The following is a 57,671-nucleotide window of genomic DNA, read 5'->3' on the forward strand; positions in this document are numbered from 1 at the left end:
TCAGCCATTTTATAGCTACCATAGTAATCTTTATATTCCAAAGAATCACTTTGAGCTAAACTCATACTTGGGCAATTTGATGTGGTAGTTTCTTTTTGAAGGGCAAAGGTTGAAATTGAGATGAAAGTTAAAAGAGTTGCGAAAACAATTGTTTTTTTCATGATTGAATAATTTTCTTGTTAAGTTAAAAATGAAGCAATTAGGTACTGATAATAAACATTTGTTAAGTTAATAGTTTTTTCAAATTTAATCTAAAAATTGTGCCAAATTTGGTATGCAAGCATAATGTTTTTATTAAATTCGTAATATATTTTAAAGCAATCATTAAAACATTATCACAAATGAATGTAGCCTATATATATAATGCCGTTCGGACACCCCGTGGACGAGGGAAATCGGATGGTTCATTGCACGATATTCAGCCTGTTCAGCTCGCTCAACAAGTATTGCAACAACTCCGAGAGCGTAATCATTTAGATACTACATTGGTAGATGATGTTATTCTGGGCTGTGTTACCCCTATTGGCGAACAAGGAGCAGATATTGCTCGTACAGCGGTATTGGCTGCTGGTTATGACCAACGAGTGGCAGGTGTGCAAATCAATCGTTTTTGTTCTTCAGGACTAGAGGCTGTGAACATGGCGGCGGCTTATGTGATGTCTGGTCAACAAGAATTAATTATTGCAGGAGGAATCGAGTCTATGTCTCGTGTAGCAATGGGTTCTGATGGTGGGGCGATGATGATGAACCCTCAATTGATTGCCGACCATAAATTTGTTCCTCAAGGTATTTCAGCAGATTTAATTGCTACTAAATATGGCTATACTCGCGAAGCACTAGATGCTTATGCGGTAGAATCACAAAGACGAGCGGGTATCGCACATCAAAATAATCGTTTTGCTAAATCGATGTTCGCCGTTAAAGACGACATCGGACAAGAAGTATTGACTTATGATGAAGGTATGCGCCCACAAACTTCTTTAGCTTCACTCTCAACATTAAAACCTGCTTTTGAAATGATTGGTCAAATGGGCTTAGACCATCTGGCTTTGATGAAATATCCTGAACTCAATGAAATCAAACATTTGCACCATGCTGGCAATTCATCTCAGATTGTAGACGGCTCGGCAGGCATACTGATTGGCAGTAAAGCGATGGGAGAAAAACTAGGCATTAAACCAAGGGCAAAAATTACCGCTTTTGGTGTTTGTGGCTCTGAACCAACCATTATGCTAACAGGTCCTATTCCTGCAACACAAAAAGTATTAAAACGCAATGGCATGCATATCAGCGACATTGATTTATTTGAAGTCAATGAAGCTTTTGCTGCTATCCCGATGCTATACATGGATATACTAAACATAGACCCTTCCAAAGTAAATGTGAATGGTGGAGCCATCGCATTAGGACATCCACTTGGTGCTACAGGAGCCATTATCTTAATGACTCTTTTGGATGAACTAGAACGAACAGACAAAAATGTAGGGCTGGCTAGTTTATGTATAGGTGGAGGAATGGGCATTGCAACTGTTATTGAGAGGATTTAAAGACTAAGACTTTATGATTTTGAGATTTGAGGACTGGAAGATTTGGTGGACTGAAGGACTAGAAGACTAAAGGAGTAGAAGTATTAAAATCCTCTACTCATCAAGTCAGTAGTCTAAAAAGTCATAAAATCCTCTAGTCCTAAAGTCTTAAAATCCTAAAGTCTTAGTCTTAAAATCCTAAAGTCCTCAAGTCTCAAAATCTTCAAGTCCTAAAAAAGAAATGATCTCATACAATATCTTACATAACGTTGCTATTTTAAGCATTAATGTGGCTAATCAGCCGATGAATGTGCTGAATGATGAATCTATTCCAGCTCTTTCAGAGGTACTAGATAAAGCTTATGCTGACTCAGCCGTAAAAGGTATCATCATTACGTCAGAACGTCCAGAGTTTATAGCAGGAGCTGATTTACGGATGATTCTTAATAATAATGGCAAAGCCCCCGCAGAATTACTAAAGCTTTCATTATCCTTGAATGCCATTTTTAGGAAAATGGAAACCAATGGGAAGCCCATAGTTGCAGCCATTAATGGCACAGCTTTGGGAGGTGGTTATGAAGTCTGTTTGGCTTGTCATTATAGAGTAGCACTTAATAATCCGAAGGCAGTAATTGGTTTGCCCGAAGTAACGATCGGTTTATTACCGGGAGGTGGTGGCACACAGCGTTTACCGAGAATGATAGGTATTGAAGCGGCGGCTCCACTTTTATTAGAAGGGAAAAAGGTATCACCAAAAGATGCCCTTGCATTAGGATTGGTTAACGAATTGGTAGATTCGCATGAAGAGATGATGGATAAAGCTTTTGCTTGGATTAATGCCAACCCTAATGCTCTGCAACCTTGGGATGAAATCAATCGAAAAACGGGGAAAATACAAGCCAGAGAAAACTATAAGATTCCGGGAGGAAATATATTGAGCCCTAAAGGCGCGCAACTAATGATGGCAGGCACAGCCATGACGATGAACAAAACTAATGGCAATTATCCTTCACCCATTGCGATAATGTCGTGCGTATATGAAGGGCTACTGGTAAATATTGATAAAGGACTTGTCATTGAGGCACGTCATTTTGTAAAAGTGGCGAACTCGTCGGTAGCAAAAAATCTGATTCGCACCATGTTTTTTGGACTGAATGAAACCAATAAGGGAGTAAGCAGACCAAAAAATATTGAAAAAACAGAAGTAAAAAGATTAGGCATTATAGGTGCAGGAATGATGGGTTCTGGCATTGCCTATGTAGCTGCCTTGGCAGGAATTCAGGTAGTGCTGAAAGATGTTTCACTGGAAGTAGCCGAAAAAGGCAAAAACTATACTAAAAACCTCCTTGAAAAGGCCATTGTGAAAGGCAAAATGGACGCTATAAAAGCAACTAATATTCTGAGTTTGATAAAAATATCTGACAATTATGCTGACCTCTCAGGAGCAGATTTAATCATAGAAGCGGTTTTTGAAAACCCCGAGTTGAAGGCAGACGTTTCAAAAAAAGCAGAAAGTTTCTTGAAAAACGAAGGCGGCATTTTCGCTTCTAATACCTCCACCCTCCCTATCTCTGATTTAGCCAAAGCAGTAAATCGACCTGATAATTTTATTGGTATTCACTTTTTTTCGCCTGTTGATAAAATGCAATTGGTCGAAATCATCATGGGCAAAGAAACATCCGACTATGCATTGGCTGTAGCCATGGATTTTGTCAAGAAGATTCGTAAAACGCCTATTGTTGTGAATGATTCTCAAGGGTTTTATACTTCAAGGGTTTTCTTTACTTATACCTCCGAAGGTATAGAATTGTTAAAAGATGGTGTAAATCCTGTTGTTATCGAAAATATTGCCAAACAAATGGGCATGCCCGTTGGTCCATTGGCAGTATCTGACGAAGTGGCATTGGATTTAGCCTACAAGATTTCTCAGGAAGCTGTAGCAAAAGGCATTTTGCAAGCAACCGATACTGCTTATTTAGTCAGTAAACAATTTACTGAAATGGGTCGTGTGGGTAAAAAAGCCAAAGCAGGATTTTATGAGTATCCTGAAAATGGCAAAAAATATCTTTGGGGTGGCTTGTCTGAACTTTTCCCTATCAAAGAAGAAGCAATTGATGTAGAAGAAATCAAGAACAGGTTATTGTATCGTCAGGCATTAGAAACGGTAAAATGTGTAGAAGAGGGCGTAATTCGCAAAAATTTGGATGCTGACATAGGTTCAATCTTTGCTTGGGGATTTCCTGCTTATCTGGGCGGTACATTATCATTTGTAGATACTGTAGGCATTAAAACCTTTGTTTCAGAAGCTGACCGTTTGGCTGATTCTTATGGAGAACGATTCAGACCTACGGATAAACTTCGTAAAATGGCTGAAGATGGAATTGGGTTTTATGAATAGAGTTTTATATAGTATTTTTGAAGGTAAGCCAACGATAGGTTTACCTTTTCTTTTTCTATAAATATAAAACACTAAATGATGCTACTAATTTACAAACGCCTAACATTTATTCTTCTACTTTTTTATACAGCCAATTCTTATTCTCAATCAGTTCTATGGATAGTTGAAGACAATGGTTTAGAAAAGCCCTCCTATATTTTCGGTAGTGTACATGAAATGTGTAAACAGAATTTCAAATGGGATATAAAGATTGAAAGGGCTATCAATATGACCAAAAGGGTTTACTTCGAGATTGATATTAATAATATTTTCGAGTTTTTTAGGCACAAAAGAATTGAGAAAATGCCTGAGGCTTATTCTCTTAAAGACTTCTATTCGGAAGAAGACTATGAACTAGTCGCCACTTATTTTAAGGAGAATTTCAACATTGATATTGAGAAAAAAGACAATATTTCTCCTTTGTTTTTAATGCTGCATGCTGACTATAAAGGGCTAAAGAAAATCTGTAAAAAAAGAATATCTTATGAATATGAGGTTCTTAAATTATCTCAAAAAAAATATAATTTCCCTATTAACCCGGGTAAAGTAAATGGACTTGAAACAGCTTTTGAAAGAGATTATATCCTCAAAAAAATAAGTTATCAAAGGCTAGCAGATATTGTTCTTCACATGATTCGTAAAGAATATTTTGAAGAATCGTCTACAGCTCTATCCTATGCTCAAATGATTTCATCATACTATAGAATGGATATTGAAGAAATTAGAGACACTTCCAATGACGATATAGAAACACAAGAATTGGATAATATTCTGATTGATGCTAGAAATAGATTATGGCTTAAAAAAATGCCTTTGATTATGGCAGAACAACCTACCTTTTTCGTAGTGGGTGCGGCTCATCTTGGAGGAGAAAATGGATTAATCAATCTTTTAAAAGAACAAGGTTACACAGTGTGTCCACTGAAAATGAGTTGGGATAAAAAATTATAACAATATTTATTTTAAAATTATCATTTTACTTTTCCTACCTTTACACAAATCCCCAAATCCCTTGTAAGTCGGCAAGATTTACAAGGGATTTTTTATAGTGGGATGCTAACCCAAGAAGAAAAGTTTGAAGGACTAATAGAAGGAATATTAGCCAATGGTTACGGTGTTTGTGATGATTTTTTAAGTTTAGAAGAAGTCAAGAGTTTATCAACAAGATTCGAGACTAGGTTTGATGCTGGTAATTTTAAAGAAGCAGGCATTGGCAAACAAAGTGAAGTACATACAGCCACAGCCATAAGAGGAGACAAAATACTTTGGTTAGAAAGCAATTCTATTGACCTATCAGAAAGAATACTCTTAGATAAAAATCAAGCTTTTATCGATTACCTCAACCAAACTTGTTATTTAGGCATTATTGACTCAGAAATCCATTTTGCAAAATATGAAGTCGGGAAATTTTACCGTCGACACCGAGATACCTTTCAAGCCCAGAAGGGAAGAATTCTGTCAGTAATCTACTATTTAAACATCGATTGGCTTCCTGAAAACGGAGGAAATCTATTGATTTATACCCAAGAAAATAATCAGGAAAAAATCATCCGCATTGCTCCATTAGCTGGCAGATTAGTTTGTTTTGAAAGCGAAAAACTAGACCATGAAGTCTGTGAAACTTTTAAAGAAAGGTTGAGTATTACAGGGTGGTTGTTGAATTGCTAGAGATTTAGATTAGGTAAAAGATAACCTTGCTGTTTTAAGAAATCTATAAACTTCCATTCAAATTCATTCACAGTAAGTACATATCCGTTCTTTTGCTCCTCTATGGCATTCAGTTTATAAAATTTGCTTCTATGTTCTCTAAAAACATGGACGGGTAAAGGAGGAGTATAATTTCCCCCTTCTCTATAAATAAAATCATAAACGGTTGCCCAATCCAATGTAGAAATATCTATTGATTCCATTTTTCTATAATAGTTTTCATAGTATTTAGAGGGGTCTTTTTCAGGATTGCCTATTTTATCAATATAAAGATTTTTATTCCATCCTAATTTTATCACTATTTCACTAAATAAAATAGCTCGTACATAGGTAGAAAGAGGCATTAACCCAGTGGTAAAACTATTTATACTACTATTTATAAAATGATGTACTAATGGGTCATCTTTTGAGGTATCAATAAAATCTATATGGATATCAGTATCTAAAAATAGTATATCTTTAACATCAAATAACTCCCTTAAATTAGCAATCTCTGGTTCTGTATATCTTTCATTAATCATTTCTAGTAATACCACTTCTCCATTTACTATTTTAAAATCATCTGTTCCAACGATATAATTACTGTTTTCAAGTTCCTTTAAAGTAGTTTTTGATTCAATAAAAGCCTGCTTAATCCTTTTTAAATTTACTGGAAATTCCTGTGGAAACTTTCTAAGTGTTTTACCAAAGGTTTTCTGAAAGAAATACAAAGATGGTGGGAATTTTTTCCCAAAGAATTCTTCTACCTCAACAATATCAGAATGTTCTACTGGAAAAAAATCTTCTTTTGATGCACGATTAGTCAGGATTAAAAAATCTTTTGCTGACTCATAAAACTTTTCATAGTTAACCATATTATTTTATTAACCTCTGCTTCTCAAAGTCTTATACTTTGTCTCACTAACTAATAGAAACAGGTTAATTTATTTTTCAAAAAATATTAAAGTATATATCCTCTTTTATTATCTTCTTCAAGCCAAGGTGGTAATTCATTATGCTCAGCATAATAGGCATTTATTTTATCTAGATATTCGTCATCTGTTGATACTAAATAAGGTGTTTCTTGGTAATTTTCTTTTGATAGCAATTTGCGGATATCATATGAGGCATAAGGACTCATCACCAAGTACCATCTATTTTCTCTATCCATTACTACTCCTCGTTCTAAAATTCTTAGAAAAAAATGGTATGGATTCATGGGGTACAATTCCTTTACAAAATCATTTTCACTAAACATCTCCCAAGTTAAATACATCTGCACCACTAAATATCCAAATAAACCAATCTTAGTATTTCTATCCTTATTATTTCTATTATTACTATCAATGATTTGATTTTTTTTTTCATTTATATCTTCGTTTATAAGTCTATAAATTGTACCAATTGGGTTGATTTCCTCATGAAGTATGTGATTGATTTTAACATTTACTTCATATATTCTTCTAAAACCTTCAAAAAGAAGTAACTTGTCTGAGACAAAATTGTGTTTCGTATTAACTGGATTAATATTATTTGTTCTTTGAAAAATTTCAGGGTCCGTTTTAATTTTCATGCTATTTTATTGAATACTTCATAAACGATTAAGTGTAATTTGACTAATCATCACTATACGTAGTCGTTATTTTTTCAAGTTAGCAATATTCCGATAAAAATTGCCTGAGCTTAAAGCACATTATTTTTCCACAAGGCTGGTCTCCCGACCAGTCCTCCTTTTCTCTAATCAAATTCCTGTGGACTGGTTAGGAAACCAGCCACTGGGCATAAGATTAGACAACTTTTAAAAAGTTGTCTAATCTTATGCAGCCTACCGCTTACTAAGAATCAATCGTTTTTTTTTGATGTAGTTACGAGTTTTGGTATATTTCTATCAAATTTATTATCAGATGCTTAACTCGTATATTTTATGAATGATTCGCTCGTTTTCGAAGACTGGGACTTGATTATTGAAGACATCCAAACTCAGAAATGTATTGTTATCGTCGGTCCAGATATCATTGAATATACGGGGTATCCAAGTTTCTTTGAAGCTGTGTCTAATGAACTAATTGATAATAAATACATTAGTCAATCTTTCGTGGAAGAACAGCTTTTTCAGATAAAAATCACGAATCCTGTGCGAGCCAAAGCCGAAAAAAATGATGGTATTCGCCATATTGCAAAGGCTATGCAAAGGGTGATTGAAACGAATCAATCAAAACTTGATGCTATTGCTCTTTTACTTAAAAAGTTGCCTTCTCAGTTAATTCTCTCTTTGATTCCAGAAGAGGCTACTTTCTCCAGAATTTTACAAACGCCTGTGCGGTATTATCATAAAAATAAAACTTCTGAAAAAGAAGTTCTTCCTCCGCTAAGTCCAGATTCGCCAACGGTGTATAACATCTTAGGGTCATTAAGTCAGTCAGAATCCTTGGTTTTTACTTACGACGATTTATTCGAATATATTTTCAGTATTCTAGGGGACAATCGTTTACCTCAAGAATTACAAATTGCCCTAAAAAGTGCTGAACGTTTTATTTTCCTTGGCGTAAATTTCAACAAATGGTATATGCATTTGCTGTTAAAGCTATTGGCTTCTGATAAAAACGTGTTGGCAATAGATGACCATATTCCAGAGGCTTCACGCACCTTTATTATGAACCGTTTATCTTTAGAAATGATGGATTATACCCCGTCGGCTTTCTTAGATAAACTAACCTGCAATTGTCATGATGCTGCAAAACCCAAAGATGATACTGCTTTAAAACCAGTTGTTAAACCCATCAACGCACCAACCTCAGTAAGTAAACCTAAAAATAGCCCTGTAAGAATTTTTCTCTCTTATGCCCACGTAGATGAGGATTTTAAAAAGGAATTGCTTATCACTTTATCTCCTTTAATCAATCAATCGAAAGAAATTGAAATTTGGGAAGACCGACAAATTGTGGCTGGTCAAGAATGGGGTAAATCTATCACTTCAGAGCTGGAAACCTCAGAACTAATGATTTGTCTGGTTAGTCGCAATTTTTTAAACTCTAAGTATTGTATCGAGCAAGAGGTGGCGAATGCAATCAATCAACAAAAACACGTTTTACCTGTCTTATTAAAATCTTGTGCTTGGAAAGACTTCCCTTTTCTGTCTTCAAGGCAAGTTATTCCCAGAGATAATAATTCCATTATTAGCTTCAAAGACCAAGACGAGGCTTACCAAAGTATTTATGAAGAAGTAAAACGTTTAGTTACATTGATTAAATCTGAAAGAGCATGATAGTCAGTAAAAATCGTTATCCCGGTCCTAAGCCATTTAGAACAGACGAAAAAGATATTTTCTTTGGAAGAGATACAGACATTGCAGAATTCTATAAGTATATTTTTTTACACCAAAGCGTGGTGCTGTTTGGCAAAAGTGGATATGGCAAAAGCTCATTAATCAATGCAGGTATTATTCCTTTATTGGCAGAAAAAAATAAGCAAGTACATTATTTTGAAGTAAAATTTGGCCCTTATGTGTCAGGCTCGGATAGGTCGACACCCATTGAAAGGGTAAATGCTATCATCAAAGAAAAATCAACAGAACATTCAGCTTTAATTTTAGAGAAATACTTTCAAACAGATAATTCATTTTGGCATACGCTTAAAAACTATCAGATAAGTCATGAAGCCAATGAGATTATCTTTTTTTTCGATCAGTTTGAAGAACTTTTTACGTATCCACAAGAGCTAATCTTCGAATTTAAGGAACAACTAGCAGATGTTTTATACACAACTGTTCCTGCATTTTTTAGAAGCCAAGAAGATTTGCTTGATGAAGAAGGTATTTCAGAGGAATTTAGGCTCAATTTTTACCAAAAACCAGAGATTAAGGTAGTTTTTGCCATCCGTTCAGATAGATTAGCTCAATTAGAAGAACTCAAAGACTTTCATCCTGCTATTTTAAAAGACTGTTATGAACTCAAAGGCTTGGATGAAGAAGGAGCCTTAGCGGCAGTGTTGAAACCTGCTACCCTGCCCGATGAACCTGTAGGGACATTTAAAACACCTGCCTTTGAAATTAAACAAGAGTTAGCCGAACAGTTGGTTAATGAGCTAAAAGATAGAAATGGACGTATCGAAACATCTACGCTCCAGATTATTTGTTGGCAAGTAGAAGATAAATTCGTGCCTGCTTGGTTACAAGGCGAAGAGAAGTTTGTATTGACTTTTGAACAGATTGATATTGACCAAGACGGACAAATAAAAGGCGATATTGAAACGGTTTTTGATAATTATTATAAAGATACTATCGAGACCAAAATCGATGCGCAATTTCGTGAAGCTACGTATAGACTTGTAGAAGAAGTATTAGTGCAAAATGGACAAAGGATTCCTTTTGAACATCATTATTTAATGTATGTAGTACTGGTTGAGCAACTCGGCATTCCCAACCGACAAGTTGCACAGCAAATTTTGGATGTTCTAAGAGAAGCATCTTTATTGAAAGTAGAGCAAGATTCTCAAAGACGTTTAATGTATGAATTAGGGCATGATACTTTAGTAGACCCTATCAGTAAAGCCGCCAAACTTCGAGAGGAAAGAGATGACCAAATAAGGGTATGGGAAGAAGCAGAGAATGCCAGAGAATTAGCCGAAAAGGCTCAGCTAGAAAAAGAAAAGGCTAATGAGCAAGCCGCCCAATTTCTAGTCTTAAAAAGACGGGCTGAGGTGCGTTCTATTTTTGCTTCTATTGGTTTTATCATTGCTTTTGTAGTAGCCATTTATGCTTATTCTTTAAAAAGAGAAGCTGATGTTTTAACTAGTAAGCTTCAGATAGCCTATAATAACACCGAGCAAGCCAAAACAAAAGTAGAAGGACAATTAGATACAGCCATTACTATTGCACAAGATGCACTTAAAACAATTGACAAGAATGAAGCAAAAGGAGAAAGCAAAAATGTTACATCTGAAAAAACAAATTACGATTCTGCTTTTGCCTATTTAGTTAAAATTAAAAGCACAACCCCTCGTAAACTGAGGAAAAAGGAGATTAAAGCATTCATTAATCCAGAAATTAAGCAACTTTATATTGAAGAGGACTCCAAAAAGTCAAATCAAAATAACCAGAATTTAAAACAATAAATACTCATAATATTATTTTTCAGTAAACTAGTTAGGTTTATTTTCATCTTCTTTAGCTTCTTTATTGGCTTGAGAGCTATTATTCTGTTGCTGATGGTTATTTAAGTTAAACCATTCTGCATTTTCTGTGGACATGATTGCTTCAATATTCACAACGAATTGCTGGAAAGTAGCATTCTCTTGATAAGGTCCTGCTTTGGTTAAATACAGAATTTTTTCTCGTTTTAGCACTTCTCGTACTTTGCGATAATTCACCCAACTTTCATGATAATTGAAAAGGGCATCTAATCCACTTAAGATAGCGATTAATACTCCTATCAACCCTATGATTGTTGGAAAATAAAGAACATCACTATATTTCGTAGCCAAGGGCAAACAGGCAGAGAGAACAATCACTAATACCTTAATTTTGATATAGTTACCCTTGTTTTTTCTACTTTTTTGGGCAAAAAAGTTCATTTGGTCATCCAACCTTTGTTCGATGTATTCTTGTTCAGTCATAGTTATTTATTGTTTGGAGATATTAATCTTAATTTAAAAATAACTCTTCAAAACAACAAATTTCAACCAAAATTTAAACAGTAGTTCGAGTTTCCAACTCGAAACAAAGATAGACTCATGCCATGAGTAAATAGACAACAAAAAAGCCTCTTCCTTTTTACAAAGAAGAGGCTTTTAAAAATTTTAAAATATTGCTTGATGCCTATTTAAAGACTCCCATAGGGTCTTCTTTTTTGGCAAGTAATTCTTGTAAGAAATTCATATCCAAAAACGTAATGTCGAGTGTTCTACATTTATGGAAATACTCCCAAGCCTTCTCGTAATGTTCTAATTGAAATTCTGCAATGGCATATTTCAGCCAGCCATTGGCATTGGTTGAATCTATTTTTAAAGATTTCTCCAATAGTAGCAATGCATCATCAATGTCATTACATTTCTTCTGGTCTTTAAAACAAGCTAGTTGCACAGTAGCTACATCAATCATCAATGTCGGATTATCAGGAGCCAACACTAACCCTTTGCGTAGTAATTTAGCAGACTCTTCGTAGTTCTTTTTTTGATAACTTACAGAACCTAAACCCCAGTAAGCCTCTACATTGTCAGGGTCAAGTAAAAAACTAAGATTGAAGCGATAAGTAGCGGTATCCAACAAACCTTCGCTCAGGTATTCCCAACCTCTCTCTGCAAAAAACTTGCTAGCCTCAGCACGATTTTTAAAGTTTTGTTCGCACTGAGTAAAGAAATCTTTTGATTTCAGTATTTGTTCATCTACAATCTTTTTACTACCAAAAAGAGGGATATACTTAACGTCTTGGCTATCAACGGCAAGTTCTTTCTTGGTGGCTTCTTTAGTACTAGCCAAAGGAATTGGTTGCACTTGCCCTACTATTGACTGTATGCTCGATGAAAAAATAAATAAATATATTAATTGCTTCATAATGGTGGTAACAATACGAATGTTATAACGATGCTTAAGAATAATTATTGCTCTGCGAAAATCTTCTTTACAAAATCAAGCTATCTAAACTTTCTCTGAGGTATTTTTTAAGTCATGGATTATAAATATCACAAATTTATACATAGTTTCAACCGAATTGAGATTTTTTTTGTTCAATAGAATATAAAAATAGCACTATTGTACAACAAAAAGGGCTGATTCGTTGAATCAACCCTTTTAAATATTAATTTTTTAATAATTAAGGCAATGCTAACAAAAAGCCAATCGTGAAATTAGCATCCCAGTCAAATACGAATTGTTGGCAACCCGTAGTTTCAGCAATGGCTTTATAAATATTTAAACCAGCTTTTGACTTAGCGTTGTCTAATTGATAAGCCGAAGGAGCATCTAATACAGTATAGCGTTCTTTGCCTTTTCTTACTTTTTTGGCTAACTCAAAAGGCACTCCACCTATAATAAAACAAGTTTTACGATTAGCCTCTGGAATCTTTTTCGACTTTTCGCTTACTTCTTTAGCTACTGTTTCGTCATCTACACCATTCTGAAAATATTTCGCACCATACGACTCTTCAGATTTTAGCTTCCCATCTTCTTTCCAAGAAATTTTAGTATTTCCCGAACCAATATCCGCTACAAATGAATTATCAGCATATTCAGCAGGCTGTACACATTGCAAACCTAAAATTCCTTCTTGCTCTGGCGTTACGGTATTCACAAAGTACTTTAATGATTTCAACACCTTGATTATCTTCTGAGTACCTTCCGCTTTTACCGCTCCCGAACTCACGACAAAGTGAATATCTTTTCCACTTACACCATAATCAAGCATTCCTCCGATATACTTTTTCAAGCCCGCTCTGATATCATCATCGCTTGCCATATTTTCTATCACCAAGCTATTGCCAAAATCAGCTTTTTCAAGCTTCCAACGCTTATCAGCATCTATTCTGATAATAAACGAGTTAAAACCACTAGCTCCTAGCTCAACTACACCCTTTAATTTACCTGCGATTGGCCCAGGAGGAGTATAATCAAAGCTTGTATTTTCCCCTTCAGTTGTCGAAGAACTATTTTCTTCAGAAGAAGAACTATTCGAATCAGCAGTATTACTAGCCGAAGCTGTTGTTTCTGGTGCTAATTTTTTCAGGGCATCTTGTCCCCCGAATTTTGTAAAACCATAATAAATTGCTCCTACAATAATGGCGGCAATCAATAATCGTCCCGCTACAGTTAATCTTTGCATTGTTCTTGAGGTTTTAGTTAAATAAATGTTTTGGTTATTTTTTTTGCTGTAGGCTTTAGGCTGTAAGCAATAGGCTATCGGCTGTCAGCTTTCGGATTTTAGTTATAGGTTTTTCGTCTTTATAAAAATTACCCGCTGATTTACGCTGATTCGACACGCTGATTTAGGAGATTTTTTTAGTAATAAAATCATACCATGCACAAATTATAAAGTCTATAGTCTAATATCTTATGTCTAAAAGTCCTCCACTCTTTTAGTCCTAACGTCCTTCAGTCCACAGCACCTTATAGTATAATATCTTGTGTCTAAAAAAGTCCTCCAGTCTTTTAGTCCTAAAGTCCTCCAGTCCTCAGAGTCTAATATCTTGCGTCCAAAAGTCCTCTAGTCTTTTAGTCCTTAAGTCTTATAGTCTAGCGTCTAGTGTCCAACAAAGATATTTAAACCCACAAACCATCCAATTTCAATTTGGTTATGTGGTAAAACAAACCACTGATTTTGTAAAATTTAAGGATGAAGTTCAGAACAATAAAATTGTTGGGTAATACATTAACGAATACAGACCGAATCCATATCTTTACAAAAATCTCTTTACGCTAAATGTTCAAACAAAAAATTAAAAAAGCCTTTCACCGAATCATCAAAACTAAGTTTTTTAAAGGAATCGCTACCCTTTTTATGCTGTTTATTTTGTTAGACCTTTTTTTTCCTTTCAAAATTAACCCCAACTATTCTACCCTTATTACCGATTCAGACGGAAAATTATTGCATGCTTTTTTAAATAAAACCGATAAATGGCGCATGGAAACCGAGTTGACTGAAATAACACCAACACTCGAAAAAGCCATTGTTTTTAAAGAAGACCGTTGGTTTCGTTGGCATTTTGGGGTAAACCCCTTGGCAATCCTACGAGCAGGAGCTAGAAATATCTTTACAGGCAGGCGAACATCAGGCGCAAGTACTATTACCATGCAAGTAGTACGCTTATTGCATCCGCAAAAAAGAACATACTTCAATAAATTTATTGAAATCTTTAGAGCCATACAATTAGAATTTCATTATTCTAAAGATGAAATCTTACAGTTTTATATCAATCTTGTGCCTTATGGTTCCAATATAGAAGGATTAAAATCGGCCTCAATATTATATTTTCAAAAATCTCCGAATGTATTGAGTTTGGCAGAAGTAACAGCCCTGACGATTATCCCGAATCGCCCTTCAAGCTTGCGACTCGGCACTAACAATGCCTATATTCTTCAAGAAAGAAACCGTTGGCTACAGAATTTTAAAGATGCTGAATTATTTAATAAACAAGATATTGAAGATGCCATCAACGAACCACTCAATGTCACTCGTCATGAAGCACCACATTTGGCACCGCACTTATCTTTGAGGCTTAAACAAGAAAACCCTACGCAGTCGATTATCAAAACAGTGCTGGTACGACATAAACAATTGACGATTGAGAACATTGTACAGAATTATGTTAGCCGTTTATATGCCATGAACATTCATAATGCTGCCGTGATGGTGATTAATAACAAAACACATCAGGTAGAAGCTTATATCGGTTCGGCAGATTTTAATAATCCCATAGATGGCGGACAGGTAGATGGTATTCGTGCCATTCGCTCACCAGGTAGTACACTAAAACCTTTATTATATGCTACGGCATTCGACAAAGGAATTATTACCCCAAAAACAGCTATTAACGACGTACCCACAAATTTTGGAGGTTTTGAGCCAGAGAATTTCGACAAGCTTTTTCATGGAAAAATCACGATTGAATACGCATTGGCTAATTCCTTAAATATTCCAGCCGTAAAAATGCTTAAAGAAATTTCTACGCCTGTTTTGGTAGATAAGTTAAAGAAAGCGGATTTTCAAACGGTTAAAAAGAATTCATCAAAACTTGGACTATCCTTAGTATTGGGTGGTTGTGGAGTCACCTTAGAAGAATTGACTAATTTGTTTGGTGCTTTTGCCAATGAGGGAAATTTTCAGAAGGCTTCGTATTTATTAAAGTCGAAAGAAACGCCTAAGGTAAAAAATGAAATTATTTCTAAGGAATCTAGCTATCTGATTACCCAGATACTCTCGCAAATTACGCGTCCTGATTTACCTAATAACTACGATTATACCTACAGAATGCCTAAAATCGCTTGGAAAACGGGGACATCTTTTGGCAAAAAAGATGCGTGGAGTATTGGTTATAATGCTCATTATACCATTGGTGTTTGGGTAGGTAATTTTTCGGGAGAAGGCGTTCCTGAACTTTCAGGAGCAAATATTGCTACACCTTTACTGTTTGATATTTTTAATACTATCGATTATAATTCTTCTTCTAAATGGTTTAAAGCTCCCGAGAATATCGCTTATAGAAAAGTATGTGCCGAAAGTGGTGATGTTCCCAATGACTTCTGTACACACCAAATTGTAGATTATTATATTCCGAGTGTCTCTAAAATGACCAAATGTCAGCACGCAAAATATATTTATATCAGTGCCGACCAAAAGATAAGCTATTGTTCGCATTGTTTGCCAGAGGATGGAGCTATCAAAAAACTATATCCTAATTATGCCCCAGAACTATTAAGCTGGTACGAAAGCAAACATATTTTGTATGAAAAAATACCTCCGCATAACCCCAAATGCGAACGCGTATTTAATACTGACGCTCCGCAGATTGTCTATCCTGTAGATGGCTCAGAGTATTTCTTGACAAAAAACGAAAACCAGAAATTGATGTTAAACTGTCAGGTAGGAAATGAGGTAAAAACGGTTTATTGGTACATCAATGACAAATTATTGCAAAAAGCATCGCCTAATGCGGAGGTATTTTTTACCCCACAAGCAGGCAAAATTAAAATATCATGCAGTGACGACAAGGGGCGTAATGCAGATATTTATGTGAAAGTGATTTATTGAGTGGTTTAGCGAATGAGTGATTTAGTGATTATTTAACTACGTGGTTTGTGGCACACAAAACACAATGACTATGGAATTATTTTGATAATAAACAGATTAGTGGAAGTCATGCCATGAGTATTTAGCAACATTCCCCCCCCTAAAAACACAAAAAGCGAAAACCTTTCGATTTTCGCTTTTGTGCTGTGTGTATCTCGTTGTTGTTAATAATTTGATTAGAATCTGAAGTGAGAGAATGCTTTGTTAGCTTCTGCCATACGGTGCGTATCGTCTTTCTTCTTCACTGCTGCACCTTCACCTTTAGCGGCTGCCATGATTTCGTTAGCAAGACGGTCGATCATAGTTTTATCTCCACGCTTACGAGCATAAAGAATTAACCATTTCATACCTACTGATAACTTACGGTCTGCACGTACTTCCGTTGGAACTTGGAAAGTAGCACCACCTACACGACGGCTTTTTACCTCTACCGATGGCATAACGTTGTTTAATGCTTTTTTGAATAGCTCTAAACCGTTTTTCTCTTTGGTTCTATCTTCAACTTTGTCTAATGCACCGTAAAAAATTGTAAATGCTGTTGATTTTTTACCGTCGTACATCAAGTTATTAACAAACTTGGTTACCATTACATCCCTAAATTTAGGGTCAGGTAATACGTATCTCTTTTTTGGTTTTGACTTTCTCATTGGATTGTTAAGATTTTAAGTTTAGCCCATCTTCTGCCCTTAACTAAAGCATACTGGACTGTTTTTCAATTTGAAGATGTGATAATTTGAATATTTGAAAATGAATGTTTTACATTTTCAAATTGACGAATTTTCAAATTTTCAAATTATTTCTTCTTACCGCCTTTTCCGCCTTTTACTGGAGCTGCAACTTGACCTGGTTTAGGACGTTTAGCACCATATTTAGAACGACGTTGACGACGACCATTTACACCTGCAGTATCTAAAGCACCACGGATGATATGGTAACGTACCCCTGGTAAATCTTTCACACGACCTCCACGAATCAATACGATTGAGTGTTCTTGCAAGTTGTGACCTTCACCTGGAATGTAAGCATTTACTTCTTTGCCGTTTGTTAAGCGTACACGGGCTACTTTACGCATAGCCGAGTTAGGCTTCTTAGGCGTAGTAGTATAAACCCTTGTACACACGCCACGACGTTGCGGACAAGAATCAAGAGCAGGAGATTTTGACTTCCAAGTCATTTGCTCCCTGCCATTTCTTACTAACTGTTGTATAGTTGGCATTTTGTGTTGTTTTAATAGAGATACACATGACTGATTATGAAACACTTACATAATAATTAATTACAACATAAATTATATTGGTTAATAATATCGTATAATTACCTCAAAATCAGGGGTGCAAAATTACGCAAAGTATCTGAGATACAAAAGGTTTAAGCAAATTTATTTAACATCTAAACTTCGCTCAATTCCTAATTCTAATCCTCTTAACTCTGCTAAGCCTCTCAATCGACCTATGGCTGTATAGCCAGGGTTTGTTCTTTTTGCTGGATTTAGGTCGTCTAGCATTTTATGTCCGTGGTCTGGACGGAACGGCAAGCGGTAGTCTTCTCGTCCAGCTTCTATCCTTTTACGCTGTTCTGTTACCAACGCTTTCATTACACCATACATATCTACATCCCCTGCAAGGTGGTCTGCTTCATGGAAATTCCCTTCGGCATCACGCTTGGTAGCTCTTAAATGCACAAAATTGATTCTGTCGCCCATTCTTTCTACCATTCCCACAAGGTCGTTGTCCTCACGAACGCCATAACTTCCTGTACAGAAACACAAGCCATTATTCGGACTTTCATAAGCTTGAAGTATCTGCTGTGCATCGGCTTCTGTACTTACTACTCTTGGTAAACCTAAAATCGGATATGGTGGGTCGTCAGGGTGAATGGCTAAATTAATCCCTGCTTCTTCAGCTACTGGCGTGATTTCTCTTAAAAACTCATATAAATTTTCTCTTAGTTCTTTATCGCCTATTTCGTTGTAGCCTTCTAGCACTACCAAAAACTCTTCAACGGTAAAACTCTCTTCGCTACCTGGTAAGCCAGCAATGATATTTTTAACCAATTTTGCACGTTGAGCTTCGCTAGAATTTTCAAACCAAGTTTTTGCTTTTGCTACTTGAGCATCAGTATAACTTGCCTCTGCATTAGGTCTTTTTAGAATATAAATTTCAAAGGCTGCAAATTCGGTTGCATCAAAACGCAATGCTGTTGAACCGTCTGGCATCGGAGCATCTAAATCAGTACGAGTCCAATCTAACACAGGCATAAAATTATAGCAAACCGTATCAATACCACATTTACCAAGATTGATTAACGATTGTTTATAATTTTCAATGTATTCACGATAATTTCCTGTGCGTTTTTTGATGTCTTCATGAACAGGCACACTTTCAATCACTGATAGGGTCAATCCCGCAGCTTCAATCTCATCTTTACGTTTTTGGATTTCTTCTACCGTCCAGATTACGCCATTTGGCAAATGATGTAAGGCAGTTACGATACCAGTGGCTCCTGCTTGACGAATATGTGCTAATGGAACAGGGTCTTTTGTTCCAAACCAGCGAAAAGTTTGTTCTAAAGGCATTTTATTCAGTTAAATATTATATTGATAGATTTTTACTTATAAAGCTATTGAGGTACTTTTTTTACCCATTTTTAATAGCTATAAGCAGTAAGCTATACGTTATATGCTTTATTTTCAATAAATTATATGCTTAAATCTTATCTACAATTGTTTGATAGTATTAAAATTTTATTTTGTTCCGTAAAGGAAACTATTCCTTAATATAAGACCTTACTTTTCTTGTCTTGATACAAGAAAAGTAACCGCGCGGCGGACCGCAAAAGAAAATCAAGAAATTCTAAACTCGCTAACGCTCAAACAGTAGAATTTCGGAAAAATGCTTACGCTAGTATATTGCAAACTGTGATTGTTAATAAAATTTAAATCTTATCTGCAATTGCTCTATCGTTTGATAATCTTGGCACTTTATTTTGTCCACCTAATTTTCCTTCTGATTTCATGTAATCGATAAAGGCATTTTTGGGTAGTACTCTTATTTTCAATGGTTGAAGGATATTGCCCGTCATCAAATCATCGTAATAAACATTTAGTTCTGCCAATTTCTGATTGATGGCTTGTGAAAAAGCTTTTATATCCTGAGGTGCTTTAGCAAATTCTACCAACCATTCATGATAAGGCAAACCGCCTTCGGGGGGTGTTACTTGCGGAGCTACCGTAAATTCTACTAATTCAACTTCTGGGTGACGTTGCATGGCATATTGCATGGCTTTTTCTACTTCTTCGCCAATTACGTGTTCGCCAAAGGCAGAAATAAAATGTTTTATACGCCCTGATACGATGATTCTGTACGGATTTAAGGAAACGAACTTAACGGTATCGCCAATAGAATATCCCCAAAGCCCTGCATTGGTGTTCATTACTACGGCATAGTTTACACCTAATTGTACTTCTCCGATATGCAAACGTCTAGGGTTAGGCTTGAAATAATCTTCTACAGGAATAAATTCATAAAATACGCCCGAATTCAATAATAATAAAAGTCCTTCGGCCGACTGTGAATCTTGGTAAGCAATAAAGCCTTCGGATGCTGGATAGGTTTCTATTGAATCTATTTTCTTACCGATAGAATCATACAATTTGGCACGATAGGGTTCAAAATTTACCCCTCCATATACAAACAATGAAAACTCAGGGAAAACATCTTTAATTTTCTTTCCTGTTCTGGCTTGAATACGGTCGAAGTACATTTGCACCCACGGTGGAATCCCCGAAATCAACGACATGGGCTTATCGATGGTTTCATCAATAATTTTCTCCAGTTTTGTTTCCCAATCTTCAATACAATTGGTTTCATAACTTGGCAATTGATTACTTCGCAAATAGCCCGGTACATGGTGATTCACAATGCCAGATAGTCGACCAGTGAAAACACCGTTCTTTTGAACCATCTCTGGCGAGCCCGACAAAAAGATGAGATTTTTATCTAGAAATTTAGCATTACCCGTTTCATGTACATAACTCAACAAAGCATCTCTTGCTCCGTTGATATGGAAACCAATCGATTCTTTTGAAATAGGAATATATTTTACGCCAGAGGTTGTTCCCGATGTTTTGGCAAAATAAAGGGGTTTGTCTTTCCAAAGAATATCACTTTCGCCTGCTACTACCTTTTCGATATATGGTTTCAGGTTTTCATAATCTTGAACAGGAATAGCATCTTTAAAGCTTTGGTAATCAGCAATATCAGCAAAGCGATGATCTTTCCCAAAAAGTGTATGTGAAGCATCCGAAACCAAACTTTTCATCAAAGCCAATTGGGTTTCAACGGCTTGTTTTTCCCACTTTTGGCGGTTTTGTACTACGAATGAGGCAAAGGGTTTTGCCAAAATTGAACGAAAGCCCATAAGGTAAGCATTGCACTCGAAGTGGCACTTCGAGCATTAACTATTGTATATCATCGAAGTGCCACTTCGAATACTGGTAAAGTTAATAACTATTTAATGATGATTTACATTCTGAATGTTAAACGATGATGAATCGTTACACCAAATTCTTTAATCGCTTTTTTGTGTTTGGGTGTTGGGTAACCAGCATTATGTTCCCAACCATATACGGGAAAGCTGAGTGCCAAACTTTCCATTAAATCATCTCTATAAGTTTTTGCCAATATAGAAGCCGCTGCGATAGATAAAAACTTGGCATCTCCTTTTACAATACAAGTATGCGGAATCAGGGGATAATTCGGAAAACGATTGCCATCTATCAATAAATGTTCTGGCCTGACACTTAATTTATCCGTAGCCAAATGCATGGCTTTCATACTGGCCTTTAAAATATTTATTTGGTCTATCTCTTGGTTAGAAACCTCCGCAATTTCCCAAGCGATGGCATCTTGTAAAATATCTTTCCTGAGTATTTCTCTTTGGCTTTTACTAAGTTGTTTTGAATCGTTTAATAACGTGTGGGTATAGTATTTGGGTAAAATTACCGCTGCCGCCACTACTGGGCCTGCCAAACATCCTCTGCCTGCCTCATCTAAGCCAGCCTCGATAAGATTTTCGTTGTAATAACTTTTTAACATTTTCTATATTTCAAGTTTAGGAATCCTTTATTATTTCACAATTGGGGTTATTATTTCCAGAAAAAAGTAAACTTCTAATAATCATACTATTAATTTTTTGAAATAATTAACAGCTCAATTAACAAATGATAACTATTTGTAGTTTTCATTGTCATTTTGGCATGATTTATGTGGTTTTTTTAATATAAAATACAATCAAATAGCCTAATATTTCAAAACTACATTATTGCTTTTATCCAAAATTCTGGAATTATTTGTTGTTTTTAGATACAGGCCTTACTAAAAAAATGCTACAGCTCAAAAAAAGTGGACTTTCATTGCTTTTTGTTGTTATGTCAAATTTTTATTTGACTGCTCAGCATTTTAATACTACCCTCAATAATGCTCTTCGTTGCTATGATTTACAAGAATATGCTAAAGCAATCAATGGATTTAATCAGGTTTTGAAAAATGATTTTTCTTCTCTTACACCGAAAGACCAACTTTCAGTATTACTGAAACTGGCCAATAGTTATAAACAAAATAAAGAAGAAATTACCGCTGAAAAAATTTATCGCCAAGCCTTTACTGATTTCCCTACGCTTATTAACAGTGATGCCAAAGCTCATATAAATTTTGCTCAGGTGTTAGCACATAATGGCAATTATCAGGAGGCACAAGAATATTTTACCTTATCAGAAACAATACAAAATACAAAAAGCCAAACTGTTTTTTCACAACAAAACCCTACTGCTAAAAGCCTTGATAAACCTGTAAGTATTTTCCCTAATCGTAATACTTACAAAATAGAATACCTTGATTTCAATACATCAGCCCCTGAATTCAGTCCAATCTATTACAAAGATGGGATAGTTTTTTGTTCGCAAAAAGAATCTGCCACCAAATTAATGAATGATAAAGGTAGCTTGCTGGATTTATATTTTCCCAAGAATTTGAATAAAATACAGCAGTCAGAGGAAGCTAGTACTGACAAAAAAAAGAAAAAAAATACCTCTAAGAATGCAAAACCATTGAGTGATGATTATTCTTCAAGAAGAACCTCTAATGATTCTAAGACTTTAAATTATTTTACTGAAGAGGAAGAAAGCTTTCAAGAACAAACATACTATTCTGACAGATTTGGTAAAACCATCTATTCAAAGTTTCAAGAAGGCCCCGCCACATTTAATAAAGACTTTACTAAAATCATCCTTACTCGTAACAGTTCAGTAGGCACTGCAAAAGGTTTAAATGAAGATAACATCAACAAGCTCAAACTTTATATTGCTGAAAATATAGGTGGTAAATGGACAGAGCTCATAGAATTGCCTTTTAACGATAATGAATTCTCGACAGCCCATCCGGCTTGGTCTAAAGATGAAAAAACGCTATATTTTGCTTCAGACCGCCTCGGTGGTTTTGGAGGGATGGATATTTGGTCTGTCGAATTTCAGAATGGCAAATGGGGAAGTCCTAAAAACTTAGGCAAAAATATTAACTCTAAAGGTGCTGATGTATTCCCTTTTCTTGACGAAAATGGGAATTTGTATTTTTCTTCAAATGGTCAAGGTGGTGAAGGAGATTTGGATATTTTCTTTGTCGAAAAAAATGAGGAGGGTATTTTTACGAAACCCACCAACCTAGGCAAACCCTTCAATTCTCCTTTTGATGATTTTGGAATTATCACGGATAAATATAGACAAATTGGCTACTTTACTTCGAATAGAAAACTAGGAGAAGACGGTGACATTTATCGTTTTTCGATAGATAATAGCTTAACGGATTGTAGAAAAATGAATGTGGTTGTCTTCGACGCTGAGACAAAAATGCCAATCAATAATGTTGTTGTTAAAATATCGTCTTCTGGCCACTTATTAGAAACCTTGAAGACAGATGCAGAAGGTTATATAAGTTTTTGTACTAGCCAAGATACTGACTATGCCATAACAATCGAAAAAGAATCTTATGCCATTAATAATATTGGCTATTCAACAAAAGGTGAAATAGATGATGTAGTCTCAAAACTAGAAGTACCTCTCATTAATATAAAGCCCGTAAAGCTTGATTTACAGATTTCGCCATTAAACAATAGTAAATTAGTCAATAACAAATCTAAAAAAACATCTAATCTAAAGGAAAAATCAGTCATTACAGGTTTTGTAAGGAACGAGATTGATAAAAAACCCATGGAGGGCGTATTGGTTTCTTTTATGAATGCTTGCGACAATACAACTCAACAAACTATCACTGGAACAGACGGTAGTTATACTTTTTATATCAACGAAGACTGTGATTATACGATAGAAATATCAAAAAATGGTTATAGCAAGAATGTTAATAAAATCAAAAAAGAGAAAAAGGGAAATGCTAAAATAATTTCTCAGGATTTAGAAATTTTTAAAGAAGGTGATTTGATTACGATGAACAATATTTATTATAATTCTGGAAGTGCTACTTTAAGAGCCGACGCCTTGAAAGAATTGAATAAATTAGTGGCTGTGCTTCAAAAAAACCTAACGATGGTGATAGAAATAGGGTCGCACACAGATAGCCGTGGAGATACACAAGATAATTTGAATTTATCATCCAGAAGAGCCCAAACTGCCGTTGATTATATTATTAGCAAGGGAATTAGTCGGAGTAGAGTTTTAGCAAAAGGCTATGGCGAAAGCGAGCTAGTAAATAGTTGTGCAAATGGCGTAAGTTGTACGGAAATTGAACATCAACAAAACCGCAGAACAACGGTAAAAATTATTAAAATTAAGTAATATTAAATGAAAGAGGTTGCCCCATATCCTGAGACAACCTCTTTCAATAATAGCTTTATCGAAAAGCAACTTCTATTAATTTGAACGAACCTCGCCTCCTAAATTAGACTTTACATTTCTTTCGCTAGGATTTCCTTTGTAGTTAATCATCCCGCCTGTTCCTGCTGAGGCATCTAACATTTTATTGGCACTTACTTGTGCCACACCACCCGTATGCGCTCTTATTTCTACTTCGTCGCTTATTAAATTATACGCAAATAATTCGCCACCAGTATTTACTTTTGTTTGCTGGAACATTGCTTTTCCTTCTAGATTTACGATGGCTCCTTGTACACTAGATAATTCTAAGTTATTAACACTTATTTTCAATGTTACGATGGCTCCTGATGAGGCATCAACAAGCAAGCGGTTTCCTGTTAATGTTTCCGCTGATACCAATTCTGCTCCGCGACCTATCTGAAGGCTAGCTAATTCGTTGGTATATTCTATTCTTACTTTAAATAACTTCTGAGAATCAGCTTTTCTTTTATTATTATCCCTATCAGTCAGTTGCTTAAATATTTTTGTTTTAACTCCAAGCTCTCCTCCAGAAACAGCTACAGTCAAATCTTCAAGATTTGCGCCATTTAGTGCTTCAGTTGTTATTTTATTAGTTTTACCTTTCACAAGCTCTACCTTCATGATGCCTTGCACATCGATTTTATTGAAGGATTGTAAAGTAACTTCTTGGTTTTGTTGTCCTAAAACAATTGACGACACAGAAGTTAATAATAACACGCATAAACTTTTTATTTTTCTCATAACCTTTGTTTGCTTATATTTCTATGTAAATGATTATTGAATACTATCACTTAGATGCATTAAACAACGTTAAGGTTGCATGAATTAGTACTATTCTATCAGAGGTTAGCTAAATTTAATTTATGCAAAACAAACCACAATACTACTAAAATACCAAGGATGATAATGAGTATATTCCATTTTAAACTATTAAAACTTGTCTCACCATTTTTATCAATTTTTTCCCAATAAAAAGAGTTCTCAACAATTGCTTTTCCATTATCAAAATTGGTAGCACTTATGTATTTTATGGGCGATATTTCTTGTCCTTTGTCGTTTATATAACCAAATTTATCGTTCTTCTGTACTAGTGCTATACCTTCTTTAAAATGATAAATTTTTTGATATTGAAATGGGACAATTATTTTAGCGGAAGAATCAACAATTCCAAAATACTTTCCTTTTTGAATAGTAGCTTTTCCTAATGTGTCAAATTGTATTACAGAATTATATTCAAATGGTATTTTTGTATTTCCGTAGACATCTATTGCACCCCATTTATCTGATTTTTTTACCCATGTAAAGTTTAATCTTGATGGAAATACATTTTGAAACCAATCCTTGGCAGGACTACTTCCAGATATTACATCTAAAAAAGTATATAGCTTGTCTTTTTCAACCAAACTCCAATTGTTCCAATAATAGGCAGTAACATTACTATACATTAAAGGAATTTTCAGCTTGCCCAAGGTATCTAAAAAACCATATTTCCCTGCTTTTCCAACAATTCTTAATTGTCCAGGTTTATAACGAGAAATAGTATCGTATTTGCTTGGAATAAGAAATTGAAAATTATGATCTGCGTAATTCTCTCTAATTTTTTCAGATATTGCTCCGTATGAACCACAATAACAAGCTTGTCCTCCCACAGACTTTTCTACCTCACACCTTGCCAATCCTCCCATAAAAACGTAATCACCAGTATTTTCAAGAACAAAATCATAAAATGGAATTATTTTTCCATTCCTGTCTATTAAGTAATAATATTCTTTTAATGTAACAATCGTATAGCCTTCTGAAAAATCTGATGAAAAAAATCTTGAGCTATCTGTTTTTAAAATCTCTTGACATCTTTCATTTAATATATTCCAGCAAACCTTCGATTTATAGCTTTTTACTCTCAATCCAACCAAAGCCCTTCCTTCTCTAAAAGGTCTAATTGTATCATAATACTTTGATACTGCTTTATTATTTTTATTAATAAAGCAGTAACCTTTTTTTCCTTTCTTAATCGTAAATGGAGGGTTTTTGTATTGACTAAAACTAATTTGACAAATTAGTAATAAATAAAAAAACATAATTTTACTTTTACGTCCTCCCATTACTCGCACATTACCACATTTATCATAAGTCCATAAGTAACCAATACTACGACAGCAGCATCGATACCAATTTCTTATACCTATATCATCATTAGAAAGTGTTCTATCAAAAATCGTTTTCATTTGTGCTTTGATAAAAACTGGTCACTCAATTTAAAAATATATTTTTCTTAAAAATTGAACCCAAAATAATAAGTTAATCACCCTTTATGATTGGGGCTTTGATTAAAACAAATTTGCCTAACTTCTTCCTACTCTCCAATCTGAAATCAGATAATTTTCATCTACTTTTAGATAATTAGAAAATTTTACAATTTTTACTTGTGAAATACGTTCATCTCTAAGATATTTGGTTTAGAATCAATAATTCATCATTTAATTCTACTTTAAAAAATTAATAGTTATGTCAAACCTAGGAAAAAACATTAGAAATCTACGTATGAAAAATCGCCTTTCACAAGCAGCTTTAGCTGATTTAATTAACATTCCTTCTCAAAGTAAAATATCATCATGGGAGAGTGACCAAAGTCTTCCAAATATCGTTGAAGCAAAAAAACTTAGCCAAGTATTGGGCATTTCAATAGAAGATTTATTAAGTAATAATTTTCAATAGCTATTTATTCTTGATATTTCCTCAATAAAAAAATCCCAGTTGTGAGTAGTAAAAACTACAAACAACTGGGATTTTTTATGAAGCTTTAAGTCCCTAGTTTCTATTGATTACAATAGGCACTACTTTCACAGATTTATCTGAGTAAATTCTGATAAAGAATGTACCCGCATTTTGTTGAGATACATCAAACTCTGTTTTATAAATACCATCCGATTTTACCAATTCTTTCGCAGAAACAGTTACTCCTAATAAATTTATCATTTCGGCATAAACATATTTAGGATTTTGTGGCGTTGTATATTCTACTTTAAACGACTGGGGAGCAGGATTTGGATATATTTTAGCTGTTTCCTCTGTATTTACTTCAGCCTCAACCGCAGTTACTGTAAAGGTATATCCCTCAGAAAAAACTGAACAGCCATTGGTGTCAGTCACCTTAGCCATGTACACGCCTGATTTCGTTGGAGTAATGGTATTAGTAACAGCATCGGCAATAATGCTTCCACTAAGGTACCAAACGGGATTTGAGCCAGAAGTAAGACTTAATGCACCAGCTTCCAATTTTACTTGTGGAATAATAGGTGTTATAAGAGTACCATTCACCGCCGCTGACGTGGCAGAACAAAAACCATTTTCAGTAACCTTTACACTATAAGCTCCTGATTTTATCACTGAATATGTCGCTGAGGTAGCTCCAGCTATTGACTGACCATTTAATAACCATTGGTAGGTATAATTAGTACCACTGCTTGCAGTTAATAACTTAGCGTCATCTTGACAAATACTAAATGCTGAGGATGGACTAACTGTTACTTTTGGCGCTGTTTGTGTAGTAATTGGCACTTCTACCCTCGTACTTGGACAACCATAAGATTTTACTTTCATGTCATACGTATAGTAATATCCCGTTTTGATGGTAGAGCCGTTATATAATGAACCTGTGATGCTTATTACATTTGGAATAGTAAAGGGAAAACCGATTAAATCAGTACCAGATACAGTCGAATTAGCATTTAAGTTACTTCTGTAAATAGAGGCTCCGTTTGTACATTCTTGTGATAATACATAAGTCCCTGCTGTTGGAATCGCTAAATTTAGCGGTAACACAATTCCTTGATCGGTCAAATCGTCCACCAACTGATTACTTGAACGGGTTGAGTTGGCTGTTGTACGAGTAGGCGTAACATCAAAACTCACCGAAGAAATTGGTGTCGAGTCTGACTGGCGGTAAATTGTAAAAGTAATTTTACCTGCTGTACCAATATATACTCTTGCACTTTCAATCACCAAAGGGGTTTGTGTAACAATGATTGGTTCTGGGCCAAACGATTCATAATAACTTCCTCCGCCGTAAACATACTTATCTTTTGGTCCCACAGAACCCGCAATATCATTTACACCAACATATATTTTATCTGTATTGGCTGGTTTAGTAAATGAGCCCGAATTTCCTGTGAACAATAGGTTTCCGCCCGTTAGTGCATCATACCAAAGCAAAGTAGATGTTTCAGTACCTTTAACATTTAAAGTAGTAGCTCCTTCACAGACCGCCGCAATGGCCGTTGTTGGTGTTGCAGATGCCGTAACTTGGCGTACAAATGTTTTTGTATCATTCGTCACATCTTGATCATTAGCCAAGCCTAATTTTACGGCAAAAGTATAATTCCCCCCAACCTTAGCACTGAAAGTACCATCTAACAAAAGTGTTCCATCACTTAAAGTAGCTAATTGATTTTTATAAGTACCTGTCAATACAGCTATTACGCCTGTACCGTCTGATACATTTACAGTTACAGGAATATTTTGTAACGTAGCAGTACCATTATTCCTTAATGAAATGGATACTGAACCTGATGCAGAAGCACAAAAGTTACTCACTTCAGGTGTTATCAAATCTAGGACAGCCACATCTATACTCGGGCGAACAAAATCTATTTTATAGTCTTGTGTGATACCTTTTGCATAAGTTCCACAACTACTAATACTGGCAGTACCAAGGTCTTCGCCTGTAACTACCCTCATGATAGTACTGTTTCCAATCGTTAAGCCAGATGGCACAGCAATCGTGGCTTTGAAAACACTCGCTCCTACAATATCACCAGAACTTGCAGCTAACTCTGTAGCTTCTTCAAACGTTCCATTAGCATTCCAGTCAATATAAACACGTACTTTTTTAGTACTAGTACCCTTTAAACTAATTTCTAATGGTAAACTCTGAGAAGAAGATGCTTTATATCCTGTCGTTACATCTCCTAATTTAATACTTTCAATATTGTTCAATGAAGTAGTTGGTACTGAGGCACAATACTCTGTCCCTCCTATTCCACTCAATATCAAAGCATAGTCTTGTGTACTGTTTTTCAGCGTATTCTTATGATTGATAGTTATCGTATAGCTTTTACCCGGAACAGCATCAGCAATCAAAATCTGTTCAACGTTATCTCTGATGTTATCGCCTTTGGTAGCTAAAGCACTTGGTTGGTCTGGATTAAGAATAAAAGGCAAATAATTATTGGTGCCATCTGAAATCCTGATATCTAAATCGTTAATTAATTTAGGTGTACGATTATTCAAATTCGCAGCAGTTGCGCTCGTTGCTGTTCCTTCTGGGTCTGTCCAACAAATAGTAGCAGTTAAAGCCCCTTTGCCAGAAGCAATAACTTTTTGAGTGTATGAACCTCCATTCGCTAACGTTCTTTCAGAAATATCATACGATTTATCAGCATTCTGAATCACTTTCCCTGCTCTTTCCATGTTTAATAAACCCCAACCATAAATATAGTCTGGACCAACATTCCCTGCATCGTCGGCAGTATGCAATACCAAGCCTTTTAGGGTGGACGAACGCATCAATAAACCATCATTTTTTTGAGCATACAATTCTTGTAACAACAAGATACTTCCAGCAGCCTGTGGTGAAGCCATCGACGTTCCACTTAAAATAGTATAGCTTGTCGCAGAAGCATTTGAGCTTGAAAGTAAGTTAACGCCAACCGCTACAATATCTGGTTTTATTCTACCGTCGTCTGTAGGACCCCAACTACTAAAAGATGAAATACTAATATCTGATGCCCTTAAAGGTGCTTTGCCACTCGTTCCATTTACAGCACCTACTGTCAAAATATTTTTGGCTGTGCTAGTTGTGGCTAAGATATCATAGCTATCATTTTTACTTCTTACAACCGAGCTTGTATCACTCGAAGAACCCAAGTAATAATATTCTCCTGCTGTAGGCCCTGTTTCACCCCTGTTATTCCCTGCTGATTTTACGATAAGGTAGTATGGTGCGTTATTAGCAACCTTATCCCACGACTGTGTGTTGGTGTCATAAAATCCAAACTTATAGTCTTCCGTTTGGCTAATGCTTGTATTACCATACCATGCCCAACGGCTTCTGGTATCATCATAACTCCAGCCTGCTAAGAATCCATAAGAGTGATTCGAAACTAATAAGTCTGCTGCTCCAGCAGTCATTTCAGATACATCACTGGTAAAATCCCAAGCTTTTAAATTTGCGCCAAAAGCCATTCCTTTGGCAAGGGGTGATATGCCTTGGGCAATTAATGTTCCTGCTACGTGCGTAGAGTGTAAGTTCGTTCCTGTTACTTTATCTTGCTGAGTTACTCTTGATGTTAGTTCCTGATGCGTTGCCAATACTCCTCCGCCATCCCACACACCTAATTTATTTTTTACAGAAGCACTACTCCCATTCAATGACACTCCTAATGAACCTCCCGTATACAATTGATCAGTACGCGTAGTAGCAGCCGCTTGTGCATTACTCTCAGTAGCTACATATAGCGGATGTCCTGTTTCGTCTATTCCGTAAAGTTTAAAGAAACGATTGTTTTTTAAATTTCCATTCAGTTGCCATTTCTTTTCCGTAGCAACTTTAACAGCTTTTTGATAATTATTATCTTGTTGAGTAGAAAACTCAGCCGATAAACTTTGTAGCCTTTTTTGTTGAGAAGTATTATACAATTGTTTCTCTTGAGCAAAAGAAGCAAATCCCCCCAACAAGAGTGTCAGTGTAATCAGTCGTTTCATGCTATGTTTTTTGTTAATGGATAGGGAACGATTTATCGTGTAAGTAAAATGACCTTGAAAAACAACATTTTTAAAGTAAGGATTATGTGATGTTAGACAACCCCAATCTTCCAAGCGTTGCTTCGTTGATTAATTATATTTTACTTATTCCTATAAACCTACGACTATCAAGCAATTAAGGGTTTGTTGATGAAAAATTATAAAATTTGGAAAGTCAAAATACTCTTTTTTATTGTAACCCCAAAGGACTATAAAAACAAAGCTGTACCAAGAAGCCTCGGCAAGGAGGTTTCTTAGTACAGCTTCACAAAAAAAAGTCATCAATCCTAGGTTAAACAACTAAGGGTTGATGACTTTCTGTATGGTTTCTCGAATACGCAAGAATGTTGTCTATGCTTCTTTCGGAAGGTTGTTGAAAACTTTTATCTAAACCTGCTTTCACATCAAGCATATCTAAATAAAATTCTAGCATCTCATTATCATGGACAAGTCCGTCCTGAATCATAAGATTTTCCTCTTCCGTTGTTTCTTGATAGACGTAACGGATAACGTCATGCTGCGTAAAGGTTTGTATCATAGCTCGGAGAATGTTTACTCATCATTTTGCGTAGATTTATCAACGCATAACGCATTCTTCCTAGTGCCGTGTTAATGCTTACGCCTGTGGCGTCTGCAATTTCCTGAAAACTCATATCTTCGTAATGACGCATCACTAGCACTTCTCTTTGCGAGTCTGGAAGACGTTTAATCAGGTCTCTTAGATGAGCATGCGACTCATTACGAATTTGCAAATCTTCATAAGAATCTTCTGCAAAATCTAATGTATTAAACACACTGCTACCATCTTCGAATACGACATTTGGATAGCGTTTATCACGACGGAAATAGTCAATCGCCATATTGTGAGCAATTCTGAGCACCCATGGCAAAAATTTCCCTTCATCATTGTATTTTCCCGAACGAAGCACGTCAACAGCTTTAATGAAAGTATCTTGCATTAAATCTTCGGCTACGAAGGTGTCTTTAACAATTAAGTAAATCGTTGTGTAAACTTTGGATTTGTATCGGCGAACAAGAGTTTCAAATGCCTTTTCGTCACTGTTTTTTATATAGCGTGATACAAGCTCGCTGTCGTTAACATGGATTTTTTCCATTTTGATAAATCTATTTAGTTAACGTAAAGCTTTATATCATATTATATCTCCTATATTTTTATTTTAGCGAATTTTGTAAACTCTTTTTAGTAGTTATTCTGAAAGGTTGATTCAAAGATAATTGTTGTAATATTAATTCCAAAAAAAATGCTAAAGTTTTTAAGAGCATTAACAAATATTAACAACCTGTTTTTCGTTTAGCCATATTTCTTGCATTATGCCCTAAATATATACAAAATATATGCATTGTTTTCTGTTTTTTAGCAAAATTTTATTCTTTTTCTCAAAATCATGCTATCTACCCTGCTCTAGTATTTCTTAAATATTGTTAAAAAATCTTGCCAGATACGCTTCATCAAAATATAAAAAAATCTATCTCTTTCAGAAATAGGCTGTCCTGAACTATCCCTATTTTTTTTTGTGTAAATTGCATAATCAACTAATCAGCATTTTGTATGAAAAAATTCAGCTTCATCACTTTTATACTTTGTACTTTCCTTACTCTTCACACTAAAGCCCAAGACCTTTTCCCAAATGCTAACAAGCGTTGGGTCGATTCTGTTTTCAATTCCCTTTCTGTAGATGAAAAAATAGGACAACTTATGATGCCTCGAGGCAATTATAGTTATGATTATGATACTGCACGTTTATATAAAATAGTAAGAGATTATCACGTCGGAGGTTTTGTTTTCTTTAGGAATCGCCCAACGGCACAAGCATTGATGGTAAACAAGCTACAGGCTATGTCTAAAGTACCTATGTTAATAGGAATGGATTTGGAATGGGGACTTGAAATGCGTTTAGATAGCACAGTACGTTTCCCTTATCAAATGACCTTGGGCGCTATGCAAGGTAACGAGCAATTGTTAGAAGAAATGGGCTTGCAGATTGCCCAACAATGTAAGCGAATGGGCGTGCATATTAATTATGCACCAGTAGTAGATGTCAATAATAACCCTAACAATCCTGTGATTAACTTCCGTTCTTTTGGTGAAAATCGCGAGAAAGTTACCTCAAAAGCTTTGGCTTATATGCGTGGTTTACAAAAAGGTGGTATTATTACTTCTGCTAAGCACTTCCCAGGGCATGGTGATACTGGGGTGGATTCTCACACAGACTTACCCGTAATTCCCCATAATAGAACCCGACTAGATTCTTTAGAGCTTTTCCCGTACCGTGCATTAATCGAAAATGGTTTACAAGGTGTGATGGTTGCTCATTTAAGCATTCCTTCGCTGGATACCACCAAAAATTTAGCTTCTACTTTATCAAAAAACATTGTTACTGATTTATTAAGAAAAGATTTAGGCTTTAAGGGATTGGTTTTTACAGATGCGATGGATATGCAAGGGGCTGTAAAATTCTTTCCCGAGGGAACTGCCAATGTAAAAGCTATTTTGGCGGGTAATGATGTGTTAGAAACTTTTATTGATGTGCCAGCGGCTTTCAATGCTATTAAAAAAGCCTTGGTAAAAGGAGAAATCTCGCAAGCGGATATTGATTTAAGGGTAAAAAGAATCTTGACGGCCAAAGCTTGGGCTGGTTTGGATAAATACCAACCTATTGAGCTTAAAAACTTGATTGCTGATTTGAATCCTAAAAAATCAGAAGTATTAAATCGTCAGTTAGCTGAAGAAACTATTACGTTGTTGAAAAATGACGAGAATATTATTCCACTCAGAAACTTAGACACGTTAAAAATTGCTTCCCTGAATATTGGCAATCCTACTTTTGGGAGTAAAAAACCGACTGATTTTCAGAAGATGCTTTCAAACTATACCGATGTTCAGCATTTTAATTTAGATGAAAATTCGAGCAATGAAGTGATTCAAGCGGTGAGAGATTCTTTGAAAAACTATAATTTGGTATTGATGGCTATCAATGGGCAATCGGTTCGTCCTGCCAAAAACTATAGTATTCATCCTAAAATACAGGAATTGGTAAAGGAGTTTGCCAATTCGCCTAAAACCATTGTTTCGCTTTTCTCCAACGCCTATACCTTATCTAAATTTGAAAATCTTGACAAAGCCAAAGCTTTAATGATTACCTATCAGGAAAGCCCACAGATGCACGAGTCTGTCGCAATTGCTGAATTGATTTTTGGTGCCATTGGTGCTAAAGGCAAGTTGCCTGTTGGTGTGAGTATGGCGTTTAGATACAATGATGGTATTAAAACAGAAGCAATCAAGCGTTTTCAATATGCCGTACCAGAAGCTGTGGGCATTGATACGAAATTCTTAACAAGCAAAGTTGATTCAATTGTCAATGAAGCTATCAGACAAAAAGCTACTCCTGGGGCAGTAGTATTAGTAGCTAAAAATGGCAAAGTAATCTTACATAAAGCCTACGGAAAACAAACGTATGAAGGCACAGCAGTTTCTACCAACGATTTATACGATTTAGCTTCTATTACCAAAATCAGTACGTCTGTGCCTTCGATGATGAAAATGGAAGACGAAGGGAAATTTACGTTGAATACTACTATGGGTGAATTGATTCCAGAATGGGCAAATTCAAACAAAGCTCCTTTGATTTATAAAGATGTCTTTACGCATCAGGCACGTTTAAAAGCATGGATTCCCTTTTGGATGGACTGTCTGGATTCTACTAAAATGGTATTAGCTAGTAAGATTTATAAAGAAAAATATGCTGATAAATATGCTATTACTTTCTGGGATAAATTGTTCCGTCGTAAAAAGGCGTTAGCTAGAATGTGCCAAATTATCCAAACCGATAAGGCACTTTGGAAAGATTGTATCAATTTGGTAAAAGACCCAACCATTTGGAAACCAAAGACGTTCTCTTACACCAAATCGGGTGATTATTCTGTACAAGTAGCCGATAATTTATGGTTACATAAAGACTACAATAAAACAATTTATAAAGCCATTGAGGATTCACCCCTCAGAGAGAAAAAGGAATACGTTTATTCAGATTTATCTTATTATATGTATCCCAAAATCATTCCTCGCCTAACGGGAAAAGATTTTGAATCATTCTTGAAAAATACTTTCTATAAACCTTTGGGGGCTACTACGCTGACTTATAATGCGCGTGAACATTTTCCATTGTCGAGAATTGTTCCTTCTGAGTATGATTCACTGTACCGTAAAACGCTTATTCATGGGCGAGTACACGACGAGGGTGCTTCTATGCTGAATGGTATTTCTGGACACGCAGGGCTTTTTGGTACTGCACAAGATTTGGCTAAATTGATGCAGATGTATCTTCAAAATGGATATTATGGAGGCAAACAGTTTATCAAAGAATCTACGATGAAAGAATGGACGGTTTATCCTTTTTCAATAGAAGAAAATAGTAGGAGAGGGGTAGGTTTTGATAAACCCGACCGCAAACGTCCGGGTATCAGTGCGGCTGCAAGTGCTAGTCAATCAAGTTTTGGGCATTCTGGTTTTACAGGAACTTATACTTGGGTAGACCCTGAACATCAATTGGTATATGTTTTCCTTTGTAATAGGGTATACCCAACCAGAAACAATTCAAAACTTTCTGACTTGAACGTACGAACAAATATCAACGAAGCGATTTATCAGGCTATTAAGAGAGGGATATAGGGGATTTGAAAATTTGAAGATGAGGTGATTTGAAGATTGATATTTTCAAATCACCTCATCTTTTTAGCATCTAGAAATGGTTTAATTTTATAATTAATATTTAAAATTATTACATTTTTCCAGAATCGAAAGATACTTCAATTTCATAATTAACATTTTCAAATCATCAAATCTTCAAATTTTCAAATTACACCTTTTACAGCTTCATCAAAATATCTTTAATTTCTGCTCTTTTCTGGTAATTTTCGTCGAAGTGAACGAATTCTATTTTACCGTTCTTGCCAATTACGTAAGTTGCAGGTACGGGCAACATCCAATCTCCTTGTTGTTTTTGCAAATCTAAACCATATCCTTTATACTTAGTTTGTAATTCGGGCGACATCTCATACGCTACCTTCCACTGTTTCATGATTGCTCTGTCTTTATCATAAATAATTGAAAAGGTAGCCTTTGTTTTTTCAACGGCTTTGCTGATAGATTCTTCTGGTTCGGGCGTTATGGCAACTACCGTGGCATTTTTTGCAGAGAAATCTGGTAAGGCTTCTTCAATCTGACTCATGTACTTATTACAATACGGACACCACGCTCCGCGATAGAACATCACGACTACCTTTCCTTTTTTAGTTAATTCTTTTAAACTAACGATATTTCCTGCATGATCTTTCGCTGTAAAATCGGGTGCTTTATCACCAATTTTTAATGCCGTTGGGCCATCTTGTGCAAAAACTGATAATACACTGATTGTTAGCAGAATTGTTAATAACTTTTTCATTTATTCTGTTGATTTTAGTTAAATTTTAGCCACAAATTTCAAAGATTTTACTTTCTTGGAAGGTAAGCATGCCGACATTTACAAAAATGTTTTTACAATCCATTTTTAAGCAGTATTTTTACCCATAAATTATCACATTGTTGATGAATTTATAACAATTTGTTGATTTTCTTTAACAGAACCAACCATGTACGGCATTTTAACCCGTGCAATCTTCTAATAAAATGGCAACAGCAACTTTCACGCTCGAAAGAGATACCGAAATTTTCAACTTGATTAATCAAGAAGCTCACCGTCAGGAGTACGGTATCGAATTGATTGCTTCAGAAAACTTTACTTCAAAGCAAGTAATGGAAGCTCAAGGCTCAGTTTTGACAAACAAGTATGCAGAAGGACTACCAGGGAAACGCTATTATGGCGGTTGCGAGGTAGTTGATCAAGTAGAAACAATTGCAATTGAGCGTGCTAAAGCATTGTTCGGTGCCACTTGGGCAAACGTTCAACCGCACTCTGGTGCACAAGCAAACGCTGCGGTTTTCTTATCTTTCTTGAACCCAGGGGATAAAATTTTAGGTTTCAACCTTTCGCATGGTGGTCACCTTTCGCATGGTTCTCCAGTAAACTTCTCTGGAAAATATTTCCAAGCATTTTTCTATGGTGTAGAAGAAGAAACAGGTTTGATTGATTGGGATAAAGTAGAAGCTACCGCTTTGAAAGAACAACCAAAATTGATTATCTGTGGTGCTTCAGCGTATTCTCGTGATTGGGACTATGTACGTTTACGTGCTATTGCTGACCAAGTAGGCGCTATTTTATTAGCAGATATTTCACACCCATCGGCTTTGATTGCTAAAGGTTTATTGAACAACCCAATGCAACACTGCCATATCGTAACGACAACTACACACAAGACGTTAAGAGGTCCGCGTGGTGGTTTGATTATGATGGGTCAAGATTTTGAAAACCCATTCGGTTTAAAAACCTTGAAAGGTGAATTGAAAACGATGTCAGCTTTATTAGATGGCGGTGTTTTCCCAGGTACACAAGGTGGTCCATTAGAACACGTAATTGCTGCTAAAGCAATTGCTTTCGGAGAAGCCCTTACAGACGACTTCCAAGCGTATGCTGAACAATTGCAGAAAAATGCCAAAGTAATGGCACAAGCATTTGTTGACAAAGGATATAAAATCATTTCTGGCGGTACAGATAACCATTTAATGCTTATCGACTTACGTCCAAAAGGATTGACAGGTAAATTGGCTGAAAACACGTTGATTAAAGCTGATATTACTATCAACAAAAACATGGTTCCATTTGATGACAAATCTCCATTTGTTACATCAGGTATGCGTGTTGGTACTGCTGCGATGACTACTCGTGGTATGAAAGAAGCTGAAATGTTACATATCGTAGAGTTAATCGATAGCGTATTGATGAATCACGATAACGATACATATTTAGGTTCAGTGAAAACAGAAGTAAACAAATGGATGGAAGCATTTCCATTATATGTTTAATCGTTTTTGATTGTTGACCAAAACAAAACCCTGATAATTCTCTTGATTATCAGGGTTTGTTTTTTTATACGTCTTGTGTTTCTTTTATGTTGGGGGACAACCTATTTCAGGACGGGACAGTTTAAATTCACAAGCCTGATACTTTAAGTGTCGGGCTTTTTCTTTTAAACGGATTTACGTTTCTGACGGACATTCATCAAAGTGTGTAATACCCGTTTAAAAACCTGCCCGACCCGTCAGAAAGCCGTTTAAAACGATATTCTTCCTGTTTAATACAGTTTTAAAAAGTGTCCGACAAAGGTAAAACTTCTTTAAACAGAGAGTGATTTCCTTTAAAATATGATTATTGCTTGTCGGACAAGGTGTAAAAGCTGTTTAAAGTGAAAGTGATTTTTTTCAAAGCAGTCCATTGCTTAAAATAATAATTAATAACCATACAAAATTATTTAAGACCAAAATCACTTATTGTTTGTTACTATTTCTTAGCAAAATCATGTAGTAAGGCATTCCGTGTTAAATATTCCATATACTTTTCAAGCAAAAGCCTCGCATACGGCTGACGAAGACGCTTTATTCTTTTTACTTTGAGAGAAAAACTACTTTTTCCCATAGCTACAGGTATTTTTTTATCTCCAATTATTACAAGGTCTGGGCTAAGCTTTGAATTGAGAGCCTTATATCTATCTTTATTTTTTGGTAACCCTCTTAATAAAACGTTTATTTCTTTCTTTTTCTCTATTAATTTAGGTATAACAATATTCTCTCTAGCTTCTAATGAAGCCTGTAATTTAATTCTATTTTTGTTTTTAAGCTCTATTTCAGCCTCGCCAAGATGATTAAAAGATACTAAATCAAGGAAATTCAAATCGACGACAAGTGGAGAATTAGTAAAGTTTACAATACCAACTTTAGTAGTTTCAAAATGGTCTAATTTATATCTTGTGTCCCAAAAAGTAAAAGGTCTTCCGTTAGTTTCATAGTTCTTAAAAGACTTACTTTCGTCGGCCACTAAATCTTTGATTTTCTTTGAACTCAGATATAGTAGCGTCGCAGTTTGGAGTTTACGTTCTCCTGTACTTCTTAACATTAAATCACATTCTTGAGCAACTAAAACATACATACTTTTTTTATTTCCTAAATCAGTAAGTTCAAAAATATCCCCATTCTCTAACGGTTTATAAAGACCATTTATAATTTCTCCTTGTTCATATATTTCCTTTGCTCTTAGCTCTATGGGCTTTTGATACGGTTGTGTGTTTATTCCTTCTACGGAGATATTAAAACTCTTTGAAATAGCATGAGCTTTTTCAAAAGCTTCATTTGCACTTAACAAATAATCTGTTTTTATCATCTCTACCTTGATAAAATTATCTAAATAGATATTTATTACTCTCAAGAGTGTCTCTACTTCCCAAATACCTTCATTTAATGATGATTTTAGTATCGCAAAATCGAAAGAATATGTGTCGAGCAACTTAAGTTCTTCGATAGTCTTATTAAATGCTTCTAAAGCCAGGTTTAAGGTCTTATCTTTTACCTGCTCACAATACTGATTTAAAAAAAGCTTTTTGATAGCATCTGCAAATAAATCGGGTTTGTAAAGCCTATCTTTAGTGAATACAAAGAAGTCCTCATTCGACAAGGCTTCGCCAGCTTTTTTAAACTTTTCAACAATCTCAACCCTTTGCGATAGCTCTTCTTCGATATTTGTTATTGTGTAAGTAAAAAGTGCGGGAAAGATATTAGAACGATAGCCACCTTTCTTAATATCAATTATCAAATCTTCTCCTTTTTTGGTTACAAAAACCCCACCCGATTTATTTAAATCTTGGTCGAATAATACCAATATATTGTTGCTTCCTTTATGATGGGTATGAAGAATATATTGTTCCCATTGAGCAGGAGAACATAAAACACAAATATCCTCATTGAAAAAGGTCTTTAATGAAGATGAAACATCTAAACTAGTATAATCTTTTCCTACAGCCTTATATACAACTACAAAACACTTATTTCTCTGATCAGGTGTAAGATTATCCCATGTATCATTAATATTGTCGATAAATAGGTCTAAATCATCTTTAAATTCAAAAAAACTTAAACCATCTTTTAACTTATCAATATCTTGAATTTTACGAATTAGACCTATAAATTCATTAACATTCGGTTCATCGCCCAATGAATCATCAACAAAATATACTTTGTCTATTTTCATCAAATGTAATAAAGAAGCTAAGTGTTCTTTGGCATTTTCAATGGTGTATGATGTTTTAGGTAAAGGCTGGCTCATACTCGTAGCAATAATTTTATGGATTAACTTTGGCAGATTCTAAATTTATTTGGAATATATATCTCCTATTTTCTGTATTACGCTTGTGTAGTAATGTTATCTCCCCTCCCATTGATTCTATAATTTGCTCAACTATATAAAGACCTAAGCCTCTACCTTCCCCAACTGGTTTTGAAGTAGTAAAAGGTTGAAAGATACTTTCTGCAATAGTTTCATCAATACCACTTCCATTATCCCAAATCTTAATTAAATGAGAATCTACTTCAATGAATACTATAGGTAAAAAACTTTTATCGCTTAGTTGTTTTTTCCTAAGCCAATATTCTGAATTTAAGAGAATATTATCAAAAACTTGTGTTAGTTTACCTTTATTAGCCTTAACCTTAAAGTCTTCTGATATAGAAACCTTGATTTCTCCATTTATTTTAGTGAATTTAGAAACAAAAAAAGTTTTCGACTCATCTATAAATTCAGACAATTTTATTTCCTGTTTCTTTTCACGATTATATCTTAACGAAGGAGAAAAATGATTTACTTGAATGCGTAAGTTTTGAACAAAACTCTTGACGTATTCTATATAAATGTAAATCACAGAATCAATATTTTTTAGCATTTTTAGACGCTTTTCAATGTCATTAGTTTGACTTGAAATTCGTTCCAACATATTTAAAATTTCATGAGACCATGCTTCTGCTGTCAATCCTAAACCTGCTAATTCTGAAAAATCATGAAGTTGTCTTTTTAACAAATTAATTTGAGGAGCTATAAAATCAGCATTGTTATCAAGTTCTGCTGAAGACTTTATAGCTTTTTCAACTTGCATTAAAGTGTTTTCCGCCTTATGTAAAAAAGATACTACTTTTAAATCTGCGGAAGTTGTATTTTGATTATTAAATAAGGGCGAATCAATATTTTGTTTTACTTCTTTGGAAATACTACTTAAATCGGTCTGTAATTCCTCGATAATAGGCAGTGTGTTTTTTGATTGTTCCGCCACTGCATTTACACCTTCAATTGCCTTAGTTGTAGAACCTTGAAATGTTCCTTTACTATCAGCTAATACGCTTTTATATGTATTTAAAGCTCTTTTAGCTCTTTCTAAAACTAAATTAATTTCACTAACAAATTTTTTTGTAATTAAAAAAAAGTTCTGAGAATATGGAGATTCGACAAAACCTTCTCTATCCGTTTTTTCTGTCAATGACAAGTTGTCTTTATTTGAAATACTTATATATCCAATAATATTTCCAGGACGTAAACCGTAAAATGAAGCTCCAGAGGTCTGTCCTGTTGATAATTGTAACCAATCATTGTTATTCAACCCATATGGCTTAATGCCAAATCCATCTCTAAAAATTCTCACTCCAACTTGATTCTTTACTAATCTTTTATACTCACCTACACTATCAAAATACTCTTCTTCATTCAAATCGACATCTCCTCTAATATCATACTCAAGAATTTCTCCATCAAAAATACCTGGATTGGCTAATATAAGAATATCACCACTGATAACAGAATTATTTGCAATTTTCTCAAAATGATATTCTGTCTTATACTTAAAAAAATATCCGTTATTAAGTTGTCCTAAATATTCGGTTTGAACTTTATCTAAAAACTCACGCTTATTTCTTTGCTTATCTGTCAAAAACTCAAAAAAAGCTTTCCCATTATCAGATATAATAGTTTTCTCATAGAAAGAACTATCATTTCCCCTAAGCTTATTTAATTTTAATAATATTTCGATGTTGAGCTTCTTTCCATCATATCTCAATTTGTATTCTCCGATAGCCTGCTTTCTAAGCTGTTCATTCAATGAATCCAAATCTACTTTTTGTCCAGCTACAGATAATCGAACATTAAATGGTCTGTTCTCCTTAACAGGAAAAATCATTTTGGATAATTCACTTCTAAAAACATCAAATGCTTCGCCTTTCCAAACTGTTGGATTATTAAGGGAAGTTATAGCTACTTTTGTTCCTTTTAAACCTACTTTTTTGGGGAAAGTTCTATAAACAACTTGTACATCTGATAATTTTCGTGTTCCATCAAAATCATCCCAATTGTATGCCAAAGAATGATATATATCTTCATCAGCAACCCCAGTAACTATTTCAATCTGCTTTCCTATTCTTTGCGTACTTAATCTGCCCAATCCTTTATCTCCTAATGGGATTCTTTTGCCTTCATTGTATGTACCACTTTCTTTTTGGTCTCTTTTAGCAGAAAACGAAATAACCAACCATCTACTACTAATATCTGACAATGACATTCCCTCTCCATTATCTTCGAGTAGTATATAACCTTTTACATCATTGAAATGGAAATCATTTGTCAAGCAGTTATTAACATCAATATCAATTTTGACCCAGTCAGCTTCTGCATCATAAGAGTTTTTTATTAACTCCATTATTGCTGTAACCTCATCCGAAATTAGCTGTTCTCCCAACTGTTTAATTACAGAAGTTGAAATATCGAAATGTAGATTTTCTTGCAAGTTTGTCACGATTCAAAGCATTAAAATGTTTTTCTAAAAATCAATATATCTTCGGTGACCATAGTCGTAGTCGAACGATTTCGTTGAGCCATCCTCTTATTCAAAATATCTCGTTTTATTTCAGTAAGCAATTTGATTCCATTATGCTCAAGGAGTTCAATCAAAATTTTATTATTAGGAATTTCTATACCACCAACTCTTCGATTACCAATCGTCCAAACTAGGTAGCCATTTTTTCTTACTGCTTCACAACACTTTTGTAGGACAATATATAAATCATTGGTAAAACAAATAATTTTACTTGTTTTATCTGGATGTGTCACTGTCAATTTTTCAATGACGTTCCTTAATGATGGAGATATTTCAAATAAGTTATCCACAATTTCTTGCGAAGGTAATATAAGTTTTCCCCCAAGGCTTTTTCTATCAATCGCAGAGATAGTAGAAAGCAAATCTTCTGTTATTGATTCATCTATATCTTTTAAGTCTATCCATTGTAAAGGCAAATATGCATGTTGACCATAAGGGACAGTGGTAGAATTATCGCCATAAGGAGGAGAAGACACCAATAAGTCAATACCTCCATTGGGTATAAAAATATACTCTGTAGAGTTCTTAAAAAGAATAGAGATTTTCTTTTTGTATCCATTTTTACCAACAACCATTTTGGATAAAAGCATTTTATTATGGCTTACAATATCATCAATATTCCTATTAAGCAATTTTTCAAATAGTTCAGTTGCTGAAATATTCCTGTGTTGGATTTCTTCTAATGGTCTAATATGCAATTTAAAAGTACTTGTTCTATCGTTTGATGAAAGTCGGACTGTTTCAGCTAAAGTAATCCAGAATAAGCGTCTTATCTCAATGTCTTCACATTTTCTTATACCTCTTACAATTTTTGATAATTCTAATGAAACAGATACTTTAAACCATTTGTCAATACCTTTGAAATTTTTCTCAATACACAATCTTTCATCAGAATTAATTGATTTGATTAGTTCAATAGACCTTTTAGAGACTTCCTCAATATTAAAATAGTGAGTTTTTACTTTGGAAAGCAGAATAGATAACGGGTTTATATCCTGACCATAGCACGATAATCCATTCATCATTCCAGCAACAATTGATGTAGCAGAACCCATAAAAGGGTCTAAAATTGTAGTTACAGAATTGTCAACGGTAGTAATGCTTTCGATTAGAGTTTGTTGCACAATCGGAACCATCATAGCTGGATATTGAAAAAAGCGATGAACATTTTTACTTCTATCGTACTTGGGAGAAGTCCATATTTTACTATCGTTAATAGTTAATGATGCTATTTTTTTAATAATGAGATTATCAATATCTTCTTGTTTCCTTATAGAGGATACTTTTGAAGAACCATTATTATATGATGCAATATTCAGTGTCATTATTGTGAGTATTCTGAAGCAATTTTGGGGGCTTATAGGATGTAAAAATCATAGATAACTATAAAGATTGAATAACTAATTGGCAGGTTTATAGCATCAGATTGTCATTATCCAATAATTAAAACATCTATCTATTTTAATTGCCTAAAGTTATAAGAAAAAATCAACATTCCTAACTGTTCCAAAGTGTTTGGAACACATTTAAAGTTTGTTTCAACAAAAAAGCCTTAAATCGTGTGATTTAAGGCTTTTTGCTCCCTCTCCTGGGCTCGAACCAGGGACCCCATGATTAACAGTCATGTGCTCTAACCGGCTGAGCTAAGAAGGATTGTTGTTAATCGTGATGCAAAAGTAGTCCGTTTTTGAATATCATGCAAGTGTTTCCTATGAAAAAAATAGCAAGATTTTAAATAAAAATGATTATTCCTTGATTTTCAGATTATTACAAAAAACATTTTTTTTCATTTTTATCGATTTAAAAAGCACTTTTTACTTCATCGGAACGTGAACGACCATCTTTGTCTCGAAAAATTCTTCTTCAAAATAATCAGACAATTCAAATACTCTTGTCTTTTTACCTAATTCTTTTAATTCTTCTTTCATATCGCCACCTTTTAAATAAAGAATGCCGTTATTCAACTTATTATAATTATTGATGTTTATCTTCCCTTTTACCCATCCGTAAAATGGTAGAAGGCGTGTAACGGCACGACTTACAATAAAGTCATACTCTCCATCTATCTCTTCTGCTCTGATTTGTTCTGCACGAACGTTTTCTAACCCTAACGCTTTGGCTACTTCATTGACTACTTTTATCTTCTTACCAATGCTGTCTACCAAATGAAATTGGCAATGAGGAAACATGATGGCTAAAGGAATCCCGGGGAAACCTCCGCCTGTGCCTACGTCTAGTATTTCACTGAAATCTTTAAAGGTTATTACTTTGGCTATGCCCAATGAATGTAAGATATGTTTTTCATAAAGATTGTCCATATCTGTTCTCGAAATCAAATTGATTTGAGCATTCCAATGCGTATATAATTCTCCCAACTGAGCAAACTGTTGTTTTTGCTTTTCTGTAAGCTGTGGAAAATACTTTTCTATTAATGTATGGTTGTTTGTCATGTTCATAATTTATTGTGTGATTGAGCGAATTGATTTTTACCCACTGATTTTCAGAGATTTGTACGCTGATTTTCGGAGACAAGCAGTTTCAGCGAAAATCTGCGATATTAATCTGTCATATCTGCGGGTAAAAAAATAATTTAATCGAAAAACTCATCATTCAAAACTCAAAATTCCCTTATTTCCATCTCATTTTTTTCTTTCTAGGAATCAAATTATTGGTTCCCATAATCAAAAAATAGCTGGTAAATATAAAATCCCAAAAGGGTAATGTTGCAGTATTAAGTGTCTTATCTAAACGATTGTTGGCCTTGGCAAATACAATCCACTGTGCTAATAATCTTATTCCAAAAACACCTAATACGCCATATAAAAGCACTGAGTGAAATGTAAATGGAATTAATACCCCTAATAAAACCCAAGAAAATATCTGGGTAGAAGCTAGGCTTCCTAACACTAATTTGTTTTCAAAACGATAATATTTACTAACTGAAAGATGTCTTGTTTTTTGTCGGTACCATGTTTCCCAAGTTGTTTTGGGTACAGAATACATAAATGTATCTGCATTTAAACAAATAGCGGTATTTTCAGCAGTCGCTACATCGTTCATAAACAAATCATCATCGCCACCTACTATGTTTGTATGTTTTGCAAAGCCTTTGTTTTCAAGAAATAACGATTTGCGGTACATCAAGTTTCGCCCAACACCCATATAAGGTTGTCCTTTTAAAGCCAATGAAAAATATTGTACAGCAGTAATAAAGGTCTCGTAACGAATCAACTTGTTCAAAAAAGATTTTTCAGAATAATAAGGCGAAAAACCTAACACAATCTGTTTTTCTGGCAATAAACATTCCGCCATTCCTTTAATCCAAAATTCATTTTGTGGTCTGCAATCAGCATCTGTTAGCAATAACACATCATATTTTGCCGATTTGATGCCTAATGTCAACGCATATTTCTTGGCTGAAAGATGGTCGGGCGTTTTTTCTATTTGAATAAACCTAACGTGCTGAAATGCTCCACATTCTTGCATTAAATATTCGTGCGTGCCGTCCCAAGAACGATCATCCATGATGATTACTTCAAAAGTAGGATAATCCTGATTATCCAATAGCGGAATTAATGCTTTCAAATTTTCTAATTCATTCCATGCGCAAACAATTACTGATACGCCTTCGGAAGTGTTTGCTTCCTGAATTGGTGTTTCGTGCGTATTGACTTTGGCAAAAACGAACAAAATAAAAAATAGTTGAAGGCCAACAGAAAATATGTATATGCTAAATAGAAAGGGTATCAAGGTATTAAATATCAGTTGGTTAATCTTTTGGGAGTGCAAAGATAAGTAAAAGCCTAAAGGCTATGAGTAAAAGAAGAAAGATTTGTTGAGAAAACTCGTAATTTTGTAATCTTTTCGGTAAAATAAATTCAGAAAGGATCATTAAACGCATAATCAATCTGTTTGAGTCTTTTAAAAAATCCTTTTTGTTCAGCAAATGACTTTCGATATACTTAACAATGACCCTAATTCTAAAGCCCGTGCAGGCGTTCTTCAAACTGATCACGGACAAGTAGAAACACCTATATTTATGCCTGTGGGTACAGCAGGCTCGGTAAAAGCTGTTCATCAGCGTGAATTAAAAGAGGATATCAATGCCCAAATTATTTTGGGTAATACCTATCACCTGTATCTTCGTCCTGGCTTGGATATTATTGAAAAAGCAGGGGGTCTGCATAAATTCAATGGATGGGACAGACCTATTTTGACCGATTCAGGAGGCTATCAGGTATATTCTTTGGCTGATACTGGTCGTAAAATCAAAGAGGAGGGCGTTACCTTCAAATCTCATATTGATGGTTCTAAACATTTTTTTAGTCCAGAAGGGGTGATGGATATTCAAAGAACCATTGGCGCAGACATTATCATGGCTTTTGACGAATGTACGCCGTATCCTTGCGAATATGGTTATGCACGCGAGTCGATGGAAATGACGCACCGTTGGCTAAAACGTTGTTGCGACCATTTCGACCGTACAGAACCTAAATATGGTTATAGTCAAACACTTTTCCCCATTGTTCAAGGCAGTGTTTACAAAGATTTAAGAGTAAAATCTGCGGAAGTAATCGCTAGTTTTGAACGTGAAGGAAACGCCATTGGCGGACTTTCAGTAGGAGAGCCTGCCGAAATGATGTACGAAATGACGGAATTGGTAACGGATATTTTGCCAAAAGACAAGCCTCGTTATTTGATGGGAGTGGGGACACCAGCCAATATTTTAGAAAGCATAGCTTTGGGAATAGATATGTTCGACTGCGTAATGCCTACCCGCAATGCCCGCAACGGTATGTTGTTTACTACCGAAGGGACAATCAATATGAAGAATGAGAAATGGAAAGATGATTTCTCACCGATTGATACGGGGTTAGACTGTTTTGCCAGTAATTTTTATACAAAGGCTTATGTTCGCCATTTGTTGAAAGCTGATGAAATGTTAGGAGCAATGATAGCGAGTGTCCATAACCTAAGCTTTTACTTATGGTTGGTAAAACAAGCTCGAGAACATATTATCGCTGGTACTTTCAAACCTTGGAAAGATACTATGGTCGTGAAATTAATGCAACGTTTATAATAACATTATGATAAAAATATTAAACATCGTCGGTGCAAGACCAAACTTCATGAAAGTAGCACCTTTGCACCGTGCTTTTGAACAACGTCCAGAGATTGAATCGAAAATTGTTCACACTGGTCAGCATTTTGATGCCAAGATGAGTGACGTTTTCTTCGAGCAACTTCAAATGCCAAAACCTCATTATTTCTTGGGCGTTGGTGGTGGTTCGCATACAGAAGTAACAGCCAAAACGATGCTTGAATTTGAGAAGGTTTTATTAGCAGAAAAACCTGATTTGGTTTTGGTAGTTGGCGATGTAAACGCTACGTTGGCTTGTACGTTGGTCGCAATCAAATCTCATATTCCTGTGGCACACGTAGAAGCAGGTTTAAGAAGTGGCGACCGTGCGATGCCTGAGGAGCTGAACAGAATCTTAACTGATAGTGTATCAGAATATTTATTTATTACTGAACAGTCGGGTGTGGATAATTTAAAGCATGAAGGCGTACCCGATGAAAAAGTATTTTTTGTAGGCAACGTGATGATTGATTCATTGGTGCATTATTTAGAAAAAGCGAAACAAACGAGCGTGCTGGATGATTTGAATCTGCAAAAAGATGGCTATGCTGTAGTTACCATGCACCGCCCTGCGAATGTGGATACGTCAGAAGGTTTAGAAGCGATTTTGAATGTAATCGAAGATACTGCTCGTTACAAAAAAGTGGTGTTGCCCATTCACCCTCGTACGGCTAATAATTTTAAGAAATTTGGTTTATCTGAAAGACTTGAAGCTATCGAAGGCTTAGTTTTAACTGAACCACAGGGATATTTAGAGTTTTTGCAGTTGATGCAAAATGCCACTATTATTATTACAGATTCGGGAGGGATTCAAGAAGAAACTACTTTCTTACAAATCCCTTGCTTAACTTTTAGAGATTCTACCGAAAGACCTATTACGGTTGAAATTGGTACAAACCAACTTTTAGCTGATTTAAATCCTGTAACAGTCCATGAAAAGTTCTTAGAAGTTTTAGCAGGAAAAACGAAAAAAGGACAAATTCCTCCACTTTGGGACGGACATACTTCTGAAAGAATTGCCGATATTCTAATAGAGAAATTAGGATAAAAATAAGTGCTTTAGTGAATTGGTTGTAAAAGTACCTGATTCACTAAAGCACTATTTATTACCAACCCGTTCTTATTATCAAACCACTTCCGTTCTATCACTCAACTTAGGGATTAGTGTCATCGAATACCTACTACTAGGTATTTTTCTTCTGTAAAGTAAAGTTCCTACCTACCGTATAATAAAAACAACAAGCAATATATTGCTCAAAATCAAAAAGAAACTATATTTACCATCATATCTTAAACTTAACTCCGATGAAAACAAAAACTACCACTAGTTTATTGCTTTTGTATTTGTGTCTCATAAGTAGTATAACCTTTAGTAAAGGTATTACCACAAGTGACTCTTCAAAAACTAAAAACAATCACAAACTAGGTCTTTCTTTGAATCTTGGCACAACGCCAGGAATTGATTTAGCCTACGCATTAAGTCCTAAAGTAACAGCACGACTTGGTTTTGCGTATTTCAAGTACAATGTAAACACTACTGCGAAATCATCAGACGAAGAAGTAAAATTAAAGGGTGATGCCGACCTAGCAATGGTAGGATTATCATTTGAATATTTTCCTTTCAAAAAAAGCAGTTTCAAGCTTTTTGGAGGTGCATCATATATCGATAAAGGAAAAGTTTCAGTGGTAGTTACTCCTTCTGGATCATATACTTTTGGTAACACTACTTTTTCTCCTGATGATATTGGTAATGTTAAGTTTTCTGTAGATTATGGAAAAAGCATCGCTCCATTTGCAGGTATTGGCTTTGGACGCACTATCCCTAAAAGCAGAATAGGCTTTGGCTTTGAGCTAGGCACCTATTACACAAAAACTCCAGAAATAACCTTAACTGGTGAAAAAAGGCTAAGTAGCATGAGCGAACAACAAGCTAAAGTACAGGAAAACATGAAGGATTGGCACTATTGGCCAGTTATCAACCTAAGATTGGCTGTTAGATTAGACTAATCGAAATCATTTAAACTTTATTATTTTAATAAAATGAAAACAACCTTTACCTCTGTTTTTCGTCCAATATTATATATTTTGTTTGGACTTACTATAACTGTTGCTTGCCAAAAAATCAATCCATTAGATGGCGTTGAGTTGACGGTGAATGAAGAAATAGCCGTTTCTCCTCTTCTAGTACAATTTGCCAATGCCAATAGTAGTGGTACACAATTACCTGATTTTAATGTAACTATAAGTGGGGCAAACGCCAACTTAGTTCGTATGGATGGGGGAGCGACATCATTTCGCTCTCAAGGAGGGTTTTTACCATTATATCTCATCTCAGATGCACACCCTTCTGCTTCAAACCCCATTAAGTTCAATATCTATGCAGAAATCCCTGGCTTTTCCCCTATTTCTCAGTTAGTAACAATCACTTCTGATTCTGTAAAAACTGTTGATATAACAGCTATTGAGATGGCAAAACCTGCTGATGGTACTTCTGTATCAACAGCAACTATTGCTGTAACAGGTGGAACTGTAACTACTCCGCAGACAATAAAAACTGCAAGTACTGCTACTATGGCAGAAACAACTACTATCACCTTGCCAGCTGGAACACAAATTCAGGATGCTAATGGCACCCCTATTAATGCAAATCAGGTTTCAACTGCAGTAGTTTATTATGACCCTAGCTCGCCTACATCTTTTAGTGCTTTCCCAGGTGGGTACAGCCCGACCAATGTAGTAGATGCAAACGGGCAACAAATTAATAATGGTCAGGGTGTACAGTTTATGTCTGCTGGCTTGGTTTCAATTAATATGAATGCAGGAAATACGGCTGTAAAAAAATTCTCTCAGCCAATCACTGTATCAATGGAACTTGACCCTAATACTACTAATGCTGTAACTGGCGATAATATAAAAGCAGGAGACGTAATACCATTATGGAGCTTAAATGAACAAACAGGACAATGGAAAAGTGAAGGAAATGTTACTGTAAAAAGTGTGAACGGAAAACTAATTACCGATTTTCAAACTACACACTTGTCTTGTTTTAACTTAGACTGGGATATATTCTATGGTATACCAAGTTGTAATAACTCATTAAAAGTTACTCTTAACATTGGTGCTGGGAAATCAGGTGTCTATGATGTTGCTTTAGTAACTCCGAACAATCAATATTTAGCGGCAGCCCACTATGTAAACATTAATCAGGAAAAAGTGATAACTTTTCCTAGAGTTCCTAATATCAAACAAGCGAAAGTTGTCATTTCAGCATTTAATCTTTGGTTAAATCCTAGACTTCCTATATTAGCAGAAACACCATTGTTTGCTCCATGCTCACAAGGGGCTATAACGCTAAACTATGGTGCACCAGCTCCTCCTACGTATATTAACCTAAATGTTACTATAAAAGGAAGTTGTTCTAATAAAAATGTAACCGTTTTACCAACAGGTTGGTACAATATTATTGACAAAACTAATAAGGATGCAGGTTTACCAAGCACCATTAGCGTTTATATAGCAAATGGTCAAGTTGCTCAAATCATAGGTGGTACATTCACTAGAACGGGTTCTGTATATAGTACTAAACTTATTAGTGGTCATACTTATTATATTCAAAATAATTATAATAACAAACTTTATACCTCGCCAACATTTGTTATCTCTAATGCTAATATTACATTAACAGGTAGTGATGCTTCTGGTAAGGGTGTTTATAATTCTCAAACAAATACAATAGATCTTGCTGTATCACTTAATATAAATTGTAATTAATGCCGGTTTTAAGATTATCTTATTTGCATCGATGAACTTGAGTCATCCCGAATTTTAAAATCATAAAAGAGCGGTCGAAATTAGTTTTTCGACCGCTCTTTTGATTTATGGATACAGATTATAGTTCCCTTAGGAACACTATATCGGCGGCGGCCGACATTTCGCCTCTATGAGACTATTTTATCAAACCTCCCTATTTTAATGACTCATGTTTATATTTTAAATAAGTATCAATACTTAATCAATCGCTTTCGTCTCTCTCAAATACAACTGTACTGTATTCTCTAATCCCAAATAAAGGGCATCGCAAATCAAGGCGTGACCGATAGATACTTCTAAAAGATTAGGGATATTTTGTTGAAAATACCTAAGGTTATCCAAACTCAAATCGTGTCCTGCATTCAAGCCTAAACCTAATTCGTTGGCTCTGGTAGCGGCAGTTACAAAATCACGAATGGCTAATTCTTTGTTTTTAAAGTAATGTTCGGCATAAGGTTCAGTATAAAGTTCGATACGGTCTGTACCAGTTTCTTTCGCCCCTTCTACCATTCTTACATCGGCATCTACAAAGATGGATGTTCTGATGCCTGCGTCTTTGAACTGAGCCACTAAATCAATTAACTGACTTTTGTATTTTATGGTATCCCACCCTGCATTAGATGTCACTGCTCCTAAGGCATCGGGTACTAAGGTTACTTGTGTTGGTTTATTAGCTAAAACCAACTCTACAAACTTTTTCTCTGAAGGGTTTCCTTCAATATTAAATTCCGTTGTGACTACTTCCTTTAAATCAAATACATCACGATAACGGATATGGCGTTCGTCTGGTCGGGGGTGTACTGTAATGCCTTCTGCACCGAAACGCTCGCAGTCTAACGCTACTTTTACTACATTGGGGTTATCGCCTCCTCTTGAATTTCTTAAAGTAGCAATCTTATTGATATTAACACTTAATTTAGTCATACTGAAAAATGATAAAAGCTCCGTATTTGTGTATTTTACCACCATCATAGATAAAATACTGATACGCTAAGCCAAATAACTGATAACTGTTTTAGTACCTTTGTAAAAAGAACATTTATCCAAATAATAATGTTCTGTGAATGGGCCAAAGATACGTATTTTGAAAAAGAAACATTTTCAAAATTACATATTTTCAAAATCTCAAATAAAATCATGTCATTAAAAACCAATATTGAAAGCGGCATTAAAGATGCCATGCGTGCAAAAGACCAAGACCGTCTTCGCACTTTACGTGCTTTAAAAGCATTAATTCTGTTAGAAGAAACATCTGGGAACAATGCCAGTGGAGACTTGCCAGCAGATGTTGAATTAAAATTATTGACAAAAGCTGCTAAACAAAGAAGAGATTCTTTAGATATATTTACAACCCAAGGTCGTGCGGATTTGGCTGAAAAAGAACAAATCGAGCTTACCATTATCGAGGAATTCTTACCAAAGCAATTAACAGAAGACGAACTTCGTGCTAAATTAGAAGAAATCAAAGTACGTGTAGGTGCTTCTGCTCCGTCTGATATGGGTAAAATCATGGGTGTTGCCACGAAAGAATTAGCTGGACTAGCTGACGGTAAAGTAATTTCTGCGATGGTGAAAGCTATTTTGAGTTAGTTTTTTGTTTTAAGGAAATCTTATTATAACAAAACGACCAGTTTTGCATAACCTTATCCGTAGGCACAGCACCTCTAACCGAGTATCTGTTGGGCTATTAAGTTAATTTTCTACCACTAGCGAGGGACTTAAGTCCCTCGCTAGTGGTAGAAAATTGAGGATGAGGTAATTAATATAGGAAAAATCCTATATTACTCAATCTCGTATCTATGCAACCAATCGATATTTTCATACTTCTTCCAACCCTCTGGGGAGCTTACATTGGTTATCAACGGGGCATTATCATTGAAGTCATTTCTATCATCGCTTTCGTAGTTTCTGTCATTATTGGTTTTCGCACATTAGGGTTTGCTAGCGACCTTGCTTCGCCTTATATGAGCAATAGCGTAACGAACAAAATCATGCCTTATATTGGTTTTGGAGCCGTTTTCTTTCCTATTGTTTACCTTATCAATAAACTAGGCTGGACCTTACGAAAATCTATCCGTTATACTGTTTTAGGAAATTTTGATTCTTTTGCTGGTGCTGTTGTCGGGGCCTTCACTTGGGCTTTTGGTATCAGTATCTTCATTTGGTTAATTACCGCTATTGGCATTAAAATTCCCGCAAGTGATGCTGAAAAAGTTTATCTTTACCCACTGGTACAACCACTCGCTCCGAAAGTGGTGGAAAGAGCCATCGATATAGTACCCAAACAAATTGATAAATTAAGCAAGTAAATTTGAGCCTGATTTAAGGATGAACACAATACTTATTCTGAATGCCCAAGTAGTTAACGAAGGCAACATTCAATCGGCAGACGTTTTTGTAAAAGACGGATTCATTGAAAAAATTGATAATAACTTATCTGGCTTAACTGCCGATACTGTCATTGATGCTAAAGGCAAATACCTGTTCCCAGGCGTAATTGACGACCAAGTACATTTCCGTGAACCAGGACTTACCCACAAAGCCTGTATTCATTCTGAAGCTCGTGCTGGGGTAGCAGGTGGTGTTACTTCCTTTATGGAAATGCCTAATACCGTTCCCAATGCTTTGAACCAAGACTTATTAGCTGATAAATACGATATTGCTGCTCGTACGTCGTTGGCGAATTACTCTTTTTACATGGGTGCATCTAATGATAATATTGAAGAAGTACTGAAAACTAATACTCAAAATGTTTGTGGAATTAAGGTTTTTATGGGTTCTTCAACAGGAAATATGTTAGTAGATAATGAGAAAACACTTGAAAACATTTTCTCTAACAGTCCGATGTTGATTGCGACACACTGCGAAGATGAAGCAACTGTTCGTGCCAATACTGAGATTTATAAACAACGCTTTGGCGATAATCCACATCCGAGAGTACACCCTGAAATCAGGAATGTGGAGGCTTGTTATAAATCGTCATCAATGGCGGTTGAATTAGCCAAACGTCATAATGCTCGCTTGCATATTTTGCATATTACTACTGGCGAGGAAACAGCATTATTCACTAATGATATTCCTTTAAAAGAGAAAAAAATTACAGCGGAGGTTTGTGTGCATCATCTTTGGTTTGATGCCCGCGACTATGAAACCTTGGGTAATCAGATAAAATGTAATCCTGCGGTAAAAGCGGATGGACATAAACAGCAATTGCTAAAAGCATTATTAGACGATAGAATCGACGTAATCGCTACCGACCATGCTCCGCACACTTGGGCTGAAAAACAAAATCCTTATTGGTCATCGCCATCGGGTTTGCCTTTGGTACAGCATCCTTTGAATTTGATGTTAGAGTTTTATAAAGAAGGTAAAATCTCTTTAGAGAAAATTGCAGAGAAGATGTCACACGCTGTGGCAGATTGTTTTCAGATTGCTAAAAGAGGCTATATCCGCGAAGGCTATTGGGCTGATTTAGTGTTGGTAGATTTGAATGAAAGTACTACAGTTACCAAAGAAAACATTTATTATCAATGTGGATGGTCGCCATTAGAAGGACAGACTTTACATTCAAAAATTACGCATACAATCGTTTCAGGACATTTAGCATTCCAAGACGGCACATTTGACGAAAGTGTTACGGGCAAAAGAATGCTGTTTGAAAGGTAGTATTGCTTTAGGCAATAGGCAGTAAGCCTTAGGCATTTTGCTTAGAGCTTACTGCCAAGATTGTACTATTAAAGAGTTTATTCCTTATTATATTATTAGTATGGCGTCAGCATATTTCGAAATTCCGCTGTTTGAGCGAAGCGAGTCGGTTCGCCGATGCGATTCGGAATTTCTTGACTTTCTTTTGTTACTTTTCTTGTGTCAAGACAAGAAAAGTAAGGTCTTACGAAAGGGAATATTATTTTTGAAGAAACAAACTTGGTATAGCAAAATTTACTTAATGATACTCATGGCATGACTACCAAGTTATTTTCAGAAAAAATAATATTATGTTAGTCATGCCATGAGTGTATATTAATATTTGCCTAAAGCCTACTTTTAGCCTTCTCCATATAATATTTACGTGTTCTTCCGATAATCATTCCACCTATTACACCCGGTGCAATCCAAACTAATAAGCTTGGGATATAAGGAGGATTATTTACTACTAAAAATGCTGTTACGGTAGCGATATAGGCACCACCCATTCTCGAAATATGGTTTTGAAACCAATATCTTGTTTGTACAGCTCCTGTATTATTGACAACCTTCTTCCCTAAAAATACCCTTAAGTCTTCTGTTGCCAGCAATAAAGAAAACACGCCAAAAATAGTAAACAAAATAACATAAAAAGCAACCCCTTTTTGATAGGCTAACACAGCGAAAGCCATCATAGCAAAAGCACTAACCATGGTTAAGATAGCACCAAACCAATCAACAAATTCAGGTTGTAGATTTTTCTTCATACGTACCAGTCTCGCTCCCGTGAAGGTATTATAAAAACTAAAAACGGCAATACCTGTCAAGAAAATTAGGCGAAATTCCATTTTAAAGCGCATCAAAGCAGTTAATGCTACCAAGAACATCGCCCAGTAAAATACATTGCCCCAAAACACATGAGCTTTTCCTCCTTTTTTGGCAAACATGGGTACTAATCCAGTTGTTAAAGCCGTAAAGCCTGCAACGATATGAACATACAATGCCATTTTTAAAACTATTTCCATTTCAGTATTCGATTTGTGTTAAATGCTTGTTTTTTGATTGGTTCAAAATTAGCACTTACATAAAAGCCTGTAAAATTCTTGGGGGAATGAGCAAGAAAATGGGATATTTGGCAAGAATAGGGGCGTTTTAAGCCTGTTTGGGACATTTGACAAAGCTTAATGGGAGTATAATAAGGGAGAAAAGCCTACTTTTCTATTAGCTGGCGACTTAAGTCACCAGCTAATAGAAAGGTTTTGAGGGAGTAGTAAGTCTTAAGCTTTTACCTCATCAATCAATGTTTTCAAAGCCTCAGCAGGATTATTGGTTTTCATAAAGGTTTCGCCAATTAAAAAGCCTTTATAACCCACGGTTTTTAATAATTTAATCGTCTCAGCTTGTGAAATACAGCTTTCTGAAATCTTGATACATTCAGCAGGAATTTTTTCGGCTAATTCTAGTGATGCATTTATATTTTGCTCAGCAAAATTTTTGAGGTTGCGGTTATTGACACCAACGACATCAATATACTGATTCAAACTACGATTCAATTCTTCTTCATCATGAATTTCTAAGAGGGTTTCCATGCCCAATTCTTTCGTCAGCTTTCCTAAGTCTTGTATACGTTGAGGCGTCAAATTTGCTGCAATCAAAAGGATTACATCTGCACCCAAAGATTTTGCTTCGATGATTTGGTATTCATCTATCATAAAATCTTTGCGTATCATCGGAATTGTCGGATTGGTACGACGAGCTTTGAGAAAATCTTCGCTAGTACCTCCAAAAAACTCATAGTCTGTCAATACGGAAAGGCAAGCCGCACCTGCTTTTACATATCCTGCTGTTACTTCCTCTACCGTTACATTTCCATTGATAATGCCTTTTGAAGGCGATTTTCGTTTAAATTCAGAAATGATGCCCGAAGAAGCAGGATTAAGCAAACTTGTTTTTAAGGAATTATTCGTTTTGGCAAAAAAGCCACTTTTTTCTAACTCCTGAACAGAAACTTGCTCTTTGCGTTGGGCTACTTCCTGTGCTTTATGGGCGA

43 protein-coding genes and 1 tRNA gene (2 of these 44 cut by a window edge) are annotated in these 57,671 nt (G+C 35.3%); 18 read left to right on the forward strand and 26 right to left on the reverse strand.

From position 1 onward, the window contains the following. Positions 1-161: the 5' end (the start) of a hypothetical protein gene (locus J2Y60_RS21675; RefSeq protein ID WP_309921770.1), read on the reverse strand. Its footprint begins 217 nt before the window's first position; 161 of the gene's 378 nt are visible here — the first part of the coding sequence; its start codon is at positions 159-161; its stop codon lies beyond the left edge, outside the window. Between the two features lie 180 nt (positions 162-341). On the opposite strand from J2Y60_RS21675, the gene J2Y60_RS21680 reads away from it, so the two are divergent. The 4 genes from J2Y60_RS21680 to J2Y60_RS21695 all read left to right on the forward strand — a co-directional run bounded on the left by J2Y60_RS21680 (position 342) and on the right by J2Y60_RS21695 (position 5,631). Then, positions 342-1,547: an acetyl-CoA C-acetyltransferase gene (locus J2Y60_RS21680; RefSeq protein WP_309921767.1), complete on the forward strand. Its 1,206-nt coding sequence runs from the start codon at positions 342-344 to the stop codon at positions 1,545-1,547. Between the two features lie 220 nt (positions 1,548-1,767). After that, positions 1,768-3,924: a 3-hydroxyacyl-CoA dehydrogenase NAD-binding domain-containing protein gene (locus J2Y60_RS21685; RefSeq protein ID WP_309921764.1), complete on the forward strand. Its 2,157-nt coding sequence runs from the start codon at positions 1,768-1,770 to the stop codon at positions 3,922-3,924. A 75-nt stretch (positions 3,925-3,999) separates the two neighbouring features. Next, a complete protein-coding gene (locus J2Y60_RS21690) occupies positions 4,000-4,914 on the forward strand; it encodes a TraB/GumN family protein (protein WP_309921761.1) in 915 nt (304 codons plus the stop codon). Between the two features lie 102 nt (positions 4,915-5,016). Further along, a complete protein-coding gene (locus J2Y60_RS21695; protein ID WP_309921759.1) occupies positions 5,017-5,631 on the forward strand; it encodes a 2OG-Fe(II) oxygenase in 615 nt (204 codons plus the stop codon). On the opposite strand, the gene J2Y60_RS21700 is transcribed toward J2Y60_RS21695, so the two are convergent. Further along, positions 5,628-6,524: a hypothetical protein gene (locus J2Y60_RS21700; protein ID WP_309921756.1), complete on the reverse strand. Its 897-nt coding sequence runs from the start codon at positions 6,522-6,524 to the stop codon at positions 5,628-5,630. The two genes, J2Y60_RS21695 and J2Y60_RS21700, sit on opposite strands and share 4 nt — an antisense overlap. Before the next feature lie 86 nt (positions 6,525-6,610). Beyond that, positions 6,611-7,222, reverse strand: a complete 612-nt coding sequence (locus tag J2Y60_RS21705) for a hypothetical protein (RefSeq protein WP_309921753.1) — start codon at positions 7,220-7,222, stop codon at positions 6,611-6,613. Positions 7,223-7,573: 351 nt separating this feature from the next. Between J2Y60_RS21705 and J2Y60_RS21710 the strand changes: the two genes are divergently transcribed. Both J2Y60_RS21710 and J2Y60_RS21715 read left to right on the forward strand, forming a co-directional pair. Then, positions 7,574-8,914 (forward strand): toll/interleukin-1 receptor domain-containing protein, encoded by a 1,341-nt coding sequence (locus J2Y60_RS21710; protein ID WP_309921750.1) that lies wholly within the window; start codon positions 7,574-7,576, stop codon positions 8,912-8,914. Further along, a complete protein-coding gene (locus J2Y60_RS21715) occupies positions 8,911-10,761 on the forward strand; it encodes a hypothetical protein (protein WP_309921747.1) in 1,851 nt (616 codons plus the stop codon). The genes J2Y60_RS21710 and J2Y60_RS21715 overlap by 4 nt, the downstream gene beginning before the upstream one ends. Before the next feature lie 27 nt (positions 10,762-10,788). Here the strand turns inward: J2Y60_RS21715 and J2Y60_RS21720 are convergent, their stop codons facing one another. The 3 genes from J2Y60_RS21720 to J2Y60_RS21730 form a co-directional block, all read right to left on the reverse strand. Beyond that, entirely contained in the window at positions 10,789-11,262 is a 474-nt protein-coding gene (locus tag J2Y60_RS21720; RefSeq protein WP_309921743.1) for a DUF4231 domain-containing protein, read from the reverse strand. Positions 11,263-11,464: 202 nt separating this feature from the next. Further along, positions 11,465-12,199, reverse strand: a complete 735-nt coding sequence (locus tag J2Y60_RS21725; RefSeq protein WP_309921739.1) for a tetratricopeptide repeat protein — start codon at positions 12,197-12,199, stop codon at positions 11,465-11,467. Positions 12,200-12,458: 259 nt separating this feature from the next. Next, positions 12,459-13,463 carry a hypothetical protein gene (locus J2Y60_RS21730; protein ID WP_309921735.1) on the reverse strand — a complete coding sequence of 335 codons (1,005 nt, stop codon included), beginning with the start codon at positions 13,461-13,463 and terminating at the stop codon, positions 12,459-12,461. Between the two features lie 597 nt (positions 13,464-14,060). On the opposite strand from J2Y60_RS21730, the gene pbpC reads away from it, so the two are divergent. Continuing rightward, a complete protein-coding gene (gene pbpC, locus J2Y60_RS21735; RefSeq protein WP_309921732.1) occupies positions 14,061-16,388 on the forward strand; it encodes a penicillin-binding protein 1C in 2,328 nt (775 codons plus the stop codon). A gap of 215 nt (positions 16,389-16,603) precedes the next feature. Here the strand turns inward: pbpC and rpsG are convergent, their stop codons facing one another. The 5 genes from rpsG to J2Y60_RS21760 form a co-directional block, all read right to left on the reverse strand. Then, positions 16,604-17,074 carry a 30S ribosomal protein S7 gene (gene rpsG / locus J2Y60_RS21740; RefSeq protein WP_309921729.1) on the reverse strand — a complete coding sequence of 157 codons (471 nt, stop codon included), beginning with the start codon at positions 17,072-17,074 and terminating at the stop codon, positions 16,604-16,606. Positions 17,075-17,220: 146 nt separating this feature from the next. Next, the gene (gene rpsL, locus J2Y60_RS21745; RefSeq protein WP_309921726.1) at positions 17,221-17,643 is read right to left on the reverse strand and encodes a 30S ribosomal protein S12; all 423 of its coding nucleotides are present in this window, start codon (positions 17,641-17,643) and stop codon (positions 17,221-17,223) included. 162 nt (positions 17,644-17,805) lie between these two features. Continuing rightward, positions 17,806-19,002: a mannonate dehydratase gene (gene uxuA, locus J2Y60_RS21750; protein ID WP_309921724.1), complete on the reverse strand. Its 1,197-nt coding sequence runs from the start codon at positions 19,000-19,002 to the stop codon at positions 17,806-17,808. A 359-nt stretch (positions 19,003-19,361) separates the two neighbouring features. Beyond that, the gene (locus tag J2Y60_RS21755) at positions 19,362-20,846 is read right to left on the reverse strand and encodes a GH3 auxin-responsive promoter family protein (RefSeq protein ID WP_309921720.1); all 1,485 of its coding nucleotides are present in this window, start codon (positions 20,844-20,846) and stop codon (positions 19,362-19,364) included. A gap of 104 nt (positions 20,847-20,950) precedes the next feature. Continuing rightward, a complete protein-coding gene (locus tag J2Y60_RS21760) occupies positions 20,951-21,523 on the reverse strand; it encodes a ribonuclease HII (RefSeq protein ID WP_309921717.1) in 573 nt (190 codons plus the stop codon). Positions 21,524-21,855: 332 nt separating this feature from the next. Between J2Y60_RS21760 and J2Y60_RS21765 the strand changes: the two genes are divergently transcribed. Next, complete coding sequence (locus tag J2Y60_RS21765; protein WP_309994748.1) at positions 21,856-24,270, forward strand: OmpA family protein; 2,415 nt, start codon at positions 21,856-21,858, stop codon at positions 24,268-24,270. A 75-nt stretch (positions 24,271-24,345) separates the two neighbouring features. On the opposite strand, the gene J2Y60_RS21770 is transcribed toward J2Y60_RS21765, so the two are convergent. Further along, positions 24,346-25,071, reverse strand: a complete 726-nt coding sequence (locus J2Y60_RS21770) for a head GIN domain-containing protein (RefSeq protein ID WP_309921711.1) — start codon at positions 25,069-25,071, stop codon at positions 24,346-24,348. A gap of 98 nt (positions 25,072-25,169) precedes the next feature. Further along, positions 25,170-26,555, reverse strand: a complete 1,386-nt coding sequence (locus tag J2Y60_RS21775; RefSeq protein WP_309921708.1) for a WG repeat-containing protein — start codon at positions 26,553-26,555, stop codon at positions 25,170-25,172. 280 nt (positions 26,556-26,835) lie between these two features. Here J2Y60_RS21775 and J2Y60_RS21780 point away from each other — a divergent pair, with 280 nt between their 5' ends. Continuing rightward, entirely contained in the window at positions 26,836-27,045 is a 210-nt protein-coding gene (locus tag J2Y60_RS21780) for a helix-turn-helix transcriptional regulator (RefSeq protein ID WP_309921704.1), read from the forward strand. Positions 27,046-27,138: 93 nt separating this feature from the next. Here J2Y60_RS21780 and J2Y60_RS21785 read toward each other — a convergent pair whose 3' ends face one another. The 3 genes from J2Y60_RS21785 to J2Y60_RS21795 form a co-directional block, all read right to left on the reverse strand. Further along, positions 27,139-31,092 (reverse strand): S8 family serine peptidase, encoded by a 3,954-nt coding sequence (locus tag J2Y60_RS21785; protein WP_309921698.1) that lies wholly within the window; start codon positions 31,090-31,092, stop codon positions 27,139-27,141. A gap of 331 nt (positions 31,093-31,423) precedes the next feature. Then, entirely contained in the window at positions 31,424-31,669 is a 246-nt protein-coding gene (locus tag J2Y60_RS21790) for a hypothetical protein (protein ID WP_309921692.1), read from the reverse strand. Then, positions 31,644-32,246 carry a sigma-70 family RNA polymerase sigma factor gene (locus tag J2Y60_RS21795; protein WP_309921688.1) on the reverse strand — a complete coding sequence of 201 codons (603 nt, stop codon included), beginning with the start codon at positions 32,244-32,246 and terminating at the stop codon, positions 31,644-31,646. Before J2Y60_RS21795 ends, J2Y60_RS21790 begins: the two co-directional genes overlap by 26 nt. A gap of 455 nt (positions 32,247-32,701) precedes the next feature. Between J2Y60_RS21795 and J2Y60_RS21800 the strand changes: the two genes are divergently transcribed. After that, positions 32,702-35,821: a glycoside hydrolase family 3 N-terminal domain-containing protein gene (locus J2Y60_RS21800; RefSeq protein WP_309921685.1), complete on the forward strand. Its 3,120-nt coding sequence runs from the start codon at positions 32,702-32,704 to the stop codon at positions 35,819-35,821. 196 nt (positions 35,822-36,017) lie between these two features. On the opposite strand, the gene J2Y60_RS21805 is transcribed toward J2Y60_RS21800, so the two are convergent. Then, positions 36,018-36,593, reverse strand: a complete 576-nt coding sequence (locus tag J2Y60_RS21805) for a peroxiredoxin-like family protein (protein ID WP_309921682.1) — start codon at positions 36,591-36,593, stop codon at positions 36,018-36,020. A gap of 224 nt (positions 36,594-36,817) precedes the next feature. On the opposite strand from J2Y60_RS21805, the gene glyA reads away from it, so the two are divergent. Further along, positions 36,818-38,110 carry a serine hydroxymethyltransferase gene (glyA, locus tag J2Y60_RS21810; RefSeq protein ID WP_309921678.1) on the forward strand — a complete coding sequence of 431 codons (1,293 nt, stop codon included), beginning with the start codon at positions 36,818-36,820 and terminating at the stop codon, positions 38,108-38,110. Between the two features lie 475 nt (positions 38,111-38,585). Here glyA and J2Y60_RS21815 read toward each other — a convergent pair whose 3' ends face one another. The 6 genes from J2Y60_RS21815 to J2Y60_RS21840 all read right to left on the reverse strand — a co-directional run bounded on the left by J2Y60_RS21815 (position 38,586) and on the right by J2Y60_RS21840 (position 46,677). Continuing rightward, positions 38,586-40,400, reverse strand: a complete 1,815-nt coding sequence (locus tag J2Y60_RS21815; protein ID WP_309921675.1) for a hypothetical protein — start codon at positions 40,398-40,400, stop codon at positions 38,586-38,588. Positions 40,401-40,416: 16 nt separating this feature from the next. Continuing rightward, positions 40,417-42,897 carry a sensor histidine kinase gene (locus J2Y60_RS21820; protein ID WP_309921672.1) on the reverse strand — a complete coding sequence of 827 codons (2,481 nt, stop codon included), beginning with the start codon at positions 42,895-42,897 and terminating at the stop codon, positions 40,417-40,419. 20 nt (positions 42,898-42,917) lie between these two features. Further along, positions 42,918-44,312, reverse strand: coding sequence for a hypothetical protein (locus tag J2Y60_RS21825; protein WP_309921669.1), 1,395 nt, complete (start codon positions 44,310-44,312; stop codon positions 42,918-42,920). 254 nt (positions 44,313-44,566) lie between these two features. Then, positions 44,567-44,640: transfer RNA gene (locus J2Y60_RS21830), tRNA-Asn, on the reverse strand. Positions 44,641-44,801: 161 nt separating this feature from the next. Then, positions 44,802-45,437: a 16S rRNA (guanine(527)-N(7))-methyltransferase RsmG gene (gene rsmG, locus J2Y60_RS21835; protein WP_309959278.1), complete on the reverse strand. Its 636-nt coding sequence runs from the start codon at positions 45,435-45,437 to the stop codon at positions 44,802-44,804. A gap of 178 nt (positions 45,438-45,615) precedes the next feature. After that, positions 45,616-46,677: a glycosyltransferase gene (locus J2Y60_RS21840; protein ID WP_309921662.1), complete on the reverse strand. Its 1,062-nt coding sequence runs from the start codon at positions 46,675-46,677 to the stop codon at positions 45,616-45,618. Between the two features lie 256 nt (positions 46,678-46,933). Between J2Y60_RS21840 and tgt the strand changes: the two genes are divergently transcribed. The 4 genes from tgt to J2Y60_RS21860 all read left to right on the forward strand — a co-directional run bounded on the left by tgt (position 46,934) and on the right by J2Y60_RS21860 (position 51,898). Beyond that, complete coding sequence (tgt, locus tag J2Y60_RS21845) at positions 46,934-48,067, forward strand: tRNA guanosine(34) transglycosylase Tgt (RefSeq protein ID WP_309921659.1); 1,134 nt, start codon at positions 46,934-46,936, stop codon at positions 48,065-48,067. 7 nt (positions 48,068-48,074) lie between these two features. Then, on the forward strand, positions 48,075-49,175 hold the full coding sequence (gene wecB / locus J2Y60_RS21850; protein WP_309921656.1) for a non-hydrolyzing UDP-N-acetylglucosamine 2-epimerase: 1,101 nt from the start codon (positions 48,075-48,077) through the stop codon (positions 49,173-49,175). Positions 49,176-49,432: 257 nt separating this feature from the next. Beyond that, complete coding sequence (locus J2Y60_RS21855) at positions 49,433-50,134, forward strand: hypothetical protein (RefSeq protein WP_309921654.1); 702 nt, start codon at positions 49,433-49,435, stop codon at positions 50,132-50,134. 33 nt (positions 50,135-50,167) lie between these two features. Continuing rightward, positions 50,168-51,898 (forward strand): hypothetical protein, encoded by a 1,731-nt coding sequence (locus tag J2Y60_RS21860; protein ID WP_309921651.1) that lies wholly within the window; start codon positions 50,168-50,170, stop codon positions 51,896-51,898. A 237-nt stretch (positions 51,899-52,135) separates the two neighbouring features. Here J2Y60_RS21860 and J2Y60_RS21865 read toward each other — a convergent pair whose 3' ends face one another. Continuing rightward, positions 52,136-52,861 (reverse strand): pyridoxine 5'-phosphate synthase, encoded by a 726-nt coding sequence (locus J2Y60_RS21865; protein WP_309921648.1) that lies wholly within the window; start codon positions 52,859-52,861, stop codon positions 52,136-52,138. Positions 52,862-53,074: 213 nt separating this feature from the next. Between J2Y60_RS21865 and J2Y60_RS21870 the strand changes: the two genes are divergently transcribed. The 3 genes from J2Y60_RS21870 (at position 53,075) to J2Y60_RS21880 (ending at position 55,603) form a co-directional block, all read left to right on the forward strand. Next, positions 53,075-53,527, forward strand: a complete 453-nt coding sequence (locus J2Y60_RS21870; protein ID WP_309921645.1) for a GatB/YqeY domain-containing protein — start codon at positions 53,075-53,077, stop codon at positions 53,525-53,527. A gap of 209 nt (positions 53,528-53,736) precedes the next feature. Then, entirely contained in the window at positions 53,737-54,246 is a 510-nt protein-coding gene (locus J2Y60_RS21875; protein ID WP_309921642.1) for a CvpA family protein, read from the forward strand. A 19-nt stretch (positions 54,247-54,265) separates the two neighbouring features. Then, positions 54,266-55,603, forward strand: coding sequence for a dihydroorotase (locus J2Y60_RS21880; RefSeq protein ID WP_309921639.1), 1,338 nt, complete (start codon positions 54,266-54,268; stop codon positions 55,601-55,603). 365 nt (positions 55,604-55,968) lie between these two features. Here J2Y60_RS21880 and J2Y60_RS21885 read toward each other — a convergent pair whose 3' ends face one another. Continuing rightward, positions 55,969-56,646 (reverse strand): DUF2306 domain-containing protein, encoded by a 678-nt coding sequence (locus J2Y60_RS21885; protein WP_309921635.1) that lies wholly within the window; start codon positions 56,644-56,646, stop codon positions 55,969-55,971. A gap of 252 nt (positions 56,647-56,898) precedes the next feature. Then, on the reverse strand, positions 56,899-57,671 hold the 3' portion of the coding sequence (gene trpC, locus J2Y60_RS21890; protein ID WP_309921631.1) for an indole-3-glycerol phosphate synthase TrpC. It continues 22 nt past the right edge of the window; the window shows 773 of its 795 coding nt (coding positions 23-795); its start codon lies off the right edge, out of view; it ends in the stop codon at positions 56,899-56,901.

The organism is Arcicella sp. BE140, from assembly GCF_031456255.1.
In the GTDB taxonomy this organism is placed as follows: domain Bacteria; phylum Bacteroidota; class Bacteroidia; order Cytophagales; family Spirosomataceae; genus Arcicella; species Arcicella aquatica.

Coding starts and splice junctions, on each gene's coding strand:
- J2Y60_RS21680 (WP_309921767.1), top strand. CDS start 342: ATGAATGTAGCCTATATATATAATGCCGTTCGGACACCCCGTGGACGA.
- J2Y60_RS21685 (WP_309921764.1), top strand. CDS start 1,768: ATGATCTCATACAATATCTTACATAACGTTGCTATTTTAAGCATTAAT.
- J2Y60_RS21690 (WP_309921761.1), top strand. CDS start 4,000: ATGATGCTACTAATTTACAAACGCCTAACATTTATTCTTCTACTTTTT.
- J2Y60_RS21695 (WP_309921759.1), top strand. CDS start 5,017: ATGCTAACCCAAGAAGAAAAGTTTGAAGGACTAATAGAAGGAATATTA.
- J2Y60_RS21700 (WP_309921756.1), bottom strand. CDS start 6,524: ATGGTTAACTATGAAAAGTTTTATGAGTCAGCAAAAGATTTTTTAATC.
- J2Y60_RS21705 (WP_309921753.1), bottom strand. CDS start 7,222: ATGAAAATTAAAACGGACCCTGAAATTTTTCAAAGAACAAATAATATT.
- J2Y60_RS21710 (WP_309921750.1), top strand. CDS start 7,574: ATGAATGATTCGCTCGTTTTCGAAGACTGGGACTTGATTATTGAAGAC.
- J2Y60_RS21715 (WP_309921747.1), top strand. CDS start 8,911: ATGATAGTCAGTAAAAATCGTTATCCCGGTCCTAAGCCATTTAGAACA.
- J2Y60_RS21720 (WP_309921743.1), bottom strand. CDS start 11,262: ATGACTGAACAAGAATACATCGAACAAAGGTTGGATGACCAAATGAAC.
- J2Y60_RS21725 (WP_309921739.1), bottom strand. CDS start 12,199: ATGAAGCAATTAATATATTTATTTATTTTTTCATCGAGCATACAGTCA.
- J2Y60_RS21730 (WP_309921735.1), bottom strand. CDS start 13,463: ATGCAAAGATTAACTGTAGCGGGACGATTATTGATTGCCGCCATTATT.
- pbpC (WP_309921732.1), top strand. CDS start 14,061: ATGTTCAAACAAAAAATTAAAAAAGCCTTTCACCGAATCATCAAAACT.
- rpsG (WP_309921729.1), bottom strand. CDS start 17,074: ATGAGAAAGTCAAAACCAAAAAAGAGATACGTATTACCTGACCCTAAA.
- rpsL (WP_309921726.1), bottom strand. CDS start 17,643: ATGCCAACTATACAACAGTTAGTAAGAAATGGCAGGGAGCAAATGACT.
- uxuA (WP_309921724.1), bottom strand. CDS start 19,002: ATGCCTTTAGAACAAACTTTTCGCTGGTTTGGAACAAAAGACCCTGTT.
- J2Y60_RS21755 (WP_309921720.1), bottom strand. CDS start 20,846: ATGGGCTTTCGTTCAATTTTGGCAAAACCCTTTGCCTCATTCGTAGTA.
- J2Y60_RS21760 (WP_309921717.1), bottom strand. CDS start 21,523: ATGTTAAAAAGTTATTACAACGAAAATCTTATCGAGGCTGGCTTAGAT.
- J2Y60_RS21765 (WP_309994748.1), top strand. CDS start 21,856: ATGTCAAATTTTTATTTGACTGCTCAGCATTTTAATACTACCCTCAAT.
- J2Y60_RS21770 (WP_309921711.1), bottom strand. CDS start 25,071: ATGAGAAAAATAAAAAGTTTATGCGTGTTATTATTAACTTCTGTGTCG.
- J2Y60_RS21775 (WP_309921708.1), bottom strand. CDS start 26,555: ATGAAAACGATTTTTGATAGAACACTTTCTAATGATGATATAGGTATA.
- J2Y60_RS21780 (WP_309921704.1), top strand. CDS start 26,836: ATGTCAAACCTAGGAAAAAACATTAGAAATCTACGTATGAAAAATCGC.
- J2Y60_RS21785 (WP_309921698.1), bottom strand. CDS start 31,092: ATGAAACGACTGATTACACTGACACTCTTGTTGGGGGGATTTGCTTCT.
- J2Y60_RS21790 (WP_309921692.1), bottom strand. CDS start 31,669: ATGATACAAACCTTTACGCAGCATGACGTTATCCGTTACGTCTATCAA.
- J2Y60_RS21795 (WP_309921688.1), bottom strand. CDS start 32,246: ATGGAAAAAATCCATGTTAACGACAGCGAGCTTGTATCACGCTATATA.
- J2Y60_RS21800 (WP_309921685.1), top strand. CDS start 32,702: ATGAAAAAATTCAGCTTCATCACTTTTATACTTTGTACTTTCCTTACT.
- J2Y60_RS21805 (WP_309921682.1), bottom strand. CDS start 36,593: ATGAAAAAGTTATTAACAATTCTGCTAACAATCAGTGTATTATCAGTT.
- glyA (WP_309921678.1), top strand. CDS start 36,818: ATGGCAACAGCAACTTTCACGCTCGAAAGAGATACCGAAATTTTCAAC.
- J2Y60_RS21815 (WP_309921675.1), bottom strand. CDS start 40,400: ATGAGCCAGCCTTTACCTAAAACATCATACACCATTGAAAATGCCAAA.
- J2Y60_RS21825 (WP_309921669.1), bottom strand. CDS start 44,312: ATGACACTGAATATTGCATCATATAATAATGGTTCTTCAAAAGTATCC.
- rsmG (WP_309959278.1), bottom strand. CDS start 45,437: ATGACAAACAACCATACATTAATAGAAAAGTATTTTCCACAGCTTACA.
- tgt (WP_309921659.1), top strand. CDS start 46,934: ATGACTTTCGATATACTTAACAATGACCCTAATTCTAAAGCCCGTGCA.
- wecB (WP_309921656.1), top strand. CDS start 48,075: ATGATAAAAATATTAAACATCGTCGGTGCAAGACCAAACTTCATGAAA.
- J2Y60_RS21855 (WP_309921654.1), top strand. CDS start 49,433: ATGAAAACAAAAACTACCACTAGTTTATTGCTTTTGTATTTGTGTCTC.
- J2Y60_RS21860 (WP_309921651.1), top strand. CDS start 50,168: ATGAAAACAACCTTTACCTCTGTTTTTCGTCCAATATTATATATTTTG.
- J2Y60_RS21865 (WP_309921648.1), bottom strand. CDS start 52,861: ATGACTAAATTAAGTGTTAATATCAATAAGATTGCTACTTTAAGAAAT.
- J2Y60_RS21870 (WP_309921645.1), top strand. CDS start 53,075: ATGTCATTAAAAACCAATATTGAAAGCGGCATTAAAGATGCCATGCGT.
- J2Y60_RS21875 (WP_309921642.1), top strand. CDS start 53,737: ATGCAACCAATCGATATTTTCATACTTCTTCCAACCCTCTGGGGAGCT.
- J2Y60_RS21880 (WP_309921639.1), top strand. CDS start 54,266: ATGAACACAATACTTATTCTGAATGCCCAAGTAGTTAACGAAGGCAAC.
- J2Y60_RS21885 (WP_309921635.1), bottom strand. CDS start 56,646: ATGGAAATAGTTTTAAAAATGGCATTGTATGTTCATATCGTTGCAGGC.